Annotated in this window: 59 protein-coding genes (1 of these 59 running past the window's edge); 43 read left to right on the forward strand and 16 right to left on the reverse strand. The window is 43.8% G+C overall.

The annotated features are described in order from the left end of the window. Window positions 1–246 precede the first annotated feature (246 nt). The 17 genes from ONE56_RS05890 (at window position 247) to pheT (ending at window position 17,473) form a co-directional block, all read left to right on the forward strand. Window positions 247–525: a hypothetical protein gene (locus tag ONE56_RS05890; protein WP_331438235.1), complete on the forward strand. Its 279-nt coding sequence runs from the start codon at window positions 247–249 to the stop codon at window positions 523–525. 324 nt (window positions 526–849) lie between these two features. Further along, complete coding sequence (locus ONE56_RS05895; protein WP_423840397.1) at window positions 850–1,215, forward strand: hypothetical protein; 366 nt, start codon at window positions 850–852, stop codon at window positions 1,213–1,215. 143 nt (window positions 1,216–1,358) lie between these two features. Next, the gene (locus tag ONE56_RS05900; protein WP_041157111.1) at window positions 1,359–1,745 is read left to right on the forward strand and encodes a hypothetical protein; all 387 of its coding nucleotides are present in this window, start codon (window positions 1,359–1,361) and stop codon (window positions 1,743–1,745) included. A gap of 168 nt (window positions 1,746–1,913) precedes the next feature. Beyond that, window positions 1,914–2,405 carry an AAA family ATPase gene (locus ONE56_RS05905; protein WP_423840398.1) on the forward strand — a complete coding sequence of 164 codons (492 nt, stop codon included), beginning with the start codon at window positions 1,914–1,916 and terminating at the stop codon, window positions 2,403–2,405. Between the two features lie 29 nt (window positions 2,406–2,434). Further along, window positions 2,435–2,851 (forward strand): DUF1090 domain-containing protein, encoded by a 417-nt coding sequence (locus ONE56_RS05910; RefSeq protein ID WP_245228442.1) that lies wholly within the window; start codon window positions 2,435–2,437, stop codon window positions 2,849–2,851. A 390-nt stretch (window positions 2,852–3,241) separates the two neighbouring features. Then, window positions 3,242–5,170 carry a threonine--tRNA ligase gene (gene thrS / locus ONE56_RS05915; protein WP_041157110.1) on the forward strand — a complete coding sequence of 643 codons (1,929 nt, stop codon included), beginning with the start codon at window positions 3,242–3,244 and terminating at the stop codon, window positions 5,168–5,170. Between the two features lie 3 nt (window positions 5,171–5,173). Next, the gene (gene infC / locus ONE56_RS05920; RefSeq protein WP_084735982.1) at window positions 5,174–5,725 is read left to right on the forward strand and encodes a translation initiation factor IF-3; all 552 of its coding nucleotides are present in this window, start codon (window positions 5,174–5,176) and stop codon (window positions 5,723–5,725) included. Window positions 5,726–5,846: 121 nt separating this feature from the next. Continuing rightward, window positions 5,847–6,041, forward strand: coding sequence for a 50S ribosomal protein L35 (gene rpmI / locus ONE56_RS05925; RefSeq protein WP_005377932.1), 195 nt, complete (start codon window positions 5,847–5,849; stop codon window positions 6,039–6,041). A 40-nt stretch (window positions 6,042–6,081) separates the two neighbouring features. Further along, the gene (gene rplT / locus ONE56_RS05930) at window positions 6,082–6,435 is read left to right on the forward strand and encodes a 50S ribosomal protein L20 (RefSeq protein WP_041157108.1); all 354 of its coding nucleotides are present in this window, start codon (window positions 6,082–6,084) and stop codon (window positions 6,433–6,435) included. A 233-nt stretch (window positions 6,436–6,668) separates the two neighbouring features. Next, on the forward strand, window positions 6,669–6,986 hold the full coding sequence (locus ONE56_RS05935) for a heavy metal-binding domain-containing protein (RefSeq protein WP_041157107.1): 318 nt from the start codon (window positions 6,669–6,671) through the stop codon (window positions 6,984–6,986). Window positions 6,987–7,418: 432 nt separating this feature from the next. Beyond that, entirely contained in the window at window positions 7,419–8,228 is an 810-nt protein-coding gene (locus tag ONE56_RS05940) for a helix-turn-helix domain-containing protein (protein ID WP_423840399.1), read from the forward strand. Between the two features lie 277 nt (window positions 8,229–8,505). Next, complete coding sequence (locus ONE56_RS05945) at window positions 8,506–9,294, forward strand: TetR/AcrR family transcriptional regulator (RefSeq protein WP_423840400.1); 789 nt, start codon at window positions 8,506–8,508, stop codon at window positions 9,292–9,294. Window positions 9,295–9,494: 200 nt separating this feature from the next. Continuing rightward, window positions 9,495–11,873, forward strand: a complete 2,379-nt coding sequence (locus ONE56_RS05950) for an efflux RND transporter permease subunit (protein WP_423840401.1) — start codon at window positions 9,495–9,497, stop codon at window positions 11,871–11,873. Window positions 11,874–11,912: 39 nt separating this feature from the next. Beyond that, the gene (locus tag ONE56_RS05955; RefSeq protein WP_041157103.1) at window positions 11,913–12,704 is read left to right on the forward strand and encodes an outer membrane lipoprotein-sorting protein; all 792 of its coding nucleotides are present in this window, start codon (window positions 11,913–11,915) and stop codon (window positions 12,702–12,704) included. A 10-nt stretch (window positions 12,705–12,714) separates the two neighbouring features. Continuing rightward, the gene (locus ONE56_RS05960; RefSeq protein WP_423840402.1) at window positions 12,715–13,890 is read left to right on the forward strand and encodes a hypothetical protein; all 1,176 of its coding nucleotides are present in this window, start codon (window positions 12,715–12,717) and stop codon (window positions 13,888–13,890) included. Between the two features lie 193 nt (window positions 13,891–14,083). Then, entirely contained in the window at window positions 14,084–15,067 is a 984-nt protein-coding gene (gene pheS, locus ONE56_RS05965) for a phenylalanine--tRNA ligase subunit alpha (protein WP_140079825.1), read from the forward strand. 18 nt (window positions 15,068–15,085) lie between these two features. Then, window positions 15,086–17,473, forward strand: coding sequence for a phenylalanine--tRNA ligase subunit beta (pheT, locus tag ONE56_RS05970; RefSeq protein ID WP_423840403.1), 2,388 nt, complete (start codon window positions 15,086–15,088; stop codon window positions 17,471–17,473). Between the two features lie 137 nt (window positions 17,474–17,610). Here pheT and ONE56_RS05975 read toward each other — a convergent pair whose 3' ends face one another. Then, window positions 17,611–18,489, reverse strand: coding sequence for an AEC family transporter (locus ONE56_RS05975; RefSeq protein ID WP_041157100.1), 879 nt, complete (start codon window positions 18,487–18,489; stop codon window positions 17,611–17,613). A gap of 514 nt (window positions 18,490–19,003) precedes the next feature. On the opposite strand from ONE56_RS05975, the gene ihfA reads away from it, so the two are divergent. Then, on the forward strand, window positions 19,004–19,294 hold the full coding sequence (gene ihfA, locus ONE56_RS05980; protein WP_041157099.1) for an integration host factor subunit alpha: 291 nt from the start codon (window positions 19,004–19,006) through the stop codon (window positions 19,292–19,294). Window positions 19,295–19,443: 149 nt separating this feature from the next. Here the strand turns inward: ihfA and ONE56_RS05985 are convergent, their stop codons facing one another. After that, on the reverse strand, window positions 19,444–20,223 hold the full coding sequence (locus ONE56_RS05985; protein WP_041157098.1) for a phosphoribosylglycinamide formyltransferase: 780 nt from the start codon (window positions 20,221–20,223) through the stop codon (window positions 19,444–19,446). A gap of 314 nt (window positions 20,224–20,537) precedes the next feature. Here ONE56_RS05985 and ONE56_RS05990 point away from each other — a divergent pair, with 314 nt between their 5' ends. Then, window positions 20,538–21,188: a thiopurine S-methyltransferase gene (locus ONE56_RS05990; RefSeq protein ID WP_423840404.1), complete on the forward strand. Its 651-nt coding sequence runs from the start codon at window positions 20,538–20,540 to the stop codon at window positions 21,186–21,188. Between the two features lie 121 nt (window positions 21,189–21,309). Here the strand turns inward: ONE56_RS05990 and purT are convergent, their stop codons facing one another. From purT to sbcB, 5 genes are all read right to left on the reverse strand, one after another. Further along, the gene (purT, locus tag ONE56_RS05995; RefSeq protein WP_423840405.1) at window positions 21,310–22,485 is read right to left on the reverse strand and encodes a formate-dependent phosphoribosylglycinamide formyltransferase; all 1,176 of its coding nucleotides are present in this window, start codon (window positions 22,483–22,485) and stop codon (window positions 21,310–21,312) included. 175 nt (window positions 22,486–22,660) lie between these two features. Further along, window positions 22,661–23,548: a cytidine deaminase gene (gene cdd, locus ONE56_RS06000; RefSeq protein WP_423840406.1), complete on the reverse strand. Its 888-nt coding sequence runs from the start codon at window positions 23,546–23,548 to the stop codon at window positions 22,661–22,663. Window positions 23,549–23,800: 252 nt separating this feature from the next. Then, the gene (locus ONE56_RS06005; RefSeq protein WP_331438247.1) at window positions 23,801–24,478 is read right to left on the reverse strand and encodes an LrgB family protein; all 678 of its coding nucleotides are present in this window, start codon (window positions 24,476–24,478) and stop codon (window positions 23,801–23,803) included. A gap of 1 nt (window position 24,479) precedes the next feature. Further along, the gene (locus tag ONE56_RS06010) at window positions 24,480–24,854 is read right to left on the reverse strand and encodes a CidA/LrgA family protein (protein WP_041157093.1); all 375 of its coding nucleotides are present in this window, start codon (window positions 24,852–24,854) and stop codon (window positions 24,480–24,482) included. 54 nt (window positions 24,855–24,908) lie between these two features. Beyond that, window positions 24,909–26,330 (reverse strand): exodeoxyribonuclease I, encoded by a 1,422-nt coding sequence (gene sbcB, locus ONE56_RS06015; protein ID WP_423840407.1) that lies wholly within the window; start codon window positions 26,328–26,330, stop codon window positions 24,909–24,911. Between the two features lie 179 nt (window positions 26,331–26,509). Between sbcB and ONE56_RS06020 the strand changes: the two genes are divergently transcribed. The 5 genes from ONE56_RS06020 (at window position 26,510) to ONE56_RS06040 (ending at window position 29,619) form a co-directional block, all read left to right on the forward strand. After that, a complete protein-coding gene (locus ONE56_RS06020; protein ID WP_331439173.1) occupies window positions 26,510–26,680 on the forward strand; it encodes an integrase in 171 nt (56 codons plus the stop codon). Window positions 26,681–26,820: 140 nt separating this feature from the next. Continuing rightward, window positions 26,821–27,294, forward strand: a complete 474-nt coding sequence (locus ONE56_RS06025) for a hypothetical protein (RefSeq protein WP_423840408.1) — start codon at window positions 26,821–26,823, stop codon at window positions 27,292–27,294. A gap of 148 nt (window positions 27,295–27,442) precedes the next feature. After that, entirely contained in the window at window positions 27,443–27,979 is a 537-nt protein-coding gene (locus ONE56_RS06030; RefSeq protein WP_423840409.1) for a hypothetical protein, read from the forward strand. Window positions 27,980–28,126: 147 nt separating this feature from the next. Beyond that, window positions 28,127–28,609, forward strand: coding sequence for a hypothetical protein (locus ONE56_RS06035; protein ID WP_423840410.1), 483 nt, complete (start codon window positions 28,127–28,129; stop codon window positions 28,607–28,609). A gap of 407 nt (window positions 28,610–29,016) precedes the next feature. Further along, a complete protein-coding gene (locus ONE56_RS06040; protein WP_423840411.1) occupies window positions 29,017–29,619 on the forward strand; it encodes a DUF2971 domain-containing protein in 603 nt (200 codons plus the stop codon). A 376-nt stretch (window positions 29,620–29,995) separates the two neighbouring features. Here ONE56_RS06040 and ONE56_RS06045 read toward each other — a convergent pair whose 3' ends face one another. From ONE56_RS06045 to ONE56_RS06055, 3 genes are all read right to left on the reverse strand, one after another. Then, entirely contained in the window at window positions 29,996–30,994 is a 999-nt protein-coding gene (locus ONE56_RS06045) for a glycoside hydrolase family 53 protein (RefSeq protein WP_423840412.1), read from the reverse strand. Between the two features lie 250 nt (window positions 30,995–31,244). Then, window positions 31,245–32,252 carry a LacI family DNA-binding transcriptional regulator gene (locus ONE56_RS06050; RefSeq protein ID WP_423840413.1) on the reverse strand — a complete coding sequence of 336 codons (1,008 nt, stop codon included), beginning with the start codon at window positions 32,250–32,252 and terminating at the stop codon, window positions 31,245–31,247. Between the two features lie 78 nt (window positions 32,253–32,330). Then, the gene (locus ONE56_RS06055; protein ID WP_423840414.1) at window positions 32,331–33,434 is read right to left on the reverse strand and encodes an ABC transporter ATP-binding protein; all 1,104 of its coding nucleotides are present in this window, start codon (window positions 33,432–33,434) and stop codon (window positions 32,331–32,333) included. 216 nt (window positions 33,435–33,650) lie between these two features. Here ONE56_RS06055 and ONE56_RS06060 point away from each other — a divergent pair, with 216 nt between their 5' ends. The 9 genes from ONE56_RS06060 (at window position 33,651) to ONE56_RS06100 (ending at window position 43,461) form a co-directional block, all read left to right on the forward strand. Continuing rightward, complete coding sequence (locus ONE56_RS06060) at window positions 33,651–34,886, forward strand: extracellular solute-binding protein (RefSeq protein WP_423840415.1); 1,236 nt, start codon at window positions 33,651–33,653, stop codon at window positions 34,884–34,886. Between the two features lie 101 nt (window positions 34,887–34,987). After that, the gene (locus tag ONE56_RS06065; protein ID WP_423840416.1) at window positions 34,988–36,292 is read left to right on the forward strand and encodes an ABC transporter permease subunit; all 1,305 of its coding nucleotides are present in this window, start codon (window positions 34,988–34,990) and stop codon (window positions 36,290–36,292) included. A 4-nt stretch (window positions 36,293–36,296) separates the two neighbouring features. Next, window positions 36,297–37,139: a sugar ABC transporter permease gene (locus ONE56_RS06070; protein ID WP_041157081.1), complete on the forward strand. Its 843-nt coding sequence runs from the start codon at window positions 36,297–36,299 to the stop codon at window positions 37,137–37,139. Window positions 37,140–37,155: 16 nt separating this feature from the next. Beyond that, complete coding sequence (locus ONE56_RS06075; RefSeq protein WP_041157080.1) at window positions 37,156–38,388, forward strand: glycoside hydrolase family 53 protein; 1,233 nt, start codon at window positions 37,156–37,158, stop codon at window positions 38,386–38,388. Continuing rightward, window positions 38,388–40,454, forward strand: a complete 2,067-nt coding sequence (locus ONE56_RS06080) for a beta-galactosidase (RefSeq protein ID WP_423840417.1) — start codon at window positions 38,388–38,390, stop codon at window positions 40,452–40,454. The genes ONE56_RS06075 and ONE56_RS06080 overlap by 1 nt, the downstream gene beginning before the upstream one ends. A gap of 148 nt (window positions 40,455–40,602) precedes the next feature. Beyond that, window positions 40,603–41,865 carry a maltoporin gene (locus tag ONE56_RS06085; RefSeq protein ID WP_423840418.1) on the forward strand — a complete coding sequence of 421 codons (1,263 nt, stop codon included), beginning with the start codon at window positions 40,603–40,605 and terminating at the stop codon, window positions 41,863–41,865. Between the two features lie 383 nt (window positions 41,866–42,248). Beyond that, window positions 42,249–42,776, forward strand: a complete 528-nt coding sequence (locus tag ONE56_RS06090) for a GNAT family N-acetyltransferase (protein WP_423840419.1) — start codon at window positions 42,249–42,251, stop codon at window positions 42,774–42,776. Between the two features lie 31 nt (window positions 42,777–42,807). Continuing rightward, entirely contained in the window at window positions 42,808–43,227 is a 420-nt protein-coding gene (locus ONE56_RS06095) for a GFA family protein (protein ID WP_423840420.1), read from the forward strand. 39 nt (window positions 43,228–43,266) lie between these two features. Beyond that, window positions 43,267–43,461: a DUF6404 family protein gene (locus ONE56_RS06100; RefSeq protein WP_423840421.1), complete on the forward strand. Its 195-nt coding sequence runs from the start codon at window positions 43,267–43,269 to the stop codon at window positions 43,459–43,461. A gap of 108 nt (window positions 43,462–43,569) precedes the next feature. On the opposite strand, the gene ONE56_RS06105 is transcribed toward ONE56_RS06100, so the two are convergent. Together ONE56_RS06105 and ONE56_RS06110 are read right to left on the reverse strand one after the other, a co-directional pair. Next, window positions 43,570–44,943, reverse strand: a complete 1,374-nt coding sequence (locus ONE56_RS06105; protein WP_041157075.1) for an L-cystine transporter — start codon at window positions 44,941–44,943, stop codon at window positions 43,570–43,572. A gap of 185 nt (window positions 44,944–45,128) precedes the next feature. Beyond that, window positions 45,129–45,824, reverse strand: a complete 696-nt coding sequence (locus ONE56_RS06110; RefSeq protein WP_041157074.1) for an NAD(P)H-binding protein — start codon at window positions 45,822–45,824, stop codon at window positions 45,129–45,131. Between the two features lie 163 nt (window positions 45,825–45,987). Here ONE56_RS06110 and cobT point away from each other — a divergent pair, with 163 nt between their 5' ends. From cobT to btuD, 7 genes are all read left to right on the forward strand, one after another. Further along, on the forward strand, window positions 45,988–47,052 hold the full coding sequence (cobT, locus tag ONE56_RS06115; RefSeq protein WP_423840494.1) for a nicotinate-nucleotide--dimethylbenzimidazole phosphoribosyltransferase: 1,065 nt from the start codon (window positions 45,988–45,990) through the stop codon (window positions 47,050–47,052). Beyond that, window positions 47,052–47,858: an adenosylcobinamide-GDP ribazoletransferase gene (locus tag ONE56_RS06120; protein ID WP_423840422.1), complete on the forward strand. Its 807-nt coding sequence runs from the start codon at window positions 47,052–47,054 to the stop codon at window positions 47,856–47,858. The genes cobT and ONE56_RS06120 overlap by 1 nt, the downstream gene beginning before the upstream one ends. Window positions 47,859–47,905: 47 nt before the next feature. After that, window positions 47,906–48,439: a bifunctional adenosylcobinamide kinase/adenosylcobinamide-phosphate guanylyltransferase gene (gene cobU / locus ONE56_RS06125; protein WP_423840423.1), complete on the forward strand. Its 534-nt coding sequence runs from the start codon at window positions 47,906–47,908 to the stop codon at window positions 48,437–48,439. Between the two features lie 12 nt (window positions 48,440–48,451). Further along, entirely contained in the window at window positions 48,452–49,063 is a 612-nt protein-coding gene (cobC, locus tag ONE56_RS06130) for an alpha-ribazole phosphatase (RefSeq protein WP_331439057.1), read from the forward strand. Between the two features lie 300 nt (window positions 49,064–49,363). Further along, entirely contained in the window at window positions 49,364–50,392 is a 1,029-nt protein-coding gene (locus ONE56_RS06135; protein ID WP_331439056.1) for a succinylglutamate desuccinylase, read from the forward strand. 122 nt (window positions 50,393–50,514) lie between these two features. Next, a complete protein-coding gene (gene btuC, locus ONE56_RS06140) occupies window positions 50,515–51,510 on the forward strand; it encodes a vitamin B12 ABC transporter permease BtuC (protein ID WP_331439055.1) in 996 nt (331 codons plus the stop codon). Continuing rightward, on the forward strand, window positions 51,497–52,264 hold the full coding sequence (gene btuD / locus ONE56_RS06145) for a vitamin B12 ABC transporter ATP-binding protein BtuD (RefSeq protein WP_423840424.1): 768 nt from the start codon (window positions 51,497–51,499) through the stop codon (window positions 52,262–52,264). Before btuC ends, btuD begins: the two co-directional genes overlap by 14 nt. A gap of 95 nt (window positions 52,265–52,359) precedes the next feature. Here btuD and ONE56_RS06150 read toward each other — a convergent pair whose 3' ends face one another. From ONE56_RS06150 to ONE56_RS06160, 3 genes are all read right to left on the reverse strand, one after another. Further along, a complete protein-coding gene (locus tag ONE56_RS06150) occupies window positions 52,360–52,935 on the reverse strand; it encodes a nucleoside triphosphate pyrophosphohydrolase family protein (protein ID WP_041157067.1) in 576 nt (191 codons plus the stop codon). Window positions 52,936–53,083: 148 nt separating this feature from the next. Next, on the reverse strand, window positions 53,084–53,665 hold the full coding sequence (locus ONE56_RS06155) for a DUF1415 domain-containing protein (RefSeq protein WP_423840425.1): 582 nt from the start codon (window positions 53,663–53,665) through the stop codon (window positions 53,084–53,086). Window positions 53,666–53,812: 147 nt separating this feature from the next. Then, a complete protein-coding gene (locus ONE56_RS06160; RefSeq protein ID WP_423840426.1) occupies window positions 53,813–55,036 on the reverse strand; it encodes an MFS transporter in 1,224 nt (407 codons plus the stop codon). A gap of 112 nt (window positions 55,037–55,148) precedes the next feature. Between ONE56_RS06160 and ONE56_RS06165 the strand changes: the two genes are divergently transcribed. Beyond that, window positions 55,149–56,018, forward strand: a complete 870-nt coding sequence (locus tag ONE56_RS06165; RefSeq protein ID WP_041157065.1) for a LysR family transcriptional regulator — start codon at window positions 55,149–55,151, stop codon at window positions 56,016–56,018. Between the two features lie 17 nt (window positions 56,019–56,035). Here ONE56_RS06165 and ONE56_RS06170 read toward each other — a convergent pair whose 3' ends face one another. Beyond that, window positions 56,036–56,266 (reverse strand): glutaredoxin family protein, encoded by a 231-nt coding sequence (locus ONE56_RS06170; RefSeq protein WP_041157064.1) that lies wholly within the window; start codon window positions 56,264–56,266, stop codon window positions 56,036–56,038. Between the two features lie 118 nt (window positions 56,267–56,384). Here ONE56_RS06170 and ONE56_RS06175 point away from each other — a divergent pair, with 118 nt between their 5' ends. Together ONE56_RS06175 and rlmF are read left to right on the forward strand one after the other, a co-directional pair. Further along, the gene (locus ONE56_RS06175) at window positions 56,385–56,900 is read left to right on the forward strand and encodes a M48 family metallopeptidase (RefSeq protein WP_041157063.1); all 516 of its coding nucleotides are present in this window, start codon (window positions 56,385–56,387) and stop codon (window positions 56,898–56,900) included. After that, on the forward strand, window positions 56,887–57,671 hold the 5' portion of the coding sequence (rlmF, locus tag ONE56_RS06180) for a 23S rRNA (adenine(1618)-N(6))-methyltransferase RlmF (protein WP_423840427.1). It continues 343 nt past the right edge of the window; the window shows 785 of its 1,128 coding nt (coding positions 1–785); its start codon is at window positions 56,887–56,889; its stop codon lies beyond the right edge, outside the window. The genes ONE56_RS06175 and rlmF overlap by 14 nt, the downstream gene beginning before the upstream one ends.

Consider the following 57,671-nt stretch of genomic DNA (forward strand, 5'->3'; position numbering starts at 1 on the left):
GGGTTTCACCTATAGCTTATTTTCTGAACCATTCAGTCTTAAACTAGCTCTCATTGACTTTAGTTTATATGTCGTTGCTGGTGTGGTCATAAATTTTGTTTATAACAAGGCTAAACATGCATTTAAGACCTTCAGGCAGAATTAGCCTAACAAGTTATTGGACTCTCGCTCTAATGCAATTTCGACATTGGTGAAGTGAACGACATACAGAATATTAGGAAGATTGGCTTAGCTTAGGAAATATGTATGAATGATAAGTATTTTTTGTACTGGAGCAAGGTTAGGAAGCAGAGCTTTCTCGTCTGGGCTTTAAAAAGTACTGCGGTAATGGCAGTTGCCTTTGTAGTGTTTAACATTTTGATTAACTATCCGTCATCAGATGCAGAAAGCGTGTTAATGTACGTAAAAGCCAATGTCGTACAATACTCGATCTTTCCATGTTTAATGTTTTTCGTTAACTGGGGCATATGGTTACATAGAGAAAGCAAGTTTAAGGTCGAGCTACAGCGAAGAAATGTCGAATAACACATATGAGCCTTCTGCCTATCAATAGACAATACTGTTCCTTTGGCTGCGTTAGCAGCCAACCCTTCTCGAACAACAAAGTTATCTACTTCGCTTTGTCATTTCGGTCTCTCCGCTGCCTATGGCTTTTCATAGGGTCACTAGACATTTATCGATTAACCCTGACCGGCGCTATTCAAAAACAAGGCTAAACAATGGCTTTCCAAGATCGTTGTTATTAGCCTACTTTATACGTGACTTGGGTTGTGAAACTTCAAATATATTATGAAATGGATTGCACTTGGTAATAGTATCAAGGTGATCAATTTTAAAGGATGTATAGTAATGTTGGAACGCATAGAAAAAATACTAGCTCTCAATGATATTGCTTATGAAAGCAGTGAAAGTACCATGTATGTAAAACTTGGTGGTCTCAGCTCAAGGGTCAAAATTAAGTATGACTATGCGGACAACTCCTACAAATTTAGTTGTGGGGAGTTGAGAATGTTCATGTCCAGTATCATCTTCTTTTGTATGGCATTCAACACACTCTCCCAAGTTAATCTCGGGCTATGGAATGGATATGCAGCAGGCTTAATGTTTGCTATAGCCATTGGAAATCTGTTTTCAGTGATAGCCACCAATATACAAATGTTAGATTTACGAGCGCAACTCCGTCAGGAAGGTGTGTACTTGAAATCAGGCACATAACAAGCCTAGGTGATTTTTCTCGGAATACATGGAGTTGTTTGGCAAAAGCATTATGGATTAACAAAGTTACAAGTAATGCATTTAACCGGAAATGAGCGCTCAAGGTCAGTTATTACAAATCTTGGTGTAAAGGAGAAAATTACATGATTAACAGCAGTGATTTTCTATTGAGTGATGGCACTCTGAGATTTAAAAATGATGAATACCCACTATCAAAAGTCAAAGGCGTGCGGGTAAAAACGAACACTTTAAAAGACCATGTTCTCAGGGTTATTGTGGTTGGTTTCATTGTTTCAAGTATTGTTTGGGTAATATGCCCAGACGGTTTCGGGCAATTGACGGCTCCGTTATCGCTGTTGTTGGGAGCGATTGCTGGGGGGGTGTCAGCCAAAAAATATGAGCTTCAAATTGAATTTCAGCACTCAGACGAAACTGGATTGCAATGGATCTCTGTGGCTAAATCTAGTAAGCAAGCAGGATTTAAGGTTTTTGAAAATCAAGCAAAAGAAATTGGTGTAAAAATTATATAGCGAACGGCTCAAGAGGGGCGCTGCAACGTATGGCTTTTTTAGCTTAAATCGACTTTTCTATTTACTGCATATTTGGTTTGAATCGGTTTTTGTGTTTCCGGTGTTATAATATGTTTTGTGGTAGTGTGACTTACTACTCAAGCAGAAGTTAAAAGTAAAAGAGGCATTATGACTAAAGTCTATTTCGTCTGTGGGTTTATTGGCTCGGGTAAAACTACTTATTCTAAAGTGCTTGCAGATAAGTATAAGGCGTTTCGCTTCTCGATAGATGAATGGATGATTCCTCTGTATGGGGAACATATGGAACGCGAAGTTTTCGATCGTCGTTTGGCTACGCTACAAGAGTTATTCAAAGAATCTGCTCTTCAACTCTTTTCACTTGGTGTCCCGGTTATTTTCGATTTTGGATTTTGGCGAGAAGCCGACCGAGCCGCATTTATTGATTGGGCCTCGAAAGTGGGGATTGAGAGCGAAGTCCATTATCTTGATGTCCCATTTGAAACTTGCAAACAGAGAGCGTTCGCTCGAAATTCAGACTTGAATGGCAAGTCGTATGAAATGACAACAGAAATGTTAGAATTATTCTGGTCTTGGTTTGAAATTCCAACTTCAAAAGAAAATGTTGTCTGGATAAATAGAGATACTGAACCACACTTGTAACAATTTTTCCATAATATGGAAACACCTACATGAAAACAATGGACATTAAAATAATGTTAAAATCCTCATGCGTAATATTGTCAATATTATCATTTAGTGTATTTTCTTCGGAGAATTGCTTGGAGTTTTCTGGATGTGAAAGAAAATCTTGCGAAATTGAACAGAAAATACAGGAAGCTGAATTGTCTAATAATCAGAATAAGATTAAAGGGCTTAAAGTCGCTTTAGCAGAGGTAAAATCTAGTTGTAGCAACATAAACATCAAGGATGAGTTATCCGATGAGATTAAAGAAGTTCAAAATGAAATTGCTCGGTATAACGTAGATTTAGAAGAAGCAAAAAAAATTGGGAAAGAGACCAAGGTAAAAAAATACCAAAATAAAATTAAAGAAGAAGAGCGTAAACTAGAATTGCTTTTACAAGAGTTATCTGAATTAGATGAGTAAAAGCTAGCATATATATTCAAGTGACCTCAAGATGCAGGACTCAGAGCTTTATTAATCAGTTCAATCTAAATAACAGCAGAAATGGTGATTCCCTTTCAAGGTGTCCGAGAACGATTGATGAGCTTAGCGAGTATGTGATTGTTAGCTTGTGCTTACTTGTGTAATGTCAGTGCTCTAACCCTTCCACCATGTAATCGTTCAGTGCATGGTGAATATTCGATTACAAGGTCAAATCGCTCTTTGCATTCTAAATGTGAGCTATGTACAATCTGTGTTCCGATAATGGTCCGGTATTCGTGTTACCGAGAGGCCGTTAACGCTCTCCAAAATATCTTTTAATTTGAATAACATGTGTTGCTTGGTATGCAACACCACTGTAAAGGACATAGCATGCCTATAATTACTCTTCCTGACGGTAGTCAGCGTCAATTTGACAATCCAGTATCTACAATGGAAGTTGCGCAATCGATCGGTCCTGGTCTTGCAAAAGCAACCATCGCTGGCCGTGTTAATGGTAATCGCGTTGATGCGTGTGACCCTATCGAAGAAGATGCAAGCCTAGAAATCATCACAGCAAAAGATGAAGTAGACGGTCTGGAAATCGTTCGTCACTCTTGTGCTCACCTTCTTGGTCACGCCTTAAAACAACTTTATCCGCACGCTAAAATGGCGATCGGTCCAACGATTGATAGCGGTTTCTACTACGATATCGACTTAGACGAGTCTCTAACGCAAGACGATCTTGAAAAGATTGAAAAGCGTATGAAAGAGCTTGCGAAAACCAAGTACGAAGTCGTTAAGAAGAAAGTCAGCTGGCAGGAAGCACGTGATACGTTTGAATCACGTGGCGAACCGTACAAAGTGGAAATCCTAGACGAAAACGTTTCTCGTGACGATCGTCCAGGCCTTTACCACCACGAAGAATACATCGACATGTGTCGTGGTCCTCACGTTCCTAATATGAGCTTTTGTCAACATTTCACGCTATTGAATGTTGCAGGTGCATACTGGCGTGGTAACAGCGACAACAAAATGCTTCAGCGTATCTATGGTACAGCCTTCCACGACAAGAAAGCATTGAAAGCTCACCTAACTCGTCTTGAAGAAGCTGCGAAGCGTGACCACCGTAAAATCGGTAAGCAACTAGACCTGTTCCATATGCAGCAAGAAGCGCCGGGTATGGTGTTCTGGCATCACAATGGTTGGTCAATCTTCCGTGATCTTGAGGTTTTCATTCGAGCGAAGCTAGACGAATATGGTTACCAAGAAGTAAAAGGTCCACTTATGATGGATCGTGTACTTTGGGAGCGCTCTGGTCACTGGGACAAATACGCAGATGCCATGTTCACGACTTCTTCTGAGAACCGTGAATACGCAATTAAACCAATGAACTGCCCTGGTCACGTACAGATCTTTAATCAAGGTCTAAAATCATACCGTGATCTACCGCTACGTATGGCTGAGTTTGGCTCATGTCACCGTAATGAACCATCAGGTGCACTACACGGTATTATGCGTGTACGTGGCTTTACTCAGGACGACGCTCATATCTTCTGTACAGAGAGTCAGATCCAAGAGGAAGTAACAAACTGCATTAAGATGGTTTATGATACGTACCAAACTTTCGGTTTTGACAATATCGTAGTGAAGCTGTCTACTCGTCCAGAAAAACGTGTAGGTTCTGATGAAATCTGGGATCAATCTGAAGAAGCATTGAAACTGTCGCTTGAATCAATGGAAATTCCATATGAGATTCAAGAAGGTGAGGGTGCATTCTACGGTCCTAAGATTGAGTTCACGCTATATGACTGTCTAGACCGTGCATGGCAATGTGGTACTGTTCAATTAGACTTCAATCTACCAGGTCGCCTAGGTGCAACTTATGTAGGTGAAAACAATGAACGTCTTGTTCCGGTAATGATTCACCGTGCGATTCTAGGTTCACTAGAACGTTTTATCGGTATTCTTATCGAAGAGTATGCTGGTTTCTTCCCAACGTGGTTGGCGCCAGAACAAGCAGTTCTTATGAATATTACTGATAAGCAGTCAGATTATGTTCATGAAATCGTACAAAAACTGCAAAAAAGTGGAATTAGAGCAAAAGCGGACTTGAGAAATGAGAAGATTGGCTTTAAAATCCGCGAACACACTTTGAAGCGTGTACCATATATGCTTGTTGTCGGTGACCAAGAAATGGAAGCTGGCGAAATTGCAGTTCGTACTCGCAAAGGTAAAGATCTCGGTAAATTTAAAGTGGATGACTTTATTGCATACATCCAAGACGAGATTTCAAGCCGTAAGCTCAATCTGGAGGAATAAGCTATTAAAGGCGGAAGACGCGGCCAACAGCCGGTAAAACAAAACCCACACCGTTTAAACGGTGAAATTCGTGGCGTTCGTGAAGTTCGACTAACAGGTGCTGATGGTGAATCAGTTGGTGTTGTATCGATCCAAGAAGCGATTGCTGCTGCTGAAGAAGCAGGTATGGATCTTGTTGAGATTAGTCCTAACGCTGAGCCGCCAGTTTGTCGTGTGATGGACTACGGTAAATTCCTCTTTGAGAAGAGCAAAGCTGCGAAAGAGCAGAAGAAGAAGCAAAAGCAGATCCAGATTAAGGAAGTTAAATTCCGTCCTGGGACTGATATCGGAGACTATCAGGTAAAACTACGCAACCTGACTGGTTTCCTTGAAGACGGCAACAAAGTGAAGGTAACAATTCGCTTCCGTGGCCGCGAGATGGCACACCAAGACATCGGTGTCGACGTTCTAAACCGCTTGAAAGAAGATACTGCAGAAATTGCTGTAGTGGAATCTTTCCCTAGCCGTATTGAAGGTCGTCAGATGATCATGGTGCTAGCCCCTAAAAAGAAGTAATTAACGGCTCATCAAGTAATTAAAGCCTAGCCGCGTTCCTTATAATAAAGGTATATACGGCTAGGTTTTGTTCGCCCTAATTACATTGTTATTAAACTACTACAATGCGGAGTTATTCATCATGCCTAAGATGAAAACCAACAAAGGTGCTGCTAAGCGTTTCAAGAAAACTGCTGGTGGTATTAAGTACAAGCACGCTACAAAACGTCACATCCTGACTAAGCGTACTACTAAGAACAAGCGTCAACTACGTCCTAATGCAATCCTTCCTAAATGTGAAGTGGCTGCAGTAATTCGTATGTTGCCATACGCTTAATTCTTTTTAGTTATCAATCGTTTAGTTTAGGAGAAGCATAATGCCTCGCGTAAAACGTGGTGTACAAGCTCGTGCACGTCATAAGAAAGTTCTAAAACAAGCTAAAGGTTACTACGGAGCACGTTCACGTGTTTACCGCGTAGCTTTCCAAGCAATCACTAAAGCTGGTCAATACGCTTACCGTGACCGTCGCGCTAAGAAACGTCAATTCCGTCAACTTTGGATTGCACGTATCAATGCGGCATCTCGTCAAAATGGTCTATCTTACAGCCGTTTCATCAACGGTCTTAAGAAAGCATCTATCGAGATCGACCGTAAGATCCTAGCGGACATCGCAGTATTCGACAAATCTGCATTTGCAGTTCTAGTTGAAAAAGCGAAAGCTGCTCTTTAATTAGCAGTTTAGGTTTAAGAAAAGGAGAGCATTCGCTCTCCTTTTTTATTTTTCTATACCCTACAAAGTCACTTTTTCCAGTCTATGCTTGTCTCTAATCTCTGGTCAGCCCACCTCACCGTCTCCCTCACACAATAACCTTGTTTGTCGCAATAACCCTATCATTGTCTTATCTAGACCTAATTTTAATGCTAGATTAATTCAGGTAAGTTTTAATGCGCTAGGAGAATCAAATGATTTATACAACAACGGACACTATTCCCGGAAAAAACATTGCTGAAATCAAAGGGGTCGTTACAGGGAACGTGGTTCAATCTAAACATATTGGTCGTGACTTAATGGCTGGAATAAAAAGCATTGTTGGTGGGGAGATCCGCGGCTATACCGAAATGATGACTGAGGCAAGGGACATCGCAATCCAGCGCATGGTAGAAGAAGCGACGAACAAGGGGGCTGATGCTATTGTCGGGATTCGTTTTACAACAAGCTCTATTGTTGATGGTTCCTCTGAAATCCTGGCTTTTGGTACTGCGGTGAAGCTTGCAGACTAGTCGTTTATTTGCGATGACTGCATGGTATAAGTGAAGTATCAAAAAGTATGATGGGGCTTGAGTGAAAGCCTCATTTGTTAATGTCTCTTAAAAGCTTTCTGCGTCATTCTAAATCCAACTATAAACAACTCGACCAATGAGTATATGTGTGAATTATTATTCACAATACCTGTCTTTTATTGCATTGGATTATCCATGTATCTTAACGTTATTTTTCTTAGTACGCCTTTTAATGATGTTTGATTAACGCAAAGTGTGATTTTGTGCCAAGCATTTGTGTCTTTAATAAGTGATGTAGACCATAAACCTATTAATAATATCAATGAAATTGAGCGAAGTAATATGTCATGGAAATGTGAAAACTGATATATTGATGAATAATTATTATTACAATTAAATTGTAAAAACTGGTTATTATCAAAAGGAAAATGAATGCGAGATTTGACTCCTGAATATTTGCTCGCGGCTCTACGACAAGCAATTAAAACGAAAGGGCTCACATATCGAGAACTGTCAGAGAGAATGGGGATGCCTCTATCGACACTCAAAAGGCATTTGACGAGTAGTAACTTAGGGGTGGATAAGTTACTTGAGTATTGTCGCGCCGTTGATTGTACTTTAGATGAGTTACAAAAATTAGCCGACCAACTTCAAGGTGATGACGAAGATTACTTCAGTCGAACGCAAGATGAAGTCTTCTTCCAATTTCCTCGCCTTTATGATTTTTACCGCGAGCTGCGCATGCTACGAGGCAAAGACGGGTACTCAATTATTAAGAAAAAGTATGAACTAAGTGAACAGAGTATGTCTGATTACCTTAATGCTTTAGAGTTGCTTGATCTGGTTTATGTTGATGAAAACAATAACATTACACTTCACGGTCCGCTTTACTACAGTTATGCAGAGAACTCAAAGCTCAACGACAAATACACAGAAATCATTAAGAAGCAGGCGACCTCACACGATAAATGCGTTCGCGTAGCGCTAGCTCGGATGAAGATAACCGAAGAGCAACTGCTGCAATTGGAAGAGCAAGTGGCGAAAGCAGTACTTGATTTCCATTCTGAAAACATGGTGGCGGAAAACTTTGATGTGTCAGATTTTAGCAATGTTGTCTTGTTGGCAGGTCCGCATCAACCTGTCACGTTTTCTGATGGTATCACCGAAACCGAAGCGCGCTTTATCGACGATATTCGTTATGCGATAGCTTCCGCTGGAGAAAAACCAAGTTTGTCCATTTAGGACAAATCTGTCCCTCGGACTCAGCCAATATTTTTCGGAATCTGTTTACCGGAGCGTCATTGGTTGGGTTCTGGCGCTTTACCTCTTCACACTTGTTCCCATTTCTCAACAGACCCTAGATAAGTATTAGATCAGATTCATACTTGTAATACGTAATTTATGTATTATTATGACGATGTGTCATTTATGACGGTTCGTCATTTTTCATCTGGCGTTCCTGCATTGCATAATCGTGTTACAATTACCAAGAATGTGTTGGTATACGGATCAAAGGATTATGTTTAACTTTCTCAGTGAGAAGGATAGTAAGCAAGATGGGTTGTGTACTTCTTCCGGATTAACGAAAAAGCAACAGGCGATTGCGGATCGAGAGATAGAGCTGATTCAGTTGGCAAAGTCTCTGGTTCAAGAGCAAGGTTTTGCTAACTTAACGATGGATAAGCTGACAGCGGCTAGCCCTTATTCGAAGGGGACGATCTACAATCACTTTTGTAGCAAAGAAGATGTCATCTTAGCGCTTTGTATTCATTCGTTAAAAAGTGAGGCATTGTTTTTTCAGCGGGCTATTAACTTTGAGGGTAATACCCGGGAGAAAATTATCGCTATGCACGTTGGTTACCGCATCTATGCTCGTATGGAGCCGGTGCTTTCTACCTGTGCTATTGTAGCTAAGACCCCTTGGGTGCTGGAGAAAGCATCACCTAAGCGCGTGAATGAGTTGAATAACTTGGAAGAGCAGGTGATAGACGGCGCTGATGCGTTGGTCAACAGTGCTGTAGAGTGTGGAGACCTTAAGTTTTCGCCCGCAATTGGTGCTGATGCTATCGTTTTCGCCAATTGGTCTATTGCTTTTGGTTCCAATGCGCTCGCGCAAAATGCATCAAATAGCCGGTGCATTCAACGCATTCAAGACCCATTCTCGGTATTGCATAACGCGAACATGTTGCTCGATGGCTTGGGCTGGACTCCATTATCAACCGAATGGGATTACCGGAAAACTTGGCGTCGTGTCGAGCAGGAGTTGTTCGGTGACGAGCTTGCTTATTTAGAATCAGTGAATCGCTAAGTGGATAAGCCAGTCTGAGGTTAGATTGGCTTTTTAATACAACTAAGTGACGAATCGTCAAAAACTATCATTCAGTCTTGAGGCTATATCGAGGCTTATTGAGTACTGAGGGCTAAAATCCTCAACACAAAACGATGTCATGCAGCAATTGCTGTTTTTTTAGTTATTAAATTTGACGAAACGTCACAAAGGAGAGTGTGATGCCTGATCATAACGTCCACAAGAGTGAAGAAGCCGGATGGGGTAAGGTTCCAATCAAGTACAGTGTTTGGGTCGTTATGGCCACGATTATACTGATTACCATTGCAACCATTGGAGGGAAGAATCTCTATTTTCGCGGAGATTACGATATCTTCTTCGATGAAAATAACCCCCAACTGCTAGCATTTGATGAAATCCAAACAACGTTTGCAAAGTCAGATAGCCTAGCATTAGTGATTGCACCTGAGAGTGGCACCGTTTTTACGCCAACGACTTTAACTCTGATTCAAGAAATTACGGATGAAGCATGGCAGGTTCCGTATTCGACCCGTGTTGATTCTATGGCTAACTATCAACATACAGAAGCATCGGATCATGATCTCCTTGTAGAAGATTTACTCTATCAAGACTACCCACTGACTCCGGAAAGAATAGACAAAATCAAGCAAGTCGCACTCAGTGAACCGTTATTGAAAAACGGACTCGTTTCAGAAAATGGCGATGTGGCAGTGGTGAATATCACGGTGAATCTTCCAGAAGTTGATAAAACTGCAGAAGTGCAAGAGGTGGTGGCCTATATCGACAAAATGGTCGCACGTTACCAGCAAGCGTATCCCAATATGGTATTTCACAAAGCGGGTATCATCGCAATGAATCATGCCTTTATGACCGCCGCTCAAGATGACAGCTCGGTATTAGTACCAACGATGTTGTTGGTTATCTTGGTGTTTCTGACCTTGATGTTGCGTTCATTTCTGAGCGTTATCGCAACACTCATTGTGATTGTTGGCTCTGTGATGGTCACAATGGGGTTATCCGGTTGGGCGGGCATGTTCTTGAGCACAGCAACGGTAAATGTCCCTACGTTGATCATGACACTCGCAGTCGCTGACTGTGTGCACGTTATTGCCTCGATGCGTCAATCGATGCAAAACGGTATGAGTAAAGCCAGTTCTATTCAACGCAGCATTACGCTTAACTTCATGCCTATCTTGATTACTTCTGTGACCACCGCGATTGGATTTTTGATGATGAATATGTCGGATTCTCCAATCCTAAGAGACTTTGGCAATTTGTCTGCGCTAGGTGTCATTATTGCGTTCTTACTTTCGATTACTTTGCTTCCTGCATTACTTAACCTATTGCCAATTAAGGTAAAACCTTACCAAGCAGACAAACGTAAACACGTTATGGACCATTTAGGTGACTTTGTGGTGTCAAAGAGACGCACGTTGTTGCCGTTATCTGTGCTCGTCATTGCTGTGAGCGCGAGTTTGATTCCATTAAATAGCGTGAATGATGAATCGGTGGAGTACTTTGATAACAGTAACGAATTTCGCCGAGCGGCTGATTTTATGGAAGAGCGAATCAGTGGCATGACAAATATCAGTATTGCGATTAAAACCAATGAGTCACAAGGAATCGCAGCGCCAGAATTTCTCAATACCGTAGGAGACTTTTCAGATTGGTTAAGAGAGCAGCCAGAAGCGGATCACGTGGCGACACTCAGTGATGTTTATAAACGTCTGAATAAAAACATGCATGGTGACGATCAATCGTTTTATTCGTTGCCACAAGATCGGGAGCTCGCCGCACAATATTTACTCCTGTATGAAATGTCATTGCCATACGGGTTGGATCTCAACAATCAAATCAATGTCGACAAGTCGTCGCTCAAAATGGTTCTTACCGTAGAAAACTTAGGTAGTGTCGAACTTGTCGCCTTGGAAAATCGAATCTATCAATGGTTTGAGACAAACGCGCCGCAGTATGAGGTTGTAGCGTCTAGCCCTTCATTGATGTTTGCGCATATTGGCGAAACGAACATGGCCAGTATGTTGTCGACTTTGCCAATTACACTGGTGTTGATTTCTGCACTGCTAATTTTTGCGCTTCGCTCACTGAAACTTGGTGTTGTCAGCCTTGTACCTAATGTTGCTCCCGCGATCATAGGGTTTGGCATATGGGCGTTATTCTCCGGTGAAATTAATTTGGGACTGTCGGTGGTTGTTACTCTCACACTTGGCATTGTAGTAGATGATGCGGTTCACTTTCTGTCCAAATACCAAAGGGCGCGTAAGGAAGGCCAAAATGCAGAACAGGCGGTTCGTTATGCATTTCACACTGTTGGGCGAGCGTTGTGGATAACCACAGTGGTACTTGTCGCTGGTTTTTCTGTGCTTGCGATGTCCAGTTTTCGTCTTAACGCGGATATGGGGCAACTCAGCGCTATCGTTATATTCATCGCACTGGTCGTAGACTTTGTGTTCTTGCCAACCTTGTTGATGTTGTTTGATAAAGCCTCTTATGGCGATGTGGCAAATCATCACAAATTGAAATCAAACGACGCTCAAAATATCACCGCGACTCAGTTATAGCGGATCAAAGTCAATTACCACTAAGCAAAGGAGTGAACAATGAGTTTATTAAAACATGTCGTAACGGTATCGACGATCATGGTTTCATTATGTGCCAGTCATGTCTCGTTAGCGGATGAAACCAAAGGTTTAGAAATCGCAAAAGAGCGCAAAGCCCGAGATGAAGGCTGGGGAGATTCGGTAGCAACAATGGAGATGATTTTACGAAACGCTCAGGGCGAAAGCAGCACACGATTAATTCGATTGAATTCACTTGAGGTCGCCGATGACGGTGATAAAGGGTTGACCATATTTGATGAGCCAAGAGACGTTAAAGGAACGGCTTTCTTAAATCACTCGCATACGGTCGGAGCCGATGATCAATGGCTTTATCTTCCTGCACTGAAACGAGTGAAGCGCATCTCTTCACGCAACAAATCAGGGCCGTTTATGGGCAGTGAGTTTGCGTATGAGGATCTCAGCTCATTTGAGATTGAAAAGTATCACTTTAATTACCTCAAAGATGACTCGATAAACGGTCAAGATGCGTTTGTTGTAGAGCAAATTCCTACGGATAAGAACTCGGGTTATACAAAGCAAATTGTATGGGTAGACAAGGCTTATTATCGTCCTCTAAAGGTGGAGTATTATGACCGAAAGGGCACGTTGCTGAAGACCTTGACGTATTCGGATTACCAACACTATCTCGACCAATATTGGCGCGCTCACACCATGGCGATGATCAATCATCAAACAGGAAAAAGTACCGAGCTAACGACAACCGAAATGACGTTTAAGACCGGGCTAACTGATAATGATTTTCATAAAAACGTGTTAAAGCGAGTGAGGTAGTGGGGGAGACATGAAGAGATCAAACATTGGGTGGTTGCTGATTACAGCAGTCACCCTCTGCCCGGTGCCTCTAATGGCCGCTGAGCTAGCAGGTCAAGTGAACGTAGAGCATCGTCAGTTTTTTGAGCAAGGTTTGCAAGGCCAGGGAAAAGCGCAGACATCACTGGTGTTGCAGCCAGAATGGTACTGGGAAATACAAAATGGTGATGCGAGTTTTACCTTCACGCCTTTTTACCGTTTGGATAGTCTCGATGATGAGCGAAGCCATGGCGACATAAGGGAGGCTCTGTATCTTACCTATTGGGAGGATTATGAGTTTCGAGTTGGCATCAGCAAAGTATTTTGGGGAGTGACAGAGTCAGCACATTTAGTTGATGTCGTAAACCAGACGGATGCGATTGAAGCGGTGGATGGCGAAGACAAACTCGGTCAGCCAATGGTCCATTTTACTGCCTTCAAAGAGTGGGGAACCGTCCACGCCATGTTACTGCCTTATTTTAGGGAGCGCACGTTTGCGGGCAGTGACGGAAGGTTACGCACCGAACCGGTAGTGTCAGACGATGCTATGTACGAATCAAACCGAGAAGAAAAGCAGCTGGATGTGGCGCTTCGCTACTCAAAAATGCTTGGTGACTGGGACGTCGGGCTGAGTTATTTATATGGGACAAACCGAGATCCTTACTTTCGTTTTAAAGATGGTGAGCTTAAGCCCTATTACGCTCTGATGAGTCACGTAGGTCTCGATGTACAAGGTATTGTTGGGGACTGGTTATGGAAGCTTGAAAGTGTGTATCGAGATAGTGCCGATCACCATGTTGGGCTTGTCACCGGCTTTGAGTATACGGTCGTCGGTGCATTTGACACCGTATGGGATGTAGGGTTGATTGGTGAGTACCTCTATGACAGTCGTGGAAATAACGCACAAACTATTGGTCAAAATGATGTATTTGCTGGAGTTCGTCTGGCGTTCAATGACGAGGATGGAACGGAAGTGCTAACAGGAATCACTCAGGATCTCGATAACGCTGACGTATACAACGCCAAATTGGAAGCATCAAGCCGACTATCTAATCACCTTAAATGGCAAATCGATGCTTGGTTGTTCAAAAATGAAACGCCGACGGATTTGCTCTATTTCGCTCGAGATGATGACTTTATCGAGTTTTCCATTCAGTACTATTTCTAAAACAAATCCCGAATACAAAAGGGCGCAATTTAACGAAAGATGACATTTTTGACGTTTTTGTGCTCTTTTTATTCAATAACCTCTTCTTTTCGTAATTCAATTTGGCATTGGTGTCCGGTTTGGCTACTATGTACAGCTATCAAAAAACCAATCACTCCCTTATGGATACTACCAGCAGGTAGATGAGGAAACGATGCAACATCTAGAAGAGATCATTGCTAGCGCGAGCACTGCAATTGAAGCTGCCGAATCGCTAGTCGCACTTGATGAAGTGCGTGTTCAGTATCTGGGTAAAAAAGGTGAGCTCACTGCTCAACTTCAAAGCCTAGGCAAACTACCACCAGAAGAACGCCGTGAAGCTGGTCAAGAGATCAACAAAGCGAAAGGCGCTGTTCAGCAAGCGATCGCAGCTCGTAAAGATGCACTACAACGTGCTGAGCTAGAAGCGAAACTAGCGGCTGAAACTATCGACGTAACACTACCAGGTCGTCGTATTGAAAACGGTGGTTTACACCCAGTCACTCGCACGGTAGAGCGTATTGAAAAGTTCTTTGGTGAGCTCGGCTTTAACACTGAAGCGGGTCCTGAAATCGAAGATGCATTCCACAACTTTGATGCGCTAAACATTGCCGCTGATCACCCAGCGCGTACTGATCATGATACCTTCTTCTTTAATCCAGACTTGATGCTTCGTACTCATACGTCTGGCGTACAGATCCGTACGATGGAAAATGGCAAACCACCATTCCGTTTCATCGCACCGGGCCGCGTATACCGTAACGACTACGACCAAACACACACGCCAATGTTCCACCAAGTGGAAGGTATGCTGGTTGATGAGAACGTAAACTTTGCCCAATTGAAAGGTATTCTGCACGATTTCCTATGTAACTTCTTCGAAGAGGAAGTGGAAGTGCGTTTCCGTCCATCTTACTTCCCATTCACAGAGCCTTCAGCTGAAGTAGACGTGAAAGGCAAAAACGGTAAATGGTTAGAAGTTCTAGGCTGCGGTATGGTTCACCCGAACGTACTACGTAGCGTAGGCATCGATCCTGAAAAATACTCTGGTTTCGCATTCGGTATGGGTGTTGAGCGTCTAACGATGCTTCGTTACGGCGTGAACGACCTACGTGCGTTCTTCGAGAACGATCTTCGTTTCCTAAAACAGTTCAAGTAATCCAGAGGGTTCATCAACATGAAATTCAGCGAATCATGGCTTCGTGAGTGGGTAAACCCAGCGGTTACTACTGACGAACTCACTCATCAAATTACAATGGCCGGCCTAGAGGTAGACGACGTTCTTCCTGTCGCGGGTTCTTTCACTGGCGTTAAAGTGGGTCACGTTGTTGAATGTGGTCAACACCCTGACGCAGACAAACTACGCGTGACTAAAATCGATGTTGGCGAAGAAGAGCTTCTAGACATCGTGTGTGGCGCACCTAACTGTCGCCAAGGTCTGAAAGTAGCAGTAGCAACCGTTGGTGCTGTTCTTCCAGGCGATTTCAAAATCAAAAAAGCGAAACTACGTGGTCAGCCATCTCACGGCATGCTTTGTTCATTCACTGAACTAGGCATCGACGTTGAGTCAGACGGCATCATGGAACTAGCAGAAGACGCAGTAATCGGTACTGATTTCCGTGAATTCCTAGGTCTAAACGACGTCACGGTAGACGTTGACCTAACAGCAAACCGCGCTGACTGTTTCAGCATCCGTGGTATGGCTCGTGAAGTGGGCGTACTTAACCGCGCTGATGTGACCGAGCCAGCAGTAGAATCCGTTGCCCCTTCCATCGACGACAAAATCTCTATTGAAGTGAGCGCGCCTGCTGCGTGTCCACGTTACCTAGGTCGAGTGGTTAAAAACGTAAATGTTCAAGCAGAAACACCACTGTGGATGCAAGAAAAGCTGCGTCGTTGTGGTATTCGCTCTATCGATCCGGTAGTAGACATCACTAACTACGTGCTGCTAGAGCAAGGCCAACCAATGCACGCGTTTGATCTTGCGAAGATCGACGGTGGCATCGTGGTTCGTATGGCTGAGCAAGGCGAGAAGCTAACCCTTCTAGACGGCAGCGAAGCAGAGCTAAATGCTGATACTCTAGTGGTTGCTGACCACAACAAAGCCCTAGCAATTGCAGGTATCTTTGGTGGTGAAGAGTCTGGTGTAACTTCAGAAACGAAAGACGTTCTACTTGAGTGTGCATTCTTTGCACCTGACCACATCCGTGGTCGCGCTCGTAGCTACGGTCTACACACTGATTCTTCTATGCGTTTTGAGCGTGGTGTGGATTACGCACTGCAAGTAAACGCAATGGAACGTGCAACTCAGCTTCTTGTTGAAATTTGTGGCGGTGAAGTAGCACCTGTTGTTGCTGTTGAGTCTGAAGCAGACCTACCTAAGCCAAACAAAGTTGCTCTACGTCGTACTAAACTAGACAACCTACTAGGTCATCACATCGCTGATGCTGACGTAGTAGAAATTCTAGAGCGCCTAGGTTTAACTGTTGAAGCTTCAGAAGAAGGTTGGATGGCAGTAGCGCCAACATGGCGTTTCGATATCGCTATCGAGCAAGATCTTATTGAAGAAGTTGGCCGTATCTACGGTTACGACAACATTCCTAACCAACACCCAGCAGCAGCACTTAAGATGCACAACCACGTTGAAGCGGATATGCCACTTAAACGCGTTCGTGATCTTCTTGTTGACCGTGGTTACCACGAAGCCATCACTTACAGCTTCGTTGAGCCTGAGCAACAAAAGCTAGTTGTACCTGGTGTTGAGCCTCTAGTGCTTCCAAACCCAATTTCTGCAGACATGTCAGCAATGCGTCTTGGTCTTATCCAAGGTCTGCTGAACACGGTTGTTCACAACCAGAAGCGTCAACAGCCACGCGTTCGTTTATTTGAATACGGTCTACGTTTTATCCCATGTGAATCTGCAGAAAACGGTATGCGCCAAGAGCCTATGCTGGCCGGTGTAATTGCTGGTACTCGTAGTGAAGAGCATTGGGATATCGAAACAAACACGGTTGATTTCTTCGACCTTAAGGGCGATCTAGAAGCGATTCTAGAGCTATCTGCGAACGAAAAAGCGTACTCTTTTGCAGCAGCGAAGCATCCGGCACTTCACCCTGGTCAATCAGCGACAATCATCGTTGATGGCAAAGAGGTTGGTGTTATCGGTACCGTTCACCCAGAACTAGAGCGTAAGTTCGGTCTAAATGGTCGTACTATCGTATTCGAAATCGAATGGTCTGCAATCAACTCGAAAGTGATCCCTGAAGCGGTTCAGCTTTCTAAGTTCCCATCAAACCGTCGTGATATCGCGGTCGTTGTGGATGAAACAGTCGCATCTGGTGACATCGTTAACGCTTGTCTTGAGCAAGGCGGTGAGTTCCTAAAAGATGCAAAACTATTCGACGTTTACGTAGGTAAAGGCGTTGAAGAAGGTAAGAAGAGCTTAGCTATCGCGCTGACTCTGCAGTCCGTTGAGCGCACGCTTGAAGATGCAGATATCGCTGGTGCGGTAGACGCGATTGTTGCTCATGTTTCTGAGAAGTTTGGTGCAGCACTACGTGACTAAACGTTAGGTGGCTACCTTTCTTAAGAGACAAGAAACCCTGCTGATTCAGCAGGGTTTTTTTATGCTTATACGGAATACGGAACTGGTAATTGCCCTGTTCGACGCTCGACATAGGAACGATTGTACGTGAGCGCAATTTATCCCAACGATAAGGTGTAAGTTAAGAGAATTGGCAACGTTAATATGCTGAAAAAGTTACCGAAGAGGACCATGGAGGCGACTTTCATTGGTTCAATATTCAGACGTTCTGCAAACAGGTAGTTCATCACCGCTGGTGGTAACATGGTAAACAAGACCATCATCTGCAGTTGCATCGTCGGCAGAGGGATAAACCAATAAATTAATCCAAACGCAATGGCGCCTGTGGTTAATGACTGTACACTGCATATCACACCCACTTTTAAACCATCCAACCTTAAGTGACACATCTGTGCGCCAAGGGACAGTAACATGACCGGAATGGCAGCTTGGCCCAAAAGCGCTGTGGCTTCATACAGCGGACCCCATGCACCAAAGCCAGATAAGTTCAGCGCCATTGCAAGCGAAGCAGACAAAAATATCGGCATCTTAATCATTTGTTTGAAAGGGTTTCCGTTACTCAATATAGAGACACCCAAACTAACGTGAAGACAGCCAGAAACCACAAATAGCATGACTGCAGAAGAAAGAGCAACATCTCCAAAGGTATAAGTAAACAGGGGAATGGCTAGGTTGCCGCTGTTTCGGAACATGTGTGGTGGTGCCCAAGATTTAAAAGATAACCCAGTGATTTTACATACAGGGAGCATCACTAAACCAGGCACGACAACTGCCACAATTGCAGCCAACAGAAGAGGACCTTGGTTTGAATTTAATGGCATACTCACCAGCGATGAGAATACGAGGGCGGGAGTAAACACCTCCATATTGATGCGATTAATCGGCCGAAAGTCAGGCTTAATATATCGTCCGACAAGATAGCCAACGCCAACTAGAGCGAACACTGGGAACAGAATGCTGATGACTTGGTGAATCATGAATGCTCTTAAAAATGAGTAATTTGAAGAGGAACAAACAAAAGACACTAGCAGCCTTTATTCAAACCGTCACGAATAACCCTTGAGAACTTTGGGTTCAATCATTCTTTATCATCGCTTAGTTGTACTGCGCAAAATTAGAGACTTAGATGTGAAATTGAGACAATCCTCTGAATTTACGTGAGATTTTATGTCAATTGTCCGTCAAATTAGCAATCTCTGATATTTTTATTGAGTAGTGGTTAATATTGGTAATGTATTTATTTATAGTTTTATAAACTATAAATAAATTTAATAAACAGTGGTATGAAATAGTTTATGTTAGATTGTTGGTTTTTAACAATGTTTTGATTGTGGTTGTTGTATTTCTACGTGGTCAAAAAAAGTTGGCGAAAATCAGAAGCTTGTCATACACTTCCTGATGTAACCCCGATATGTTGTTGAATTGGTAGGGTAAAACTGCTCTGGCGCTACACTAAGTAGCATTGTTAAACATAGCTTTGAGGAAAGTTTTATGGCGCTCACAAAAGCCGAACTGGCAGAAAACCTGTTTGATAAGCTGGGATTTAGTAAACGGGACGCCAAGGAAACGGTGGAAGTGTTCTTTGAAGAAATTCGTAAGGCACTGGAAAGTGGCGAACAGGTAAAACTGTCAGGTTTTGGTAACTTTGATCTTCGAGACAAGAATGAACGTCCTGGTCGTAACCCAAAGACCGGTGAAGATATTCCTATTACTGCTCGACGTGTAGTTACATTTCGCCCGGGTCAAAAATTGAAAGCTCGTGTAGAAAACTTGAAGAAATAACCGTAACTGCGACCCCGAACAAAAGATCACACTAAATGGTGATCTTTTGTTGTATTTAACCTTTGTTAATACCTTCACCCCATTAAAAAACCACCGCTCTTCGGAGCGGTGGTTTTGTTTCTTGCTCAAAACAAGACGATAGTCTTGCGTTAGGCTGCTTCCAAGTGTGTAGTTAAGTACGGCTGCCACGCTTGTTGATACAGATTTTTGGATTGAGTACGCATACGCTGAATTGACGCCATCTCAATCTCATTTAAATCACGTTTCTCCTGCATGGCTAGTCTTTCCAGTTTTTGAATTTTTTCATACAAGTCGTGTTCTGGCCCACTTTTTACGTCTGCAATGGCTTTTAGGTGAAGTTGAACTTCAGCGATAAGATTCGTTTTGGGTAACCGAACCAATAAGTTTAAATCACGGTAGCCCGATGGACCTGGTTTCTTGAAACGGTTTTTGACTTTTACGATCGTCGTCTCTCGTTCGAGGGTCTCATAAATCGAGATTAAACTAGGCACATCGTCCGCCACAATTGTGCCTCGGGCAAGGTCAGTAATCCTTTCTACTTGGTTATTGAGTTCAATACGTACTTTTTCTTCGGCGCGATGTTGGGATTTTACTCCCGCGAAAAGTGGTAGGGCATTATTTAATAACGCTGAACTTTTGCAGATGGTTTCAAGCTCAAACTGTGCTTGATGTGCTTTGCTGTAGATAATGTCGAAATCGGAGTAGGGTTGAGTTGCTTGGGTGTCGAATGATTGAATGCCATATAAGCCGCTAAGGCTGTGTTTGAATCGTTTCGGACACACTTCGTTTTGGCTGGCAGAACGATTTTGTATGTTGCTCGTCGTTGACGTGTTAGGGATTGCAGCGAATGCTGGGGCACGGCTTAGTACTAAAAGCATCAAAGCGGTAGTACGTAAAAATAAGCTCATTCACACTCCTTTAGTTGCTTGCACTTAGAAAATTGGGAACAAAATGTCACTAAGTGTGGCAAGTTAGGTACTCACATTATGAATGGGGTCTTATCGACAGATTCCAAGGTTATAAATAAACTTAATAGTAGAATCGTGCGCTAGGTCGCCATTTATATTTTTATTATTCTGATATTTCGGTATCAGAGCTTTCACTTAAGGTATGGAAATATCCTATCACTTGAGTATTAACGAAAGATGAACGGCATAGACAAATTCTGAAAAACCATTAGGCTTAACGCACAAAATGACAATCAGCTAACAAGAAGAAAACGATGAGAGACCCAGAATTTTGGCACAACAAATGGGCCAGTAATAAAATCGGATTTCACCTGGAAGATGTGAACCCATTATTGCCAACACATTGGCATCATACGCAACCAACACGTAGTGACCGGGTGCTGGTTCCTTTATGTGGTAAATCGGAAGATCTCGCTTGGCTTGCAACCAAACATGAAGAAGTTGTCGGCGTAGAGCTAAGTCAAATTGCCGTTCGCGCTTTCTTTGCTGAGCACTTCTACACACCAATGGTCACGCCAATCAACGGCATGCACGAGCTGTATCAGTTTGATGAGTTGTCCATTTATACGGGTGACTTCTTTACTGCGCCGCTTTCACAAGTTGATATTATTTACGACCGAGCCTCTCTTGTGGCACTGCCGGAAGATATGCGAGAAGAATACGCAAGTCGACTAAAACAGTTACTTAACCCAGGTGGACGAATTCTATTGATCACGTTGAACTACGTACAAGAAGAAATGGCGGGCCCACCGTTTAGTGTGCCTGTGAGTGAAATAGAGCAGTTGTTCTCGGGTTATAAAGTAACGTGCTTGAACGTTGATGAAGCAGATGAGAGCCACCCTAAAATCAAAGACAAAGGATTGAGTCGTTTCTCTGAAGAAGTGTATTTAATTGAAGCTCCGTAGTTCTCAATACTGAGCATTACGAAATACGTAAAGCAACGAAAAAGCGCAGCCCTTGAGCTGCGCTTTTGTTTCTATCCTTAAAATGGCAGACGTTATTATCATCGCTTGATGAATAAGTCGCTTAGTAGATAACGTTAACTTTAGCCGCGCTTGCGACCGCATCTTGAACGGACTCTTCCGTTGAGTTTCGGCGAGTCAATACCACGCCCAAACGGCGACGTCCGTCGATTTCTGGCTTACCAAATAGACGAACTTGCGTTTGAGGTTGCGCCACCGCTTCAGCAACATTATCAAAACGAATGTTCGTTGAGGTACCTTGACCAAGGATAACAGCGGATGCCGAAGGGCCATATTGAACAATGCTATTGATAGGCATACCCGTAAACGCGCGCACGTGAAGTGCAAACTCAGACATCTCTTGAGAAATCATAGTGACCATGCCGGTATCGTGTGGGCGAGGGGAGACTTCATTGAAGATGACTTCATCACCTTTAACAAATAGCTCCACGCCAAAAATCCCGTAGCCTCCAAGCGCATTCACCACTTTCTCTGCGGCATACTCAGCGGCTTTTATCGCATTCTCGGACATAACTTGTGGCTGCCAAGACTCACGGTAGTCTCCGTCTTCTTGACGATGACCGATAGGTGCACAGAAGTGAACGCCATCAACCGCGCGAACCGTTAACAGGGTGATTTCGTAATCGAAGTCGATAAAGCCTTCAACAATGACACGTCCCGCACCAGTACGACCGCCTTCTTGCGCGTAGTTCCAAGCGTTTTCTATATCTTCTTCGGATTTAATAACGCTTTGGCCTTTACCTGACGAGCTCATCACTGGCTTAACCACGCAAGGAATACCCGCAAAATCGACGGCTGCTTTGAAGTCTTCGTAGTTATCCGCAAAACGGTAAGGCGATGTTGTTAAGCCAAGATCTTCTGCTGCTAGACGACGAATGCCTTCACGGTTCATTGTGAGCTTGGTGGCTTTTGCCGTCGGGACAACATTCAGTCCTTTCTCTTCGAGTTCAACCAGTTTATCGGTCGCGATAGCTTCGATTTCAGGGACCACGTAAGCCGGCTGTTCTTTGTTAATGATTGCTTCCAAAGCTTGGCCGTCTAGCATGTCGATTACATAACTACGGTGGGCGACTTGCATTGCCGGGGCGTCAGCGTAACGATCACAGGCGATCACTTCTAAGCCAAGTCTTTGGCATTCGATCGCGACCTCTTTACCGAGTTCTCCAGAGCCAAGAAGTAATACGCGGGTAGCATTTGAGCTGGTTGCAGTACCGAACATAGTGTTCCCTTACAAAATATGGATACCAATCGTAGAAAATAACTCTGATTAGTATGATGAGACAGAATTTGCAGGGGATCATACTGAATTTTGTCAGTGAAGCAAACGTTTGCGCAAGGTTTTTGTCAATAAAAAAGCTCTACCTGTTGTAGAGCTCTTATCTTTGTCACGTGTTCTATACGTTAACGAAACTTAACGGTATATCCGGGTTTAACGACTCTAATGTGGACTGGGTATCCGCAAGGTGGCTAATTTTACCCTGTGAGTTTTCTACCAACGCTGCGGCTTGAATATTCTCGAATGTTTCACCGGCAAGCAATACTTGAATCAAGGCGACTTGAAGCGGCGGTAAGCTTGGGTTAAACGCTGCGTTTTCAGCGTATGCACCTTGGAATTGGCGACCATTTTTGAGCTCTAATGCTAAACCGCTTAAGTTGTTTGTATAAGGGGCATGACTCATATTCATCGCCTCTACGGCTTTTTGAATCAACGCATCTTGATCATCACAGCTGAACTGATGCTTCACTTCTGCCATCAGCGCAGATTCGATGCCTAAGTCACTCGGCCCAAATGCCTCTGGTAGGTATTCGTGCAGTGTCTTTTCTTCACGTTCGGGTAATTGAACCTTGAGCTCTTTCGCAGTGGAAAGCTCATTCATAAATTGGCGGCAGTGGCCACATGGACTGAAGTTAATGGTTATATCTTTCACACCACGTTCGCCTTTCATCCAAGCATGACTGATCGCCGCCTGCTCGGCATGAACGGTTTGTCCTAACTGGACGTGGAGAAATTCCATATTTCCGCCAAAGTACAGACGACCGGAAAGGCCACGGACAATGGCACCGACATAGAATTCTGAAATAGGCGTATAGGCATAAGCGGCAGCAAAAGGCAGTAGGGCAACGCGAAGCTCTTTATCTGATAAGCCAGTAGTTGCGCGCAACTGTTCGAACTGTTGTGCTGAAATAGTAGCATCAAAATCGTCCGATTGGACAATTGGCGCAAGTTGAGTTGAAAGTGCTTCAGGAGCGCTTGCGAGCGCCTGTTCAATGCGACTTTTCATGTTGAATCCTTGTTATTGCATGGAACATTATTGTATGTGAGACAGAAAAATGTTCTGTGCCTCCTGTCACATTGTGAAATGCAATGGTTACATCTGTTACATAATTAGAGAGAGCTCACACATGTATTCGATTGCATCTCATTTTACTGCGACAAGTTTAACGATTCTCTATCCATCGAAGTGGAGAATGACGAGTTAATTATAGGGTAAAACTCTTTTTTAGTTGCTTCACAAGCCGTGTAGATTGGAGGCTTATTGATACAGCCACACCGCGAGTGCAAAAAAGCTTGGTGCCAGTATCGACGTAATAATGCCGCACAAAACCAAAGCGAGTGAGGAAAAGGCGGCATCTTCTGGCTGCTTTTCTGCACAAGTAGCGGTGCCAAGCGCGTGAGAAACCGTCCCCATCGTCAGACCTCGAGCAATAGGGTGTTTGATGCCAATAAGGTTGTAAATAGGATAAGCGATGATAGACCCTAACAGCCCAGCAATCAGTACCAGAATCGCCGCAACGGCTGCCTCACCGCCAAGGTGGCTCGAGATTTCCATTGCAATAGGCGTCGTCACCGATTTACCTAATAAACTGGCGATCAAGTTAATATCGGCTTTAAACACTACCGCAATTAAGGTTGTCGTCAGCATCGACATAATACTGCCTAGCGTGCAAGCAAACGTAATGATGCGCCAATTCGCTTTAATCTGAGGTAACTGCTCATAAAGTGGGTAAGCAAGCGCGACAACAGCGGGTTGCAGTAAAAAACTCACCACACTATTGTCTGCGTAATACGTCTCGTATGGGATGTCTAAATAGATCAACAGAGGAATGAGCACCGCAATACAGATAAGCAGTGGGTTAGCAAGGGGGGAGTTGAGTTTGATAGCGATTGTACGAGCGATCAGGAAAACAACAATAGTGACAATTAACCACATATTAATAGTTCTCCTTTAGCAGGTAATCCAATAGCCATGCCAAGCTCACTAGTACGATAAGGGAGCCACCAACCGCACTAGCAAGGACGGGTAACGCATTGGCGATCAGCATGTCAAAATGCTCCATTAACCCGACACTGATGGGAACAAACAGCAAAATCATGTAACGGATAAACAAGCTCGCGCCGGGTTTAACCCACTCGACTTTTACAATGCCCAGTGTCATAGAGAAGAACAATACCAGCATGCCAATCACACTACCCGGTACTGAAACGTTGGTGAATTTTTGAATAGTCAGGCCGATCCCAAGTGCGCCCATGATAAGAAAGAGGGAGATGAGCAGTTGGATCAGTTGTAAGAATCGATCTTTAATCATTTTGACAGCATTAAAAGGTCAAGCACACCAGCGGGTGCGCTTGAATAGGTAAAATTACGAAGCCAAACTCTCAACGTAACGATAAACAGACTTGAGTATGGCGATTTTCTTTTCGTCACTTTCGTGCTCGTGCACTAAGTTTTCTAAGTTCAGCATATACTCTTCAAGTTGATTTTCAAATACTTCTCGACAGTGTGATGCCCAACGTTGTTGTTCTTGGTCATCCAAAGTGCTTGGATAATTGCGCGCACGGTAACGGAACAGTAACGGCTTAATACGCTTATCATCGAACTCGATGTCCAATGCCGCAAGGTTGTTTGGCTCCGTTTCTCGGATAATGTCCATCGCAGCGCGATCAGCAGGTGAGAAGAATCCGTCGTAAAGCTGAGTGTCCACATCGTCACTCTTATCAAACTGACGCTCGATAGAGAACACACCGATGAGTTTCTCACGAATCTCAGGATGTTTACGCAACAAAGCAAGGTTGTCTAAACAGCGCTGGCGATCAATGCCAATCGACTCGGCATTTTCCGCAGTCAGGGTTTTCGCTGGCGCCAGAATCGGGCACTTGTTGAGATGAACCAGTTTTACCGGGACTGGCAATAAGTCACCCAATTCATCTCTCTTGGTGTAAAGCCTTTGTTGTAGTTCTTCTGCTGACAAGTCAAGAATCGGCTGAGGATCTTTGGCTAAATCTATCGTGATCACCGCGTTGTTGTTCGTTGGGTGCCATGCAACTGGCACGATCCAACTGGTGTACTGGCATTCACGCCCCAACATCCCTGACACGTGCATTAACGGTGTCATATTAACGATGTCGACCAATTCATTGAGCTTGCGTTTCTGGCGCATTGAGAAAAAATAATCGAACAGCTTAGGCTGCGCGGCTTTCACCTTTTTTGCCATCTCAATCGTCGCGATAACATCCGCCATAGCATCGTGCGCGTTGCTGTGTTCGATGCCGTTCGCAACAGACAAGTGCTCTAACTTAAAGCTGGTAAAGCCTTCATCATTCTCAGGCCATTCAACGCCTTCTGGGCGCAGCGCATGACAAGCACGCATCACATCCAGTAAATCCCAACGAGAGTTTCCGTTTTGCCAGCTCCAAGCATAAGGATCAATGAAATTGCGGTAGCAGGTGTAACGTGTGACTTCATCATCAAAGCGAATACTGTTGTAGCCTAAGCTGGTTGTCTTCGGTTTGGATAACTCAGCATGAATCTTGGCAATAAACTCGGGTTCTGGCAGGCCTTCTTGCACGGCTTTTTGTGGCGTTATTCCCGTTATCAAAGCCGCTTCAGGAGAAGGAAGATAATCAGCTGGTGGCTGACAGTACATTACTAAAGGCTCACCGATGATATTGAAGTTTTCATCCGTGCGAACGCCAGCAAATTGGCTGGGTCTATCTTTTGCCGGGTTTGTTCCCCAAGTCTCATAGTCAAAGAAGAAAAAAGTGGGCTGATGATCTTGGTGCATTCTACTTACCGTTTAGGGAACCGATACCAGTATTAGACCACTCAACGCTTTGACTCGCAACGAAAGATGCATAAAGCAGCCGCCAAACAAAGAAAAAACGCTGGTTTGTGGTGAGTAGGGGATAGTCACATCACCAGATCCGCCGCAGTATTTCTACTACTTGCTCAGAACTAGGCACTATGCCGCACGTGACCGAAAAAATGCTCGGGCACGAACTGGTCGGCGTAATGGCGATTTATAACAAGCATGACTGGCTATCAGATCAAAAAGAAGCATACGAGAAGTACGCGGAAGCGTTGTTTTCGCAAGTCCAAAAAGAGCTGGAACATGAAAAAGTAGCTGTGAGCTAGTATGCTTGTTGATTATCTAATAGTTGCATAGATCACTAACTCACTGGTTATGCTTTGAAGCGTTCAATGAAAGGCGGCATGATAATGGTAGACAAAGCGGCTTTCTGCAACCTATTAAGCGTTAAATGTAAGGAGTAAATATGACAGTATTTCTAACAGTTTTATCAGGTGTTCTAATCTTTGTATTAGGTCAACTTTTACTAAAGTTGCTTATTGAACCAATACAAGAATTGAGAACGCTCGTATCAAAAATTGCCTATGATTTAATTAAATTAGCTAATGTATTCGCTAATCCAACAGATCCAGAGGAAGAGCGTTTTACTGAAGCATGTAAGGTTATGCGAGAGCACTCTTCAAATCTACATGCTCATTTTTATTTAGTTCCTTTCTATAACATTTCTTGCCGACTGTTTGGTCTTCCGAAAGAAGAAGATGTTTTAAACGCTACAAAAGAACTTATCCGTTTGTCTAATGGTCGTGGTGGGGTTTTATCTAATCAAGGTATTTTAAATAGTTACTCTATACAAAAAATCAAAGTTTCATTGGGTATCGCAATTCCCAAAAGTGAATGGTTAGAACCAGAACAGGAAATAGAGTTCATCAGAGCAAATTAAATTACATTTAACGAACTGCTCAAGAAAGGTTCAGCACGTGTGGCATTTAATTTCGCGTTGAAGTGCTAGACAGCGGCTTGGTCATCGTGTGCTTTATCCTTTCACAGATCGTTAGGGCTGCGGGTTCACATGGAGGGTGGTTTTAGAAATGGATGTTCATCAAGTTGAAAGCTGGTTGTTGGGCACAATGCCAGGCGTGATAGTTCTGGGTGCGATCGGGAGTATTTTAGCTACGATAGTAGTTAAGTTAGTCATCTATGTCTGCAAGAAAGGATTTTATAGCGGAGTAAAGTCGATTTTAAATTTCATGTATCCACTGATTAGAAGTGGTGACGTTGCTGAAGCTTTCAGAGGTGAATATGAGCCCGAAAATATGGACATAAAGTATTTGATATTTATTGTAATGTCTACAGCCGAGTGGCTATTCGTGGCTATATGCTGGGCATTGTCCACTTTATTCATGATTTATACATTTTTTGACGTCGGGTTGGATAACGGTTTGCTGTTGAGTGTTTCGCTAGCGATATTTTTCTTCTGCTCATATCAGTTCGTGAGGCACAGTTTTGCTTACACCTCTTATGTACCTCAACATGTACTCAATTCTTATAGAGCTCTTGATGATGCTTTTCCAAAAACGTACAAAGAGTATCGTCAAAAAAATAACAAAGAAGGTGAGGGTTTATAGCCTCAACAAATGACTGTTAGAATTTTATGAGGATAAGTACGCTCAATGAGCGATGGTATTTTAGGTAAAGCGATTTATCGATGTAACCAGTGTCGAGTAAAGCACTATGCCACTCCATACCGCTTAGGCGGGTGCTAAGGAGAGTAAATGAGAAATATCGACATTTTTGAATCTTATTCCGCGTTATTGTTGGCTCATTTATATGAGCACTTTCCTCTAAGAGTGAACATAAATGCCTACGAGCTAGCGATGGAAATTGATGAAGAACTTTGGAGTGAGTCAAAAAAACCTTTAGAGCATGCTCCATTTATTCAAAAATATATTAGGCATAAAAGTCCTGTTGGATTGGCTAAACCAACAATCCAATGGCTCAAGCTTGCAGGCCTCATTGATTACGAGAGTGAGAACGACTCCGAATTTAGGAACATGGTTCTTACTCCTAAAGGGTTGGAATCAATTAAAGTTGATCCTAGTGTAGAAAGTAAGTTGCTCAAGGCTGCTGAGTCTATTTTGGTTGACGCAACAAAAGAAACAGCCCAGAAAGAACTCAAAGAAGTCTTTTCTGAGATAATTTCATGGTGTGCTCGAAACGTACCATCATTGATTAACTCAATCGGTAGCATCAATTAAGTCTCATAGCTAATAATCTTTTCAAGAGTAACTCCCAAACTTGCCATTTCAGTTCAAGGTTGGGTTTTGCGTCTACGGTGTAATGTGTAGGTTCAGTGGTTGTGTCTCTCACACACTAAATACGGCTTTAGCCATCTAGGAGGAATATTGGAAGTACCGAGTCGTTTATACAAATATATGAGTTCTAGCACGGCTAAATTAGTGCTTCAATCTCAAAAGCTGCGTTGGTCATGCCCAAGCACATTTAACGATATAAATGAGCTGCAAAGAATGCCTATTTTCCACCCTTCAGTTGAAGTTTGTAAGGCTGATTATGTAAAAACCCTTTTAAACATTCCGTATGGATAGCTGCAATTAACTAAACCACTTTCTCCTAGAACCAACTCTTTAGTGTATATGATAAAAATGTGAAAGAACGTGGGTTCGATAGAGATACTTTATACAGTGAACTTTCTTCACATGAGATAAGTTTACCTTCTTTAGAAGATCGCCTCCGTGAGCACACTGAATGTTATAAGAATGGTGACTTGCGCATAATTTGTTTATCTGAAGATGATGAGGTTATGTGGGCTCACTACGGTGACAATCATACGGGGTGTATGTTTGAATTTCGTCATATAGAAGAGCTGAATACACCCTTCCAAATGGCGAAAAAGGTAACTTATACAGATAGTACTCCTCATTTAGGTTCTGCTTTGGATTTCCTATTATACGATGAGAACAGAGAGTTAATGGCTAATACTGCCCATGCTATTTATTTCACTAAAACCGCAAAGTGGGAATATGAAAAAGAGTGGCGTGTCATGACTCGACGTCCCGGAGAAGGTAAGAGGTATAGTGACTTTGAGTTTTACAAAGATGAGCTAGTGTCGGTAACTTTCTCAGCTAGAATTTCTAACGAAGAGCGTACCAATCTAGTTAACTTGATCATGACGCATTATCCAAAATGTAAAATGTATAAGGTTCAATCTGTTAGAGGTAACATTGAACGTGTTGAGTTTGATGGCTAACAAGAGACTAGAGCTAAATTTTTGGCGCTAATTGCGTCCCACATTATATTTAAGAGTGGCTTCAAACGCTTAGAACCTTTTTTCGAATTTGGGTTATGTGTCTATGGCACATTAGGCTAAGTATGGATCGCTGCGCCAGTATGTTGAAATAACTGAATGTAGTAAGCCTTCTAAACCCCTGCCTTAAACCCACCTTCATGCTTGACTCATTCCATCACCGCAGCGCGAATCCAACGCAGCGGTGATTTGCTAATTGGCTCTGGGAAGTTGCGGCTCTTGCGCCATGCAATGATGGTGGTTCGCTTCTTATTGAAGAAATCCAATACCTCTTGATGGCACATGATCTTGTTGGACGATTCTGGGTAACGTTTTTGAGTTATTCAAGAAAAGCATCAAGAGCTTGAGTAGGCTGGCGCGTATTCGGATCCCATGCACCCAAGGTATAACCTTGCCAACTATATGCCTGTGGCTCCCAATAGAAAATCCCAATGCCTTTATTTTGATTAACACGACGTACTTTTTGGATCATATCGGCAACGATAGTCTTTGCTTGAGGTTCATCCCAAGGCACGCCAATTTCTGTGATCATGACTTCAGTACCGTAGCGATCGACCAAATCATTGAGATTAGAGAGGCATTGATTGTTTGCTTCTTGCCAAGTAAGGCCTGTTGCATTCTTGGGATAAGATGATGCGCCAATAACATCCCACCAAGCACTATTGGATTGTAAGCCATCAAGAATCCACCTGAAATTAGCGTTGTCGTGACAGTTTGCTAAGTGGACAATGACCTTAGCATCGGGGAATACTTCTTTGGCTGCGTTGCGTCCGCTATTAAACAACCACGCATAGTTACGCATGTTGCTTGAAGCCATTCCTTCATTCCATAGCATTCCGTTGTTAGTTTCATTACCGACTTGAATCCATTTTGGTGTTATACCGGCAGCTTTTAAGGAGTTGAGAGAGTCTCTAGTGTAAGACCATACTTGTCCCATTAAATCTTCGAAGCTCAGTTGTTGCCATGCTGCAGGTTTCCACTGGTTGCCTGGATCGGCCCAAGTGTCGCTGTAGTGGAAGTCAATCATCACGTCCATATTTGCGTCTTTGGCCCACTGCGCTTTGACAATTACATCATCCAGCGAGCTGTAATATCCATCACTGGGATTCACCCAAATACGAAGACGTACTGCGTTCATACCATGGTCTCGCAATATTGAAAGGACATCTTGTCGATATCCCCAATCGTTGTAGAACTCGTAGCCATTGTCTTCCATCTGAGTTATCCAACTAATATCTGCGCCTTTAACAAACGCGTTAGAATGGGTCGAGGCTACTAATGAGCCGAAGATTGTTAGTATTTTTAGGGTATTGTTCATCGTGTCACCGTTTTTATATATTCACGTTTTTGGTTTTTTAAGCGTAAAGAATATAGCAACGAATTTTAGTATTGAGGTGATGTATAAAAGTGTTGGTGATTATTTTAGTAAGGTGATTTACGTAGTTGTGATTATGGATAAATTATCTAAGTAAATTTACTTAGATAACTGTGACTATGATCTATGTGAAAATGTTTCAAATAAAATTCATCATCCTTGATGTATTGCAGAGTCATAATTTAGCTCGAAGCTAGTTAGTTTTAAAACTGTCTCGCCATATAAATTCATGACCAAATAAAACCGTTTTTTTGTATTTTCTGCCTTCCATTTTTTCAATGAACATATCAATTGCTACTTCTCCCATTTCAAACGGGAACAGTCGCATTGTAGTGAGGCTTGGGCTCATATGTCGGGCTGACGAGATATCATTGGTTCCGATAACTTGTATGTCCCCTGGAATGGTTAACCCAGCCTCATAAATGGCTCGATAAACACCAACGGCCACCATATCTGTCGCAGCGTAGACCACGTCAGGAAGCTCATCGAGTTGTAGCATTTCTTTCATTGCTTGATACCCCGACTCGATGCAATACTCTTTACTCACTTTACATAATGCATCGTGGTACAAGCCGTTTTCTTTGGTGACTTTACGAAAAGTATGTAAGCGCTCTTCGTTATTGCCAATAAAAGCAGGTCGTTTACAACGGCTTTTTAGTACATTTTGCATAACCTCATTGGACAGCGCCAACCGGTCAATTAAAACTGCATCGGTTTTGCTACCTAAAGGGTTTGAGTCAACAAATATAATATTGTGGTTAGCTTGATATAAGGTATCCACAACATGTTTGGAGAAATGTCCGACTGCAATGACGGCTGGAGCGTTTTCTATGAGATTTATATTATTATCGATCTGGTCTAAATGAAGTGTTCTTAAATCGACGTCTTTTTCTAAGCAACGATTTTGAATACCAGCACGAATAGAAGTGAAATACGGGTCGTCTATTTCCTGCGTGGGAGTTAAAAAGTTCAACATAACAACATCACGTATGCCATCTGGCTCGTTCGTTTTGGCTACTTCATGATGAACAAACTGTTTTTTACTGCGTTTAGGGGATTGATAACCAAGAGCCTCGACCGCCTCCAAAATCGCCCGCTTTTTGTCTTCACTTACAGACAAAGTAGGGTCTTCATTAAGAAAGCGAGAAATAGTTGAAGTAGAAATATTCGCTCTTTGTGCAATGTCTTTGAGTGTAGCCAAAAGATTACCCTATATTATATGTATTGGACGGCTCTATCATGCCAAAGAGCATTTTGAATGCTCTTTGGCGTTAAAACGTTAATGCGTTGATTGTACAGAATCAAATGTAATGACGTTTCCATCAGGTTCAAAAATGTGTAAATGGGAAGGTGATGTAAATAGCGAAATTGACTCACCAGGTTGGACTTGCGTGTCCCCATGATGAAGGTATTTGAAGTCATCCACGCCGCCACATTGCCCAAAGATGTACGTCATTCCGCCCAGTCTCTCAACCACTTCACATTGGAAGGCGAGTGTGATCATATCTGGATTTGTTGTGAGGTGCTCTGGTCTAATACCTAATGTTAGCTTTTTACCTATTTCAATCTGAGCTGTTTTTATCGGTAAGGTGATTGAGCCGCCCACATGTAACCTTACTGTCAAGCTGGTTTCATCCCACGCCTCAACGCTGCAAGGAAGAAAATTCATCTTAGGTGAGCCAATAAATCCGGCCACAAATCTGTTAATAGGATTATGGTACAGATCCATTGGTGAGCCAACTTGCTCCACTTTGCCATCACGAAGCACGACTATTTTGTCCGCTAATGTCATGGCTTCGACTTGGTCGTGCGTTACATAGACCATGGTTGACTTAAGCTCTTGGTGTAGCTTTGCAATATGCAGACGCATATCCACACGCAGTTCTGCATCAAGGTTTGATAGCGGCTCATCAAACAAAAATACTTCAGGATCTCGAACGATTGCGCGACCGATAGCAACGCGCTGACGTTGGCCGCCTGATAGTTGGGCTGGTTTACGATCGAGCAGGTGCTCTAACTGCAGTGCTTTACCGACCAACTTTACTTTTTTCTCTCGCTCTTCTTTTGGCACTTTGTTTACTTTTAATGAGTAACCCATGTTTTCCTCGACGGTCATATGCGGGTACAGAGCATAAGACTGAAATACCATCGCTACTCCTCGTTCTGATGGCGGAGTGTCGTTAACGACATTTCCTGAAATGGATATCGCCCCATCACTGATATCTTCCAGGCCAGCAATCATACGCAAGAGTGTTGATTTGCCACAGCCTGACGGACCAACAAACACCACAAACTCGCCTTCTTCTATCGACAAGTTTACGTTATGAATGGTTTGGGTATCGTCAAAACGTTTTACGACATTGGATAATTGGATCGAAGACATTTTAAATTCCTCTTAAATGATAATGAATAAAGTATGTGATCTAATTCGTCTTTTATTTAGTAAATTTTATTTTTACTTGTTTGTTTTATCACAATAACTAATAGGTATAGTGATTCAAGTCACATCAATGAATAGCCTGTATGGAAAAAATAACACAAAGGAGCATATTTGCACCATAAATTTTATTTTTTACCAAAAACAAAGGCGTGAAATTTTATGGATAATAATAAATTTAGTAAAAAACTATCTGCTATCGCAGTTACTGCTCTATTTTGTTCACCGATGGCGTTGGCGCAGCAGTCCTTATTAGTCTGGGAAGACATTCAAAAGTCTTTTGGTAATGAAGAAGCGGTAGCAGCGTTTGAAAAACAACACGATGTAAAAGTGAATGTGCTTGAAATGCCTTATGGTGGTCAGGTCGAATCTCTACGTATGGACGGCCCAGCGGGTACTGGACCTGACGTCGTCTTGATTCCACATGATCAGATTGGTGGTGCTGTTATCCAAGGTTTACTTGCTCCAATTCAGGTCGATAAAGCTGTTACCGATACATTTAGTCAATCTTCTATTAATGCATTGACTTACAATGGTGTGCTTTACGGTTTACCTAAATCTGTTGAAACGGTATTTATGGTTTATAACAAAGATCTTATTTCTGAATTGCCTGATACGATGGACGAAATATTTGAGCTTTCCAAGAAGTTTCGTGAGGATAAAAAATACGGCTTACTGGCAAAATGGGATGAGCTTTATTACACCTACGGAATTTTAAACGGTATGGGTGGTGATGTTTTTGCTAAAAACGACGACGGCTCATACAACCCAAATAAAATATTACTGAATACTCCAGGAGCTGTAGAAGGAGCAAAATTCATTCAGAAGTTCTATGAGTCAAAAGTATTTCCTACGGGCATTATTGGTAATAACGGGCTTAATGCTATCGATTCACTATTCACATCGGGCAAAGCCGCGATTGTTCAAACCGGTCCTTGGGCACTCCAGCCGTACAAAGAAGCGGGCATCAACTATGGTGTAGCACCACTTCCGAAATTACCATCTGGTGAGCAAATGGGTTCATTTATGGGGGTTAAGAGTTACAGCATCTCCACTTTCTCGAAGAATAAACCATTAGCGCAAGAGTTTATTACGTTCGTTAATAATTATGACAACGCCAAGCGCCGCTTTGAGCTAACTGGAGAGGTTCCAGCAGTGAAAAAATTGATCGACGATCCTGTTATCAAGAATGACCCGGGTGCAAGTGCTGTAGCAATGCAATCCATTCACGCTACGTCTATGCCTTCTATTCCTGAAATGAATGAAGTGTGGGGTCCTGCGAACAGCGCGCTTCAGTTGATCGCAACGAATAAACAAGATCCGAAAAGTGCACTCGACTCCGCGGTAGACAGCATCAATATGCAAATCGAAGCTAACCACGCAATGATGGGTCAATAATTCAAAGATATTGTTCTGGCGACAGTAGTTGTCGGCCCTAAATACCTTTCTGGTCTGGGGCTGACAGACGCCAGAAGTTTTCCGAAATGGAGTTGTAAGTGATGTCTGACATGAGTGAACATTTTGAGCATAACCCTGGGTTATATCGATCCCAACGGTTTATTGCCTCTTTACTTGCGTTAATTCCCGGCTTTGGCCAGTTTTATAATCGACAGTTTGTAAAAGGCATGATGTTCTTCATCTTGCTAACAAGTTTTTATGCAGTAACTCGTGATTTTATTGCCCACGGTATGTGGGGCCTTGTAACACTTGGAGAAAACCTACCAGAGGACAACTCAGTTTTCCTACTCGCAGAAGGTATTATTGCTTCGTTAGTTGTGGTATTTGGTTTAGCGGTTTATGTACTCAGCATTAATGACGCATACAAAAACGGTCAACGACTTGATGAAGGCCGCCCACTGAACTCACTGCGTGTACAGTATCGCAATGTTATAAATGCTGGCTTCCCGTACCTGATGATTAGTCCGGGTTTTATCCTTTTAGTCTTTGTTGTTGTGTTTCCGATCATCTTCGGTTTTGCGATTGGTTTTACCAACTACAACCTATACAACTCACCACCTGCGAAGCTGGTTGACTGGGTTGGATTGAAGAACTTCTTCAACATTTTCCAAATTAACTTGTGGCGTAACACCTTTATCGATGTGTTGCAGTGGACGGTCGTTTGGACATTAGTTGCATCAACATTGCAATGTACAGTCGGGGTTCTGCTGGCGATTCTGGTGAACCAAAAAGACCTTAAATTTAAGCCTCTGATCCGTACTATCTTTATTCTTCCTTGGGCGGTACCTGGCTTTGTTACCATCCTTATTTTTACCGGGATGTTTAATGACAGCTTTGGTGTCATCAACAACGTGATCCTCGACTTCTTTGGTATTGAGCCTAAAGCTTGGCTTACAGACCCGTTCTGGACGAAAGTCGCGCTCATCATGATCCAAACCTGGTTAGGGTTTCCGTTTGTATTCGCCATGACAACGGGGGTTCTACAGGCGATCCCTAATGATCTTTATGAAGCTGCGACGATGGACGGTGCAAGCAAATTCCAGCAGTTAAGAACCATTACTTTACCACTGGTACTGTACTCAATTGCTCCAATTTTGATTACTCAATATACGTTTAACTTCAACAACTTCAATATTATTTATCTGTTTAACAATGGTGGTCCTGCTGTTATTGGTAGCAACGCGGGCGGCACCGATATCTTGGTGTCATGGATTTACAAACTGACGATGTCCTCATCGCAATACGGTATTGCATCTGCAATCACTTTATTATTGTCGATTTTCGTTGTGGGCATTGCGCTTTGGCAATTCCGGATGACTAAGTCGTTCAAAGAAGAAGCGAGATAACAATATGAGTATTAAACGTAGTAATCGCATCCGATTGACATTGAGTTACGGCCTGATTTTGTTGGTATCAGTAATCATTATTTACCCGTTAGTGTGGACGGTTGGTGCGTCGTTCTATCCGGGTAACAGTATTATGGGTGAGTCCATTTTCCCGGATAAACCGACTTTGAGTCACTATGCAACTTTGTTTGCTAATGACAAAGTGGCTTACCTGACTTGGTTCTGGAATAGTTTGAAAATCAGCTTTTTGACCATGGTACTGACGTTGATCAGTGTGTCATGTACGTCATATGCGTTTTCACGCTTTCGTTTTAAAGGCAGGAAAAATGGTCTAATGCTGTTCCTTCTGTTGCAGATGATCCCTCAATTCTCTGCCCTGATTGCGATATTTGTCCTAGCGCAGATGTTGGGATTAATTAATAGCCATCTTGCATTAGTACTGGTTTATGTTGGCGGTATGATCCCGATGAACACGTATTTAATGAAAGGTTACTTAGACGCGATACCTAAAGATCTTGATGAGTCGGCAAAAATGGATGGCGCGAGTAATATTCGTATTTTTTTGGAAATTATACTACCAATTTCAAAACCAATTATTGCGGTAGTGGCATTGTTCTCTTTCACGGGGCCACTAGGCGACTTTATTCTCGCAACAACGATTTTAAGAACGCCTGAAAATTATACGTTGCCAATCGGGTTATATAATTTGGTCGTAGAAAAAATGGGGGCGAGTTATACCACATATGCAGCAGGTGCGGTGCTTATTTCAATACCTGTAGCGCTTCTTTATCTATCACTACAAAAATACTTTGTATCTGGCTTAACAGCAGGTAGTACCAAAGGCTAATACTAGAGAGAAAGATATGAACACAAAATTTAAGGTTGCACTTATTAGTGCGGCAGTGGCTTTGGCTGGCTGTCAATCTGTAAATTCTTCAAATAATAATAGCTCTGATATTAATTCTGATACGGATAATATTGTTATAACTGCTCCTAAGCTGAGAGCTGATTTTATTCGTGGTATGGATATTTCCATGTTGCCGGAAATAGAAAAATTAGGTGGAAAATATTACCAAGATGGTAATGAAGAAGACCTGATTAAAATATTAAAAGATAGTGGGGTTAATTCTATCCGCGCACGTTTGTGGGTAGACCCGATGTCAGCTACTGGTGAAGTATTTGGTGGTGGTAATAACACGTTAGAACGTTCCATTGAGCTTGGTAAACGCGCACAAGCAAACGGTATGTCATTCCTACTTGATATCCATTACAGCGATTTTTGGGCTGATCCTAAAAAGCAACAAAAGCCAAAAGAGTGGGAGCAACTTACGTTTGAGAATCTAACACAGAAAGTCTACGACTATACAGCAGAGGTGATGAAAGCGCACCAAGCTGCTGGTGTCGTACCAGACATGGTTCAAGTTGGTAACGAGCTGAATGGTGGCATGCTTTGGCCTGAAGGGAAAAGTTGGGGTCAAGATGGTAAGGAATTCGACCGTCTATCACTTCTTTTAAAAACCGGCATCCAAGCGGTGCATGACAATGACAGTGGTAAAGACATTCAAATCATGTTGCACCTCGCTGAAGCAGGTGACAACGGTCTATTCCGTTGGTGGTTTGATGAAATCACCCAACGTGGTGTCGATTTTGATGTGATTGGTATGTCTTACTACCCGTGGTGGCACGGTTCAATCGATAAAGTAAAAGCCAATATGAATGACGTCATCAGTCGCTACAACAAGCCGGTTGTCTTAGTCGAAACGTCTTTCCCGTTTACCACTGAAAATGGTGATGCGTTAGGTAATAGCTACTCCGAGGCAGGACCGATTGAGGGATACAGTGTTTCAATTGAAGGTCAGGCGCAATACCTGGCTGACATCATGACGCTGCTGAATGAACTGCCCAACGAACAAGGCCTGGGGATTTATTACTGGGAGCCTGCATGGTTACCAATCAATGGGGCAACCTGGTCAACGGGCGCTGGCATGGACTATAGCGGGGACAAATGGGACATGGGCAACTCATGGGAGAACCAAGCGCTATTTGATTTTGAAGGTAACGCACTACCGTCTTTGAAAGTATTTAAAGGTCAATAATGAACAATAAAAAACACATCATTCCCAAGATAAAAGGCTTGCTCCATGGAGCAGATTACAACCCTGAGCAATGGTTAGACAGACCAGATATTTTAGCGAAAGATATTGAACTGATGAAGCAGACGAATTGCAACGTTATGTCTGTCGGTATCTTCAGTTGGTCTGCTCTTGAACCTGTAGAAGGTGAGTTTCAGTTTGAATGGCTGGATAACGTACTGGATAACTTGGCAGAAAATGGGATTTCTGTATTCCTGGCGACACCGAGTGGTGCGCGTCCTGCATGGTTGTCTGAACGATACCCTGACGTACTTCGAGTCAACAGCGCACGCGTTAAACAGCTGCATGGAGAGCGTCATAACCATTGTTACAACTCACCTAATTATCGTGAGAAAGTAAGCATCATGAACGCTAAATTGGCTGAACGTTACAGTCAACATCCTGCGGTGATAGGCTGGCACGTCTCAAACGAATATGGTGGCGATTGTCACTGTAATTACTGCCAAGAAGAGTTTCGTTTGTGGCTGAAAAACAAATACGGGTCTCTGCACAATCTTAATAAGCTGTGGTGGAGTGCTTTTTGGAGTCACACCTATACCAGTTGGGAACAGATTGAGTCGCCATCTCCCGTTGGTGAGAACTCAGTTCACGCACTTAAGTTGGACTGGAAACGGTTTTGTACCGATCGCGTCTCCAACTTCTGTGAACACGAGATTGCACCACTTAAAGCGATAAATCCTGAGTTGCCAACAACAGCAAACTTTATGGAGTATTTCTACGACTACAACTATTGGGAACTCGCGAAGTCAATTGATGTTGTTTCTTGGGACAGCTATCCACTTTGGCACCGCGACAGCGATGAGGTTGCGCTCGCTTGCTATACCGGGATGTACCATGATTTGATGCGTACACTGAAAAACCAGCCGTTTTTACTGATGGAATCAACCCCAAGCCAAACCAACTGGCAGCCAATCACTAAGCTCAAAAAAGACGGTGTTCATCTGCTTTCTTCATTGCAAGCAGTGGCTCATGGTTCAGATTCTGTTCAGTACTTCCAGTGGCGAAAAAGCCGCGGCTCTGTTGAGAAGTTCCATGGTGCGGTCATTGACCACGTTGGTCATGCAAATACTCGTACTGGCCGAGAAGTGACAGCCGTCGGTGAGTATCTTAAACAAATTAATGATGTGGCGGGAACGAGCACGCAGGCCGAAGTGGCGATCATTTTTGATTGGGAAAACCGTTGGGCAATGGACGATGCTTCAGGTCCTCGCAATGAAGGCATGCACTACGAGCAAACCGTATGTGACCATTATCGAGGGTTTTGGCAGCAAGGTATTAGCTGCGACATCATAGAGCAGCTATGTGATTTTACTCCCTACAAGGTCATTGTTGCGCCTATGCTGTACTTAATAAAACCTGGCGTAGCAGAGCGTCTGGAAGCGTTTGTGGAGCAGGGTGGGACGTTAGTCGCGACTTATTGGAGTGGCATCGTTGATCAGAATGATTTGTGCTTCTTGGGAGGTTTCCCTGGTGGAGAAGGCAGCCCATTGCGCCGCACATTAGGTATTTGGGCTGAAGAGATTGACTCACTCTATGACCATGAACGCGTATTGTTTGAAATGGAAACGCACTCTGGTTTTGGCTTCAGTGGTGAATTTAAGGCCAAGCACTTAATGGAACATATTCATTTAGAGACGGCAGAAGCTTTGGCTTATTACCGCGAGGATCTATTTGATGGTTGCCCTGTCATTACTAAGAACCAGCTTGGTAAAGGTTGTGCTTACTACATCGCTGCTCGTACAGAGACAGAGTTTAACGAATTGTTTTACATCTCTCTTGCTCATTTACATGGTATTCGCAAGCCAATTGAAAACGTGCCTTACGGAGTGTCAGTGACAACTCGTGAGGACGAACAGTCTCGCTATTTGTTCATTATGAACTTTTTGAATGAGCCGCGAGATTTGAAAGTTCCGCACGGGAATTGGGTAAATGCCAATTCAGGTGACGATATTGAGGAAAATATTACACTTCAACCCTATAAAGTTATCGTTCTCCAAAATAATAAATAACTCTCCCGCCTGATTATTTAGGCGGGCAATGAATAACAATATTTATAAATAAGATGAAATTCATCTTACGGGTAAGTATTGCCTAAACAAAGGATATGGCGATATTTACCCAGCCAATAACTCAAAAGTAATACAAAAGGAAATTAAAATGAAAAAAGCAACATTGACAGTCGCTATTTTAGGTTCTTTATTCGCCACTCAAGTTTCAGCAGTCGATTTCTACGGTTACGTACGTGCTGGTTTGGGAGCCAGTGCTGATGGAGGCGGTACCAAGGGAGGCGATGAGTTTAATAAAACGACATTGGGCCGTTTGGGCAATGAGTTTGACACTTATTCAGAAATTGGATTAGGCCAAGAATTATTCAATTCAGATGGTCGTTCAATGTACTTTGAAAGTATGTTTGAAATGTCATCGGACGGGAACCTAGAGTCTGAAAATAGTAAAGATGACAGCGCTAATTTTGGAATTAAACAGTTAAATGTTCAAGCTAAGGGTTATATTCCTGCTTCACCTGATGCCGTTATCTGGGCTGGTAAACGCTTTTATCAACGTCATGATATTCACATTATAGATACCAAGTACTGGAATATTTCTGGATACGGTGTGGGTATCGAAAATATAAAGTTAAATACCGGTGCGGTTTCAGCAGCGGTTATCCGAGCTGATAATGAGTTGGCCGAGTGGGATAATACTGGCAATAAAACGAGTTACGGAGATCTGAATACTTACTTCTTAGATCTACGTTACGCCGGGTTTAGCCCATGGGAAGGATCTTGGACTGAGTTCGGTGTTGACTATGCAATGGTTAACCCAACTGATGAGCAAGAAGACGCCGCTGAAAACTTCGATAACGGTCTAATGGTAACTGCTGAACTTAGCCAGAGTTTCGCGTTGGGGTATAACAAGTTTGTACTCCAATATATGGACAAAGGGCTTGCACAGAACGCTATCTCACAAGGTGGTGGATGGTATGACATCTGGAGTGGTGATGTCAGCGATGCAAAAGGGTTCCGTTTTATCAGTACTGGTGATTTGAACTTAGGCGAAAATGTCTTGATCAATCATGTTTTAACTTACGGCAACGTGAAAGATCATGGTGACTGGTTAGATAAGGAAAAGTTGTTCTCGTTTGTAGCTCGTCCAACTTACAACTGGTCGCCATACAACAAGACCATGTTAGAAGTAGGCTACTTTGACCAAGAAAAAACGTGGGATTCAGGCTCTGAAGACAAGTTTAGTGGTACAAAATTCACTATTGCACATGCTATCTCTGCGGGAGAGTCTTTCTTTGCACGTCCAGAAATTCGATTCTTCGCGACTTATTTGAAAGACAATGAGGGTGACTCTTTTGACAACAATAAGAGTAACGACACCATCAACTACGGTGTACAAGTTGAGGCTTGGTGGTAACCAATAAAAATTGCCATTTTTCTGCCATGGTAGCGGGAAGGTATTGCGCTAAAACCCGCCACTACCGTAAGTGCTACATTGCAATGATGACGGAGTAGCGTGGGAACTATAAAGCCGCTTCGTTGCAATGCAGGCGCTAATATTACAGAGAAGGAGAAGGTGGCGTAGCCAGAGCGTGACCTGCCAGTGTTTAACTCTTGATTATATGGGAGTTGGCAGGTTTGCTCTCACTAACTAACTAACTAACTAACTAACTCACTAACTAACTAACTCACTAACTTCACTGATTATGCTTTGAAGAAACCAACGAAGGGCGGCATGATAATGAAAAAAGCGACGTTAAATTGGTTAACAAGCGCGATAACCCTCAGTTGGAGAGTGATATGGAAACAGAAAGACTCAAATTAGTGCCTCCTTCAATGGAGCTCCAACCTTTGGTGCTGGAAGCGATACAAGAGAGCCAGGATGAGCTTGGTGTTTTTCTTCCTTGGGTGCCCTATGCTTTAACAGAAGCTGAATCCATCGAAAACACAAAGCAGGCGATCAAAAACTTTGAGAACTTCGAAGATGAATTACGTTATTCAATCATAGAGAAGAAAACGGGTTGTTTGCTTGGTGCGATAGGGTTAACTATCCGAGACAAAACTGTGCCGTTCTTTGAAATAGGGTACTGGCTACGCAGCGCCAGTGTCGGCTATGGTTTTGTTACGGAAGCGGTTAAAGCGGTTGAGACGTATGCATTTTCAGAACTTAAAGCGAATCGGATTGAAATTAAAGCGGTCGAACATAACGCAAAAAGCAGAGCGGTTGCGGAGCGTTGTGGTTACGTATTCGAAGGATTACTTCGCAATGATTGCAGGCTTCCGTCGGGTGAGCTAAGTAGCACCGCGGTGTATTCAAAAATAAGCTGATAACGCTTAGCTAAACAGTAAGGAGATTGACATGAATAATAAGCATAAAGGCTCGTGTCTTTGTGGTTCGGTGAAGTATGAGCTGTCTGGTGACTTCCAGTCTTTCTTCTTGTGTCACTGTTCTCGCTGCCGAAAGGACACTGGCACCGGTCATGCTGCGAATCTGTTTGCCAAAGACGGTTCGCTGACTTGGCTGCAGGGTGAAAGAGAGGTTAAAACCTATCAGCATCCAAACTCACTGCATGCAAAAAGCTTTTGTCAGAAGTGTGGGTCTGCACTCCCGACTGTGATTGAAAGTATAAAAAGCGTCATGGTCCCTGCGGGCAGTCTCGATAGTCCTGTCCCAATAATACCTACCGCCAAAATCTTTGTTGGAAGTGGGGTAAGTTGGGCTGCGAACTTAGATGATATACCGAGCTACGAGGCGCTACCCGATCAATCTAAAAGCTAAAGGAATATCAGGTGAGTTAAGTGATACCACGGCGTATTTATGGGGTTAGGATGGGGCGCTATGATGTGGATTATGTGGTGGCACAGCGAACCTGAACGTTGGTCAAACTACCTTGTTTCATCTGCCTTTTTTGGGATAGGGATGGGACTGATCACTGCGTTTAGGATATGCAGGGCTCGGAAACGGCTAGGAACTGATGATTGGGAAAGCTGGTGTGAACGTAACTATCAATGAACTGGTTGTGCGATTACCTAACAAACTGCACTCATCAACAAACAAAAAGCCGATGGAAAAACCATCGGCTTGATTTTATGCGTTGTTTCTTAGAGAGAAACGAGCAAACTAGGCATTTGCCTCTTCGGCGGTTCCTTGCTCTTGCTCAGATTTCAATACTCGGCTTGTAATAGTACCTGCCGTCATTGCACCTGAAACGTTCAGTGCAGTACGCGCCATGTCAATCAATGGTTCGATTGAGATAAGTAGGGCTGCGATGGTCACGGGTAAGCCCATTGCAGGGAGTACAATCAATGCGGCAAATGTTGCACCGCCACCAACGCCTGCAATACCAAATGAGCTGATGGTAATAATGCCGACCAATGACAGAATGAAGTTAATGTCTAACGGGTTGATGCCCATTGTTGGCGCAACCATCACGGCAAGCATCGCTGGGTAAATACCCGCACAACCATTTTGACCAATTGTGGCACCAAATGAAGCGGATAGGTTGGCGATAGCTGGTGGCACATTCAGTTTGGTGATCTGCGCTTCTACATTCAATGGAATGGTAGCGGCTGAACTGCGTGAAGTGAACGCAAAGGTCAACACTGGCCAAATTTTCTTAAAGTATTCTGCTGGGCTTACACCAACAAAAGAAACCAGAATGCCGTGTACAACGAACATCAGTGCAATGGCAACGTAGGACGCAACGATGAAGCCAAGTAGGTTAAGAATGTCAGAAGCACTCGATGTTGCGACTACTTTGGTCATCAACGCAGCGATACCGTAAGGCGTTAGCGCCATGATCATTTTAACTAGACGCATCACGATAGATTGTGCAGCTTCAACAAAAGTGCGAATTGGTGTTTCCAGTTCTGCTTTTTCTTGCATGACCTTACGTGCAGCAATACCGGTTAGAACGCCGAAGATTACGACCGCGATAATCGAGGTTGAACGAGAACCTGTCAGGTCTGCGAATGGGTTGGTTGGAATGAAGCTGACCAGCATCTGAGGAATCGTTAGGTCGCTCACTGCACCTACACGGCTTTCTAGCACGGCAATGCGAGCGGTTTCTCGCGCACCCTCGGTAAGCCCTTCTGCTGACAGACCAAAGGCGGAAGCTACGCCGATACCAATCAATGCGGCGATAGCGGTTGTGACAAGTAACACTGAAATTGTCAGACCAGAAATCTTACCCAGTGAGCCGCCTTTTTCCAGTTTTACAACCGCGGAAATCATCGACACCAAGACTAATGGCATGATCACCATTTTTAGCAGCCCAACATAGCCGTTACCGACGATGGCAACCCAAGACAACACGTCTGATATCACGCTGCCGTTTTCAGCATGAATGAGGTGAAGCGCTAAGCCAAACAAAGAGCCAGTAACAAGACCAATTAAAACGAGACGAGAAAGAGTGTGTTGTTTTTGTTGCTGGCGAAATAGAAAAAATAATATGCCAACAAATACAACAAGAGAGGCAACTACTGCGAAATTCATAACCTTACCTTATTATTCAGCGAAACATGCTGCAATTTACTAACGAAGCGGGGACGGTAAGATACCCCTCTGTCTTTCAGTTTAAAAATGAAAAACAGGAATGATATAGTTCTTAATGTTATATGATTCGCGATTATATTAACTGCTAAGGCAGGGTGTTTTAGAGAATGTCTCTATTTTGATACTTAATCATAGTGCCTTACTAAATCGAGCATGTCTTTTCGGGTTAGGTATGTCGTTTTATCTTCTTGATAGCTGAATACTTGATAAATCATGGCTTTAGCAACGTCGTCCGCAGCAATTGGCACGAAATTAGATAGTTTCCCAATCATCAAAGGGCGAAGGATTTTCAACAGGCTCTGAACCAGTTTTTCATCGCCTCGTGGTTGTTCTCTTTGACCGACTAGAGGACCAGGGCGGACGAAGACTAGCTCATCGAACCCCAGCTTTTCTATGTTGCTTTCCATCTGTCCTTTACAAGCAAGATAATGAGAGCGTGATTGGCTGTTTGCACCCAGGCTGGAAACCACCGCTAACCGTTTCACGCCAATCATCTTCATTTGACGGGCAACTTTCGTGACGAGCTCTACGTCCACTTTACGTAAGTTCTCTTTGCTGCCAGCTTGCTTTAATGTTGTGCCCAAACAGATAAACCCCACTTGTGGCGAAGGTTGCTCTTCATCCCAATCGTAAATCGAAAGGTCGGCGTCAATGAGTGGAATGATTTTTTTGTCTGGGTCGGCAATACCAGTGAGTGGGCGTCTAGAGAGAGCATATACAGCAGGGATACCGGGCTGAGTGAGTAAGTTGGTTAAAACCTGTTGGCCAATTAAGCCCGTGGCACCCGCAATGATGGCATAAGTATTGACGCTGCTGTTCATGAGTCTTCTCCGAAGTGAGAACGTACGTGATTATATTGTTATACGCAGGTTTTCATATCGGGTAAAGCGAGGCTGTCATGTTATAAAAAAATCACGTGAATTTGCGTAAGAGATACGTACACTGTTTCTCTCTTCCGTTGACGTTGAATAAAACGTAAACCGCATTTATAAGGAAAATGGACATATGGATCGCTCTTTTGCTGCTGATATCCAAGCGCGCATTGATAATAAAACCAAGCCATTGGGCTCGCTAGGGTTACTCGAGAAGGTAGCCTTGGAACTCGCGCTCATACAAAGCCAGGGTAAAACGCAAGCGTTGGAACACATCACCATTCGTCAACCAACGATGTTAGTGTTTGCTGGTGATCACGGAGTCGCAGAAGAGGGGATCAGTATTGCACCAAGCGCTGTTACTCAGCAGATGGTGGCCAACTTTTTAGCCGGTGGTGCGGCGATCAATTGTTTTTGTGATTTGAACCAAATCGAATTTAAAGTGATTGACTGTGGCATGCTGGAGCCGATTAATGTGCTGGTCCCAGAGTGTCAGTCACACCCCAATCTGGTCGAGCAACGCTTAGGCAATGGTACGGCCAATTTTTCTAAACAAAGTGCAATGTCCTTAGAGCAAGTGGCGCTGGGTCTGGATTACGGCGCAAAAATCGCAGAACAAAGTATTGCCGAAGGTTCGAATCTATTGATGTTTGGTGAGATGGGGATTGGCAATACCAGTTCTGCGTCGGCGTTGTTGACTGCACTTAGCCCGTTGGAAGTGGACCACTGTGTTGGGCTAGGAACGGGTATCAATAAAGAGCAACTGAACCGAAAGATCAAACTGGTTGCAAAAGGTGCTCACCGATGTCACGACCTGGATACCAAAGCGGTTTTAGCTCAAGTCGGTGGTTATGAGATTGTTCAAATGGTGGGGGCATTCCTAGAAGCTAAGCGGTTGAAAACACCAGTTCTAGTTGACGGCTTTATTGTCTCAGTCGCGGCGTACATTGCGACGTTACTTGATGAAGAAACGCGTGACTACATGTTGTTTGCCCACCGTTCTGAAGAGAGCGGGCATAAATTTGTACTCGAATACTTAAAAGCTGAGCCTTTGTTGGATCTTGGTCTGCGTCTGGGAGAAGGGACTGGTGCTGCACTTGCGTTACCACTGCTAAAAGCGGCAGCCCAGTTTTATAACAACATGGCGAGTTTTGAGAGCGCGGGAGTCACCGTCTAGTGTCAGTTCTGAAAACGCCAGAGGATAAAGTACGCGGCTCTTTACGTTATCAAGGTGAACTTTTTCTGTTGGCGGTGAGCTTTTTTAGTCGTTTACCTGTCCCGGCTAACTTACCTTACAGCGAAGAACGTATGAACCAGGCTGGACGCTATTTTGCGTTGGTTGGTGTTGTTTTAGGTGGATTATGTGCCTTGGCTTTTTGGCTGTTCAACACATTGCTTCCTGATGCAGTAGCGCTAGTTCTAACTATGGTCTTTAGTTTGCTGCTTACCGGTGCTTTTCATGAAGATGGACTGACCGACATGGCCGATGGCATTGGAGGAGGGATGACGCAAGAACGTCGCCTCACGATAATGAAAGATAGCCGTATCGGGACGTATGGCGCAGCAACCTTAATCATGGCGTTGTTGGCCAAGTATGTGTTTTGGAGTGAGTTGGTTTCATTACCGGAATTCGAATTGATTATCGTGGTGGCCTATACGGTAAGCCGAACGTTAGCCGCGACACTGATTTATGACATGCCTTATGTGAGTGACAGCGATACATCAAAGAGCAAGCCGCTTGCAAATAAACAGTCGTCGTTAGAAGTGGCGATTTTACTGTTCACTGGTGGTGTCGTCGCGCTTTTCCTCGGAGTGGCTCAGGCGGCGTTAATCACTGTGGTGCTTGCAGTATTTCGCTTTGGTTTTAAGCGTTGGCTCACTCAGCGAATTGGCGGTTTTACGGGTGACTGTCTCGGAGCGGCTCAGCAACTCGCAGAATTACTGGTATATCTTACGTTAATCGCGTGGTGCCTCGGTTCTTAATGTCATTGACCTCATAGAACGACTTATCTCATGGAACGACTAATCGCATGAAGCAACTAATATTAGGTGGAGCTCGCTCCGGAAAATCCCGACTTGCAGAGCAGTCCGCGCAAGCGCTGGCACATACTTCAGGGGCAACGCTGCATTACGTCGCTACGGCATTGCCATTTGATGACGAAATGCGCGAACGGATCGCGCATCATAAAAAGCAACGCGGAGCAGGGTGGCAAGAGCATGAATGTCCCCGGCGCTTGGCGGCGTTACTGTTAAGCTTAGGTCGTGATGATGTTGTGTTAGTCGATTGTCTCACGTTGTGGCTTAATAACTGGATATTTGAGTTGGGTGATGACTGCGCGAATGAAAAACTCGAGGTAGAAATCAATCGGTTGGTTGAGGCCGCCTCTCACTGTGAAGCATCGGTGATTTTTGTTTCCAACGAAGTTGGTATGGGTGTGGTTCCGCTTGGCGCGGTCAGTCGTTATTTTGTCGATAATGCGGGTCGAATGAATCAGAGACTCGCAGAGGTATGTGACCGTGTCACGTTTGTGGCTGCTGGGTTGCCTCTCGTCCTAAAAGAATAGGGTTAGGAAGATATGAAAACGCTGAATATCTATTTAGTACGACACGGAAAAGTGAACGCTGCACCCGGCATGCATGGTCAAACCGACTTAAAAGTCGATGACAAAGAGCAACAGCGAATTGCTCATGCATGGAAAGAATATGGGCTAGAGGTCGGGGCGATTATTTCGTCACCGCTTTCACGTTGTTACGACCTCGCGCAAATGATCGGTGAACAACAGTTGCTGCCTGTCGTGCAAGATCAAGATCTGCAGGAGATGGACTTTGGTGACTTTGATGGTGTGCCATTTGATATGCTGACGGAGCAGTGGAAGAAGCTCGACGCGTTTTGGCAAGCGCCTGCCAAGCACCCATTGCCAAATGCAGAGCGCTTAGATGCATTCTCTTTACGAGTAAATAACGCATGGTCTCGAATCGTTAACGACGCAAGCGACAACGTGTTAATCGTCACTCATGGCGGTGTCATTAGGATGATATTGGCTCACGTATTAGAACTCGATTGGCGAAACCCTAAGTGGTATTCGACGCTAACCATTGGCAACGGCTCAATGACGCACATAACGTTAACCGTGGACGACCAAATATACCCGTCAGTGCGAGCGATTGGTGTTTCCTTCGCTCAATAATTGTCTGCGTTTTCGCCGTTATTGCCGAATTAGAACACATACTGTGAATCGGTTGGCGAATCGAGACAAAAAGTTGATCAAATCATAATGATATCGATAGTGCCTGTGGTAAAGTTCATCGATTAACACTTTGTAATCGTTTAAATAACAGACAATTTAATGCTTGGTTTGAGATTACGGGGCTAAAAGGTATCAGATTTTCGGAGAAAATAATGGTTACTGCTCATATGTGGGATCGCAGCAACAAAAATTCTTTGTACAATTTATTAACATACCCGCCGTGCAATTAAGGAGTAACGCATGACGAAATCTCTCTTTCGCCAATCGTTTTTGACTGACACGTTAGACCTGCATATCGATGCGGCTCCTAAGGAGCAGGTGTTGTCTAATGGCGTCAAACTGAAACTTTGTCAGCGTGGTGTGCTAGAGGTTATCCCAGCGAAGTACACGCAGGATACCAAGAACATCATCATCTCGTGTGGCATTCATGGTGACGAAACCGCTCCGATGGAACTGGTTGATTCGATCATTAAAGATATTGAATCCGGTTTTGGCAGTGTTGAAGCGCGCTGTTTATTTATCATCGCTCATCCAGAGTCGACTTTAGCTCACACACGATTTCTAGAAGAAAATCTCAACCGTTTGTTTGATGAAAAAGACCACGTTCAAACGAAAGAGTTGGACATTGCTAAGGCATTAAAGCAGTTGGTAACCAATTTCTATCAAGACACCGACCCAACAACGCGTTGGCATCTCGATTTACATTGCGCTATCCGCGGTTCGAAACACTATACTTTTGCGGTCAGTCCGAAAACTCGCCATCCGGTCCGAAGTGCAGATTTGATGAGTTTTCTGGACAGCGCACACATTGAAGCGCTTCTGCTTTCAAACTCACCATCGAGCACATTTAGCTGGTACAGCGCGGAAAACTTTGGCGCTCAAGCCCTCACTATGGAGCTTGGCCGTGTGGCTAAGGTCGGGGAGAATGACTTAGACAGGCTGACTGCGTTTGATTTAGCACTGCGTAATTTGATCGCAGAATCACAGCCAGAGCATTTGCCAAAGCCTTGTATTAAGTATCGCGTTAGTCGAACGATTGTTCGCTTAAACGAAGATTTCGATTTTATGTTTGCTGACGATGTCGATAATTTTACGTCGTTTGTTCATGGTGAAGTGTTTGGTCATGATGGTGATAAACCATTGATGGCGAAGAACGACAACGAAGCGATTGTGTTCCCAAATAGACACGTTGCGATTGGCCAACGAGCAGCATTAATGGTGTGTGAAGTAAAAACCCGCTTTGAAGATGGTGAACTCGTCTACGATTAATAAGCAGTTTTAAGCGACTAGTCTGTTTTTATGGGCGATTTGCTGGTAACCGAATCGAAGTCATTTGCAATTTACCGGGGCTTAACTGTAAGGTTAGGCCTCGTTTGTTTTTTCTGGCCATTATGGATTTTCAACAACTTATCCTGAATAAGGAACGTCGCTGGCAACGAAATCTTTTGATTATGTCGGCCGTGCTCATACTGCTCTCTGCTATACATGTGATGGTCGGAGAGATTTTTCTTTCTCCTTTTCAATCTTTATCTTCATTTGAGCACAAGCTGCTGGTGGACCTTCGACTACCAAGATTGCTTTCTGCCGCGATTATCGGCGCCGCGCTTGCTGTTTCTGGTGCGACTTTGCAGGTGTTACTGGGCAATGTCTTAGCTGAACCGGGTGTATTGGGCATTTCTGGTGGTGCCAGCCTGGCTATGGTGCTGGTGATGTTTGCTTCGCCTGCCTTACCCACACCAATCATATTTATGTTGGCCGCGATCGCGGGGGCCATGGTTTTTACCTTCATCTTAGTGGCGATCGCAAGAGCGATGCATCTGACGACAGCACGCTTACTTCTTGTTGGTGTTGCTTTAGGCATTCTCTCGAGTGCGGTGGTGACCTGGGCATTTTACTTCAGTGATGATTTAAGCCTTCGACAACTTATGTATTGGTTGATGGGCAGTATTGGTGGTGCAAGTTGGTATCAACATACGGTCACTTTAGTGATGTTGCCTGTCTTAATATGGCTTTGTTGCAAAGGCAAGCCCCTTGATAAGTTGATGCTTGGAGAAATTCATGCAGCCCAGTTAGGTATTGATGTTCATCAGCTGCGTTGGAAGCTGATTTTGGCCGTTTCTGTTCTGGTCGGAGGCTCAGTTGCGCTTGGAGGGGTGATCAGTTTTGTTGGTTTGGTGGTGCCTCATCTACTTCGTTTGGCGTTTGGTACCGAAAATCGCTATTTATTGCCTCTTTCTGCGATTTCTGGTGCTGCTTTGCTGGTATTTGCGGATATTGGTGCAAGATTATTACTCGACTCTGCTGAGTTACCATTAGGAGTTATGACGACCTCTATTGGTGCCCCGATCTTTATTTGGATGTTGGTAAAGAGCCATGATGCACGTTAAGCACATAGCGGTAGGTAAACGACTTCTGCCACTATCATTCGAATGCGATGAGGGGCAAGTTGTTCATGTCGTTGGTCCCAATGGTTCAGGTAAGAGTACGTTACTTGCGGCTATCTCAGGCACGCTAACGCACCAAGCGAGCGTCAGTGGAGAAGTGTGTGTCAACGGTAATGATTTGCTTCGCCTACCGTTGTCGGAACAAGCACATCAACGAAGTTATTTATGCCAGCAGTCCCGACCCGCATTTAATGTCGATGTCTTTCAATATCTTGCTTTATCGTTACCAAGCGGAGCGGTGATTACTGAGAGTAAGGTTCGAGATGCGGTGAACAAGGTTGTCGAACTTGTGCAATTGCAAGATAAGCTTCATCGCAGTATTCAAACGCTTTCTGGGGGTGAGTGGCAACGTGTTCGTCTCGCCGGGGTGTGCTTACAAGTCTGGCGTACTATTAATCCATACTCAAAGTTATTGGTGTTGGATGAGCCAGCAGCGCCGCTGGATATTGCGCAAGAAGGGCTACTTTACAAGCTGATCAGTGCTGTCGCAGCGCAAGGACTTTGCGTATTAGTGGCGAACCACGATCTCAATCGCACGTTAAAGCATGCTGATAAAGTGCTGCTGTTAAGTAACGGCGTTCTTCATGCCTCTGGTCGCGCCGAAGATGTATTAACAGAAGAAAGGGTTGGAGAGGTGTTTAATACGTCGGTAAGAAAGGTCATTTTAGAAGACAGGCCTTACTTAATCTTTGACTAATACGTTGAGCGTTATCCTTTTATCGGCTATTTGACTATATATAAAAAACGACCTGCTTGAGGTCGTTTTTTTGTTGTCTGCTTACTGCTTAGGGATTATTGCGTCAGTGGCTTTAAATCTGCAGGGCGGTAGTAAACCGATTTTAGTACTTTGCCTTTACGAACTGTTTTGCCTTCGGAAACAAAATCTTCTGCACATTTCGCAATGATGTATTCGCCCTGATGAACGGCCATTAATTTGATGCCTTGATCAGCGTAAAATGCTTCAGTTTCCGTGTATTCCTGCTCATTGCGGCACACTTTGCTCATGTTGCTAGAATGCACTTCATCCCAGCACGGAATAAAGTCGATACCACGGTTAACTGCGACGTTCAGCAAGAGATCGATTAGATAACTGATTGCCAGGTTGTCTTCCACTTTGCTGTTGCCAAGATGAACAAGGCGACCCATCAGTACGTAAACACTATCGATAATTGCATCGGCTTGCTCGGTCTTACAATCCGCTTCTGCTAACTCAGTCAGTTCTTCGATCGCTAAAGACGTGTGTAGTGTATCTGCCTGACTATCTAGGCTCGCTTCGTCTGCGACTGGTAGGTCGAATGTGCTACGGAACTCGGTAATGTCACGGTATAAGTGATCAAAAATCTCTTGGGTTAGCTTTGACAGTTGCATTCTGATATCCATTGAATCGATTGAAGCCGCAATGATAACAAACCGCACTTTAATCCCCAAGCGATCAGGCTCTGACTGCTTATAAATCTGCCTAGTGGGTTTAAAGGGCACGGTTTGGTATGTTTATGTGAACGGCTTTTTAAATAATTTATTTAAATAAATAGGGGAAAAGCTTTTTGCGCTGATCTTCAGTCAAAGAAGAGACGCGCTCTATGTTCGTGTCTGGAATGGATTCTGGATCTGGGTAGTGTTTGAGAACCTTTTCCATACTCTCTTCACGAATCAGATGGAATATCGGAAATGGCGATCGATTCGTCAGGTTTTCATCGTCTTCTGGCTTCGCACCACCAAAACAGTAGTCTGGATGGAATGTCGCCAATTGGAACACGCCTTCCCAATCTTGTTGTTTAATCAAACCTTCAACCCAATCAATAAAAAAGTTGTAGTCCCAGAAATCATCCAGCATGTTAGGTACCACGACTAACGTGGTTTCCAGGTCTTCTGGGTCGGTGTTGCTGAGTTCCATCAACTGCAACAAAATATCTTCCAACAACGCTTCCTCTTGGGTAACTTCGCTGACAAAGATTTTAATTTGGTTATTACGTTGTGGTTTTGCAGCAAAAGGGCAGAGATTCAACCCGATAACGACATCATTGAGCCACTGTTCGACTTGTTGTGTGATTCCCGCTATCTCTTTGTTTTGTGTTTCTGGTGTTGAGCTCGTTGACATACGACGTTTTAAATCATTTTCTAGGTGGCGCAAGCATAGCAGATAGCGATTCAAATAGCCGCAAGAAGCTGATGTTGAGGGTTCGGCTTAGTCTGCAACATTAGCCATGCTGTGAACCCTGCACGCTAAAGTAAGCTAGGGAGTGACCTAACTTCTTTTTAAACTCACAGTGGTTGAACTACCTCTCATGTCATGGGCCTGCGTAATCCGTTTTAAATAAACAATCGCGCTAAACATGGCAATGTATAACGCGCTGCCGCCAATCAAGACCGTTGACCATCCGCCATGTTGCCAGCAATACAGCAGTAAGAATCCACCCAAACTTCCGCCTACATAATAGTGAACAAGGTACAGCGCTGTTGCCGTGGCTTTCGCTGTTGTGGCTTTTTGCCCAACCCAACCGTATGCCAAGGTGTGAGTGAAAAATGCGCCAAAGCTAATCAGTAGCAAACCGAATAACATGGCTGCAATACTTTCGAATGCCGCTATCCACATGCCACTCATGCTGAGAACAGCACCTAAGAACATGCCCAAAATAGATGAGTAACGTTTGCTCCAGTGGCCCGCACAACGTGATGAAAATGTGCCGCCCAAGTAGCAAACAAATATGAGTGACGCTAAACCAACAGGAATGTTATGAGGGTCGCTGACCAGCCTGAATCCCATTACTGAATACAGGTTGACGAATAACGCGAAGTTAAGACCGCCTATTAGCATGGCAAACCACACACGTTGATTTCTGAAGTGGCCGATAATGGCACGGTTTTGTTGGCGCAGACCGCTGGAAGATGGGGTGAAATTGCGCTGTTTTGGCAGCAAATAGTAAACGCAGATGACGCCAATCAGTGTCACGACCATAATGGCTTCTATCGCGATATCGACGCTAAAGTTATCGGCCAATAACCCACCGCTGATTCGACCCGCAATGCCGCCGAGAGAGTTTGCCGCAATGTAGGTTCCTATGGCCATGGAAAACGCATGTTTATCCAGCTCTTCGGCCATGTAGGCAACGGCAACGGCAGCAAATGCGGCCAATGCAATGCCGATCAGGGCACGACAGACCACCAAGAACAGAAAGGAGTCGCCAAATAGCATCAGCAGCGACAATACAGGAATGGAGAAGAGCCCTGCGGTCATCATGGGTTTTCGTCCGACAGACTCCGACAATACGGCCAACGGTACGAGGCTAAAAGAAAGCGCTAAAGTAGAAGACGCAAATAGCCAATTCACTTGTGTTTCTGAAATCGTAAACAGCTCGGCGAAGGTCGGCAGCATCGGCTGAAACAGATATAAGTTGGAGAATACTAAAAACGAACCCAGCGCGAGCGCCAGTGTGATTCGTTTGTATTCTGGAGTACCGAAGGTGACCATGTTTCCTGCCTGTCGCGTGAGCGCAAATGTATCGAAAGTGTGATCAATTTATCAGCTGAAAGTAAATAAAAAAAATATATTAAAAATATGGAAACCATATATATATGATCTAGTGGAATCGAAACAACTCAAACACTTTCTCGCTGTTGCAGAACACGGCAATATTACTCATGCCGCCAAGGCTTTGAATATTGCTCAGCCAGCGTTGAGCATCTCTATTAAAAAGTTCGAGCAATCATTGGGGGTCACTCTGTTTCGTCGTGACGATAAGAAAATTAGTCTGACTCAAGAGGGTGAAATACTGCTCGTGCACGCTAGGCGTGTAATTCAGCAGTTACATGACGCTCAACTTGCGATTGATGAACTTAAAGGTCTGGCGAAAGGTGAGGTAAGACTGGGGACGCCGTCAATGATGGGAAGCTACTTTTTCCCACGTATTGTCATGGCCTTTAAGAGCCAGTTCCCCGATCTGAAGTTAACATTGGTTGAAGCCGGGACTCAATCCATCAGGCGTATGCTACTCAATGGACAACTCGATATTGGCGTGATCAGTTGTGATAATGTTCCTGACGATCTTGAAACCGACCATTTATTTACCAGCCAAATGGTCGCGGTGGTTGCGCCGGAGCATGATCTTGCCGAGCGTCAGTCACTATCGTTTAACGAGTTTTTTGAACATGAACTGGTGATGTTTCAACATGGTTATTTCCACCGAGAGTTTCTCGATCACGTCAGTGAAGAACATGGCTTTACCATGAAGTCTTCATTTGAAACTAACTTATTGCCGTTGATATTGAGTATCGTAAAACAAGAATTTGCTATTACTGCATTATTAGAACTGGTGACGCAGAATGAGCAAGGCGTAGTCGGTATCCCTTTTGATCCGCCTGTCACGCTCGATCTCGCGTTGGCATGGCGGAAACAAGGGTATTTATCGATTGCCGATAGAACGTTTATTGATTTTATTAAGCGGTACTTGTAGCCCACTTTGAAAGGGCGCTAATCACCTTTGTACATTTTCTCAAAGTTTTTTGGATTCCAACCGATCATCACGCTATCACCAATCTTCAACACTGGTAATGAACGGGCTCCCAGCGCATCTAGCTCTTTACGACCGCGTTGCATTTTGGCATTACACAGACGGTAAGTAATATTTTTAGAGTCAAGATAACGTTGAGCATCTTTGCAATGGGGGCATTTGTCTTTAATGTAAAGAACGACACGTTTCATGGAGTTTCTCTCAATTATCTTTGGGATGCGAAGTGTAACCAAAGCAATGACGAGATGAAAGTCTTAGGACTCTCAGGTATATTGAGCGCCTTTCTATTGTCATAGCAGACTTTACATCATGCATCCGTCACTTCGATACATTCAGGGGTATCCTCCGCATATTGTCGAGCAAGTTAGCTCATTGGTCGATAAGGGTACGCTCATTCCTTGGTTCGAAAAACGCTACCCAGAACGCCATCAAATCAAGAGTGAGAAAGCGCTCTACGAATACGCTATGGGGATCAAAAATCGCTACATGAAGAAAGCCGCACCGATCAGCAAAGTGGTCTACGATAAGAAGATTCACTTGATCAATAACGCGCTAGGGTTGCATAGCGTGATCAGCCGTAATCATGGCGGAAAGCTTAAATCGAAAAATGAAATTCGTATTGCGAACGTGTTTAAAGATGCGCCAGAGCCATTGTTGCGAATGCTGGTGGTTCATGAGTTGGCGCATACCCGTGAGAAAAACCACGATAAAGCGTTCTATCAACTCTGCTGCTATATGGAACCTGAATACCATCAGTTAGAGTTTGATGCACGTCTGTTTATGATTTACCTCGATTTAAAAGCGAACTCGAATGAAGAACAATAACCATACCGCTAAGCCAAAAAAGTCTAGAAAACCTGCACCATCAAAGCAGGAAAATAAAGGCGCTAAAGAAGAAAAGCGAGTTAAAAACAAGCCCTCAGGCAAAGCAAAATCACCCGCAGAAAAAAGCGATGTGGACTTTATAAAAATTGCCAAAAGCGGATTGCATGAGCGTAACCCGCATCGTGGTCGTTACGACTTTAAAAAGCTGACCGCGAGTGAGCCTCGGTTAAAATCCTTTGTCATTAAGAACCCAAAAGAGGAAGACTCGATCAGCTTCTCCGATCCAAAAGCGGTAAAAATGCTCAATAAAGCATTGCTAACGGCTTATTACGATATCGATTTTTGGGATATCCCTGAGCACTATTTATGCCCACCAATCCCAGGGCGTGCTGATTACATTCACCGTGTCGCTGAGCTGCTAGATGGTGAACAAAAAGGTAAATATCCACATCATGAAGTGCGTGCATTGGACATTGGCGTCGGCGCGAACTGCATTTATCCAATTGTCGGTGTTACTGAGTACGGGTGGCACTATACCGGCAGTGATGTTGATGCTAAATCGATCCAGTCAGCTCAAGCAATTGTTGATCGAAATGCCGCTTTATCTGGTCGGATTGAACTGATCAAGCAGGTGAACCAAAGCAATATTTATCGCGGTGTTATTCGCTCTGGTGAGCGTTACGATGTCACTACTTGTAACCCTCCGTTTCATCGTTCAGCACAAGAAGCCGCGATGGGCAGCCAACGCAAAGTGGACAACTTAAAAGCCAA

The organism is Vibrio mytili, assembly GCF_049563345.1.
Lineage (GTDB): Bacteria > Pseudomonadota > Gammaproteobacteria > Enterobacterales > Vibrionaceae > Vibrio > Vibrio mytili.

Bases quoted from the DNA above. Each gene is read 5' to 3' on its own strand.
- ONE56_RS05890 (WP_331438235.1), top strand. From the start codon at position 247: ATGAATGATAAGTATTTTTTGTACTGGAGCAAGGTTAGGAAGCAGAGC.
- ONE56_RS05895 (WP_423840397.1), top strand. From the start codon at position 850: ATGTTGGAACGCATAGAAAAAATACTAGCTCTCAATGATATTGCTTAT.
- ONE56_RS05900 (WP_041157111.1), top strand. From the start codon at position 1,359: ATGATTAACAGCAGTGATTTTCTATTGAGTGATGGCACTCTGAGATTT.
- ONE56_RS05905 (WP_423840398.1), top strand. From the start codon at position 1,914: ATGACTAAAGTCTATTTCGTCTGTGGGTTTATTGGCTCGGGTAAAACT.
- ONE56_RS05910 (WP_245228442.1), top strand. From the start codon at position 2,435: ATGAAAACAATGGACATTAAAATAATGTTAAAATCCTCATGCGTAATA.
- thrS (WP_041157110.1), top strand. From the start codon at position 3,242: ATGCCTATAATTACTCTTCCTGACGGTAGTCAGCGTCAATTTGACAAT.
- rpmI (WP_005377932.1), top strand. From the start codon at position 5,847: ATGCCTAAGATGAAAACCAACAAAGGTGCTGCTAAGCGTTTCAAGAAA.
- rplT (WP_041157108.1), top strand. From the start codon at position 6,082: ATGCCTCGCGTAAAACGTGGTGTACAAGCTCGTGCACGTCATAAGAAA.
- ONE56_RS05935 (WP_041157107.1), top strand. From the start codon at position 6,669: ATGATTTATACAACAACGGACACTATTCCCGGAAAAAACATTGCTGAA.
- ONE56_RS05940 (WP_423840399.1), top strand. From the start codon at position 7,419: ATGCGAGATTTGACTCCTGAATATTTGCTCGCGGCTCTACGACAAGCA.
- ONE56_RS05945 (WP_423840400.1), top strand. From the start codon at position 8,506: ATGTTTAACTTTCTCAGTGAGAAGGATAGTAAGCAAGATGGGTTGTGT.
- ONE56_RS05950 (WP_423840401.1), top strand. From the start codon at position 9,495: ATGCCTGATCATAACGTCCACAAGAGTGAAGAAGCCGGATGGGGTAAG.
- ONE56_RS05955 (WP_041157103.1), top strand. From the start codon at position 11,913: ATGAGTTTATTAAAACATGTCGTAACGGTATCGACGATCATGGTTTCA.
- ONE56_RS05960 (WP_423840402.1), top strand. From the start codon at position 12,715: ATGAAGAGATCAAACATTGGGTGGTTGCTGATTACAGCAGTCACCCTC.
- pheS (WP_140079825.1), top strand. From the start codon at position 14,084: ATGCAACATCTAGAAGAGATCATTGCTAGCGCGAGCACTGCAATTGAA.
- pheT (WP_423840403.1), top strand. From the start codon at position 15,086: ATGAAATTCAGCGAATCATGGCTTCGTGAGTGGGTAAACCCAGCGGTT.
- ONE56_RS05975 (WP_041157100.1), bottom strand. From the start codon at position 18,489: ATGATTCACCAAGTCATCAGCATTCTGTTCCCAGTGTTCGCTCTAGTT.
- ihfA (WP_041157099.1), top strand. From the start codon at position 19,004: ATGGCGCTCACAAAAGCCGAACTGGCAGAAAACCTGTTTGATAAGCTG.
- ONE56_RS05985 (WP_041157098.1), bottom strand. From the start codon at position 20,223: ATGAGCTTATTTTTACGTACTACCGCTTTGATGCTTTTAGTACTAAGC.
- ONE56_RS05990 (WP_423840404.1), top strand. From the start codon at position 20,538: ATGAGAGACCCAGAATTTTGGCACAACAAATGGGCCAGTAATAAAATC.
- purT (WP_423840405.1), bottom strand. From the start codon at position 22,485: ATGTTCGGTACTGCAACCAGCTCAAATGCTACCCGCGTATTACTTCTT.
- cdd (WP_423840406.1), bottom strand. From the start codon at position 23,548: ATGAAAAGTCGCATTGAACAGGCGCTCGCAAGCGCTCCTGAAGCACTT.
- ONE56_RS06005 (WP_331438247.1), bottom strand. From the start codon at position 24,478: ATGTGGTTAATTGTCACTATTGTTGTTTTCCTGATCGCTCGTACAATC.
- ONE56_RS06010 (WP_041157093.1), bottom strand. From the start codon at position 24,854: ATGATTAAAGATCGATTCTTACAACTGATCCAACTGCTCATCTCCCTC.
- sbcB (WP_423840407.1), bottom strand. From the start codon at position 26,330: ATGCACCAAGATCATCAGCCCACTTTTTTCTTCTTTGACTATGAGACT.
- ONE56_RS06020 (WP_331439173.1), top strand. From the start codon at position 26,510: ATGCCGCACGTGACCGAAAAAATGCTCGGGCACGAACTGGTCGGCGTA.
- ONE56_RS06025 (WP_423840408.1), top strand. From the start codon at position 26,821: ATGACAGTATTTCTAACAGTTTTATCAGGTGTTCTAATCTTTGTATTA.
- ONE56_RS06030 (WP_423840409.1), top strand. From the start codon at position 27,443: ATGGATGTTCATCAAGTTGAAAGCTGGTTGTTGGGCACAATGCCAGGC.
- ONE56_RS06035 (WP_423840410.1), top strand. From the start codon at position 28,127: ATGAGAAATATCGACATTTTTGAATCTTATTCCGCGTTATTGTTGGCT.
- ONE56_RS06045 (WP_423840412.1), bottom strand. From the start codon at position 30,994: ATGAACAATACCCTAAAAATACTAACAATCTTCGGCTCATTAGTAGCC.
- ONE56_RS06055 (WP_423840414.1), bottom strand. From the start codon at position 33,434: ATGTCTTCGATCCAATTATCCAATGTCGTAAAACGTTTTGACGATACC.
- ONE56_RS06060 (WP_423840415.1), top strand. From the start codon at position 33,651: ATGGATAATAATAAATTTAGTAAAAAACTATCTGCTATCGCAGTTACT.
- ONE56_RS06065 (WP_423840416.1), top strand. From the start codon at position 34,988: ATGTCTGACATGAGTGAACATTTTGAGCATAACCCTGGGTTATATCGA.
- ONE56_RS06070 (WP_041157081.1), top strand. From the start codon at position 36,297: ATGAGTATTAAACGTAGTAATCGCATCCGATTGACATTGAGTTACGGC.
- ONE56_RS06075 (WP_041157080.1), top strand. From the start codon at position 37,156: ATGAACACAAAATTTAAGGTTGCACTTATTAGTGCGGCAGTGGCTTTG.
- ONE56_RS06080 (WP_423840417.1), top strand. From the start codon at position 38,388: ATGAACAATAAAAAACACATCATTCCCAAGATAAAAGGCTTGCTCCAT.
- ONE56_RS06085 (WP_423840418.1), top strand. From the start codon at position 40,603: ATGAAAAAAGCAACATTGACAGTCGCTATTTTAGGTTCTTTATTCGCC.
- ONE56_RS06090 (WP_423840419.1), top strand. From the start codon at position 42,249: ATGGAAACAGAAAGACTCAAATTAGTGCCTCCTTCAATGGAGCTCCAA.
- ONE56_RS06095 (WP_423840420.1), top strand. From the start codon at position 42,808: ATGAATAATAAGCATAAAGGCTCGTGTCTTTGTGGTTCGGTGAAGTAT.
- ONE56_RS06100 (WP_423840421.1), top strand. From the start codon at position 43,267: ATGGGGTTAGGATGGGGCGCTATGATGTGGATTATGTGGTGGCACAGC.
- ONE56_RS06105 (WP_041157075.1), bottom strand. From the start codon at position 44,943: ATGAATTTCGCAGTAGTTGCCTCTCTTGTTGTATTTGTTGGCATATTA.
- ONE56_RS06110 (WP_041157074.1), bottom strand. From the start codon at position 45,824: ATGAACAGCAGCGTCAATACTTATGCCATCATTGCGGGTGCCACGGGC.
- cobU (WP_423840423.1), top strand. From the start codon at position 47,906: ATGAAGCAACTAATATTAGGTGGAGCTCGCTCCGGAAAATCCCGACTT.
- cobC (WP_331439057.1), top strand. From the start codon at position 48,452: ATGAAAACGCTGAATATCTATTTAGTACGACACGGAAAAGTGAACGCT.
- ONE56_RS06135 (WP_331439056.1), top strand. From the start codon at position 49,364: ATGACGAAATCTCTCTTTCGCCAATCGTTTTTGACTGACACGTTAGAC.
- btuC (WP_331439055.1), top strand. From the start codon at position 50,515: ATGGATTTTCAACAACTTATCCTGAATAAGGAACGTCGCTGGCAACGA.
- btuD (WP_423840424.1), top strand. From the start codon at position 51,497: ATGATGCACGTTAAGCACATAGCGGTAGGTAAACGACTTCTGCCACTA.
- ONE56_RS06150 (WP_041157067.1), bottom strand. From the start codon at position 52,935: ATGCAACTGTCAAAGCTAACCCAAGAGATTTTTGATCACTTATACCGT.
- ONE56_RS06155 (WP_423840425.1), bottom strand. From the start codon at position 53,665: ATGTCAACGAGCTCAACACCAGAAACACAAAACAAAGAGATAGCGGGA.
- ONE56_RS06160 (WP_423840426.1), bottom strand. From the start codon at position 55,036: ATGGTCACCTTCGGTACTCCAGAATACAAACGAATCACACTGGCGCTC.
- ONE56_RS06170 (WP_041157064.1), bottom strand. From the start codon at position 56,266: ATGAAACGTGTCGTTCTTTACATTAAAGACAAATGCCCCCATTGCAAA.
- ONE56_RS06175 (WP_041157063.1), top strand. From the start codon at position 56,385: ATGCATCCGTCACTTCGATACATTCAGGGGTATCCTCCGCATATTGTC.